Source organism: Streptomyces glomeratus, assembly GCF_021462825.1.
In the GTDB taxonomy this organism is placed as follows: domain Bacteria; phylum Actinomycetota; class Actinomycetes; order Streptomycetales; family Streptomycetaceae; genus Streptomyces; species Streptomyces glomeratus.
This window is the reverse complement of the sequence record NZ_JAKEEB010000005.1, coordinates 290,858-347,229: the sequence shown is the minus strand read 5'-3', so window position 1 is coordinate 347,229 and position 56,372 is coordinate 290,858. Positions and strand designations below refer to the sequence as shown.

Sequence of the window (56,372 nt, the reverse complement as noted above, 5' to 3'; positions counted from 1 at the left end):
TCCGGACGCAGGCGATCAGTTCGGGCGCCTCGCGGGGTCCGGTCGACATCCGGCTGCACGACGCGCAGAACGTGGCCGTGATCTCCGTACCCCTGGTCGGCGGCTCTGACCTGGACAAGGCGGGCAGGAGCCTGGAGCTGCTGCGCGACACGGTGCGGCTGGACACCCTCGGCAAGGTCGACGGGGTGCAGGCGCCGATCACCGGGCAGGTCGCGGGCTCGCACGACTTCAACGACCAGCTCGTCGGCTCGGTGGTCCCGGTGTTCGCGTTCGTCGTGGTCTTCGCCTTCCTGCTGATGCTTCTGTCCTTCCGCTCGCTGACGATCGCGGTCACCTCGATCGCGCTCAACCTTCTGTCGGTCGGCGCGGCGTACGGCATCCTGGTCGCCGTCTTCCAGCACGGCTGGGGCGCGTCGCTGGTGGGCGCCCATGGCGTGGGCGCCATCGTCACCTGGCTGCCGCTGTTCCTCTTCGTCATCCTGTTCGGGCTGTCGATGGACTACCACGTGTTCGTGGTGTCCCGGATCCGGGAGGCACGTCTGCGGGGCCGTACGACGAAGGAGGCCATCGCGCACGGCGTGGTCACCACGGCGGGGGTCGTCACAAGCGCCGCGGTCATCATGGTCGCCGTCTTCGCGATCTTCGGCACGCTGTCGATGCAGTCCATGAAGCAGATGGGTGTGGGCCTCGCCGCGGCGGTGCTCATCGACGCGACCGTCATCCGGGGCGTGCTGCTCCCGGCGGTGATGGCCCTGCTCGGCGAGCGGAACTGGTACCTGCCGAAGTGGCTGCGCCGGCTGCCCGACCTCACGCACGACGAGTCGGCCCCGACGGCCACGCCGCCTCAGCCGCCGGCGGTGGAAGGGGAGAAGGTCGGGGTCTGATCACCTCCCCGTGAGGGCACACGTGGCCGGGGTGGCCCCACCCCGGCCACGCTGCCGTGCCCACCGGCGACCGTGGCCCGCGGAGAGACGTCGCCCTCCCGCCGGAGCCACCGGCCGCGTCCGGGCCGAGACGCCGGTGATGCGAGACTGACGGCCGGAGGGCGGGGCGGCCGGGCGGCCGGGCAGTGCGCCCCACGGGTGTGTGGTCAGCGGTCGTTCGCGAGGGCGTCAAGGACCGCGTCGAGGCACGGAGGCGAACGGATGGACGAGGCAACGGCGCGCGAGGTGCTGGCGGCGGCGGGCGTGCTGCCCCGCCCGGCCGGGGACGCGCGGCTCCTCGCCCTGGGCGAGAACGCGGTGTTCGCCGCCGGTGACCTGGTGGTCAAGGTGGGCCGCGACGCCGAACTCCTGGACCGGGCGCGGCGGGAGCTGGACATCGCCGTCTGGCTCGCCGAGAAGGGCGTCCCCGCGGTACGGGCCGCCGACCCCCGGCCGCTCCTCGTGGACGGCCACCCGGTGACGCTGTGGCACCGGCTCCCCGATCCCGTACGCCCCGCCGAGCCGCGGGACCTGGCCGGTCTGTTGCGGATCGTGCATGCGCTCCCCTCCCCCTCCTTCGATCTGCCGCCCCGCGAGCTGCTGGGCGGTGTGGAGCGCTGGCTGCGCCTGGCGGGCGACGCGATCGACCCGGAGGACGCGGCGTATCTACGCGAGCGCCGGGACGGGTTCGCCGCCGCGGCGGCGGCTCTGACGCCGCATCTGCCACCCGGCCCGATCCACGGCGACGCGCTCCCCCGCAATGTGCACGTCGGCCCGGACGGACCGGTTCTGGTGGACCTGGAGACCTTCGCCGTGGACCTGCGGGAGCACGATCTGGTGGTCATGGCCCTGACCCGTGACCGCTACGGACTGCCCGCCGAGGCGTACGACTCCTTCACCCGGACGTACGGCTGGGACGTGCGGGGGTGGGAGGGTTGCTCCGTGCTGCGCGGGGTGCGCGAGACCGCCAGCTGTGCCTGGGTCGCGCAACACGCTCCGAGCAACCCCAAAGCCCTCGCCGAGTTCGAGCGGCGGGTGGCGTCCCTGCGGGACGGGGACGAGACCGTGCGCTGGTATTCCTTCTGAGCCCGCGCGTCCCCCTCAGACCTTGTGGGCCGCCGCCTCCCGCAGCGGCCGGGCCCCGTCCACCACTGCCTCCGTGTCTCCCTTGCGGCGCAGAAACGCCTGGAAGTCCGCCTCCCAGTCCGCGTGCCACTCGATCTGGCGGCGGTGCAGCTCCGCCGGGCCCAGCGCCGCGATCTTCGGGTGGCGGCGGGGCCGCTGATCGGTTGAGCCTGCTGCGGCCCGGTATCCCGCTTGCAGAAGGTGATCTCGACGGTGATCCTCTTTGGCGGCAGGGCGAGGTGGTAATGCGCCGGCCCATCCCGCCCCACGCTCCTCGGTCACGAGGAGCGTGCATCGTCAACACCGCAGGGAGCAATGTGCCGCATTTCGTCTATCAGATCACCAAGTACGACCCCGCCGATCGCGACGAGCACGGTCACTACATCGGCGTGGAGGAGCCGACCAGCGACCACGGAGCGGTGGAGTCGGCCTACTTGCAGTCTGTCGCCGCCTTCGCAGCGGCGACCGGCATCGACCACCTGACCATTCGCGAGCCGCAGATCGCCGGCGTTGCCCACTTCGGCCTGGAACCGGCCATAGAAGGCCACGGCCTGGGCGGGCTCTTCCCACCCGATCTCAGTGGATTCCACGACGGCGCGGAGATCTCACTCTCCGTCGGCCTGGAGCTGGTGCGGGCAATGCTCCGCGACAACGGCGCCTGGTGCCGTTTGGAGGTCGAGGACGAATTCGCCGTCCACGTCGGTTGGGACCAGTACGTCTACGTCAGCAGCGACAAGCCCTGCGAGAGCGCCCATGAACGCACCCGGGCACTCGGGCTCTTCCCTGAGCGATTGCAGGCATCGCCCTACGAGGCGGAACTGGACGAGCCTGGCGTACAGCGCCCCGCCGACGAGCACTTCTGGTCCCGTTTGCGCTGGTCCATCGCGATGCGGCAAGCAGCCATATTGGAGGAGGGGTACGTCGACAACGCCTCCCGCTGGCACCGCCTCACGGAGAACACCGTCGACGCGGTACGCGCCAAGCTCACCCCACGCTCCAAGTTGACTGTCTGGCCGGACCTGTCCACCGACGTCGATGCCGTTCTCGCCGCGCTCCCCGACGAAGGCCCGGTGGAAGTCGTTTGGGAGGACGGGAACGGGGCCATCACCAGCACGATCGCCGACGAAACCGAGTATCAGGCTCTGGCAGCCCAGGTGGTGGGCTCTCGGTCTGCTGCCGCCCTGCCCCTCGACGTCGACTCACGTCACCCACTGTTCACCGCTGTTATGCCAGACAGTGACGGCGTGCTGCGGGCCCGGTGGAGGACCGAGCAGACACCCAGCGACCGGAACTGGGCCTTTCTGAAGACTCTCCGCCGCGGGCAGATCGTCACCGGCACGGTCACGGAGATCGCCGGCTTCGGCGTCACTTTCGTCGACATCGGCGGCTTCACCGCAATGATCAACATTCCAGAGCTGTCCTGGAGGCGCATCAATCACCCGTCCGACGTCGTCGCCGTCGGGCAGAAGATCTCGGCCGTGGTCCTCGATGTCGACATGGTGAGAGAGCGTGTGCCGCTGTCCTTGAAGGCACTGCAGGCGGACCCGATGCCGCAGTTCATGCAGCAGGTCGGCCAGGTTGTGACCGGTGTCGTGACCAAACTTGTGCCGTTCGGCGCCTTCGTCCGTATCGAAGACCGAGAGGATGGCCTCGAAGGACTCGTACACAACACCGAGCTGTCCGCGGAACCCGTTGCCGACCCCCAGGACGTGATACGGGTCGGCGAACCTCTCGTCGTGAAGATTCTCGCCGTCGACCCCACCCGACGGCGAATCGCTCTCTCCCACCTGCAGGCTCTCGCGCACGAAGGGCCTTGACCAGCCCGGCCTATCGGCTCCGCGGGATGACCGGCCAAGCCGACTCAACGACTGCCGTGGGGTTCGTGGTCCGCCGCAGGTATGCCTGCAGAGAAGCTGACTGCGCGGCCGCCGCACGCACCTGGAGGTCATGCAGGTCTGTCGAGGACATCGTCCCGACGGGCTGGTACTTCTCGCCCATACGTCGCACCACACGGGCGGCAGCCACCGCGTCCGCCCTCGCATTGTGCGCGTCTTCGAGCGACACGCCGTAATGCGCGCACAACGCATGCAGGGCACGCTTACCCTTCCGGTACTTGTCGACATGCTTGTCGATGACCAGGGGATCGATGACCGGCGAGGGCACGCTGCCCAGTCGCTCGCTGATCGACTCCAGCTCGTACCGCCGACACTCACGATCCAGCAACGACAAGTCGTAGCGCGCGTTCATCACGACCAGAGGTGTCCCTGAGTGCAGAACCTCGGCGACGGCCTGTGTGATCGCCTCGACTGCGGACGAAGCCGAGACCCCGTGCTCGCGGGCATGGTCCGTCGAGATGCCGTGGATCGCCGAAGCCTCTTCGGGTATGACCACCCCGGGATTGAGCAGCCAAGTCCGTTCCGCCGAGACGGCCCCATCCGGCTCCAGTCGCACGACCGCCGCGGTGACGATGCGGTCGGTCTCGACGTCCGTACCCGTGGTCTCCAGGTCGAAGGCCACCAAGGGCTCAGTTACCCAGCTCGTCACGCGACTTCCGTTCCGGCGTGGGCCGGAACCCGGCACTCTGCTACCGGATGCGACGCCTGAGACGCGACCCGGTCGGCGGGGCTGCCCTCGGCGGCCGCCCGCTCGTTGCTCATCCCGTGCACCGCCACCGCGTCCGCCGGGATCTCCACGCCCGGGTCGGCCAGCCAGTCCCGGCGGCCGAGCGGCTGCCCGCCCCTGACCTCGATCACCGCCCCCGTGACGATGCGCGCCTCATACGGATCCGTCCCGGTCGTCTCCAGGTCGAAGCCGATCAGCAGCTCTCGGTGCCAGGCCATGGCGGCCCCCCTTCTCGGTGGTGCTTTCCCCCAGTGGGCTCCACCTTCGCATGCACCACTGACAATCCGAGGACCGCGCTCCGCTCGCCTACTGCCGGCGCTCCATATGGGATGGTTCAGGACACAGGACGTGAATCCACCCAAGCCAGTTCGAACTCCTCGCGGTAGGTCGGGAAGAGACCGCTCTCGTCGACCTCCTCCGACTTGACGACCCGGTTGCCGTTGCGCAGCACCAGCACCGGCGCCTCCATGCCCCGGCTGCGGCGCAGATAGGACTGCACCACCGCGATCCCGTCGGTGCCGTCCCCGTCCACCAGGTACGCGGTGAAGCGGGGCGTCTCGTCGAAGACCTGGATCTGGAAGGCGCCGGGGTCGCGGAGCCTGGCGCGCACCCGGCGCATATGCAGGATGTTCATCTCGACGGCCCGGCTCAGTTCGCCCTTCCGGATGCCGAGTTCGCGCTCTCGCCGTTTGACCGCGCTGGAGGCGGGGTTGAGGAACAGCAGGCGCACCCGGCAGCCCGACTCCGCGAGGCGCACCAGACGGCGCCCGGAGAAGTTCTGCACGAGCAGGTTCAGGCCGATGCCGATGGCGTCGAGACGGCGGGCACCGCCGAAGATGTCCTCGGCGGGGAACTGCCGCAGCAGCCGCACCCGGTCCGGATGGACGGCGACCACGTCCGCGTACCGATCGCCCACCAGGTCCTCGACCGCGTCCACGGGCAGCCGGCGCGCGGAGGGCACGTCGCCGCCCGCACCGAGGATCTCCAGGAGCCGGGCGGAGGCGCGTTCGGCCTGGGCGAGCACCGCCTCCGACAGGGCCCGGTTGCGCGAGACCACGTTCCGGGTCACTTCGAGTTCGTCGAGGGCGAGTTCGACGTCACGGCGCTCGTCTATGTACGGCTCGAAGCACGGCCAGTGCTGCACCATCAGCTCGCGTAGCTGCGGCAGCGTCAGAAAGCTGAGGACGTTGTCATCCGCTGGGTCGAGCAAGTAGCCCTTGCGGCGGCTGACTTCGCGTACCGCCACCGCCCGCTGCACCCACTCCTGACCGGCCGGCCCGGCCGCGGCGACGACCCAGTCGTCGCCGTGGACGGGTTCGTAGATGGGCCGGAGAACAGCGGCCACGACCGCGCGCAGCCGCTGTTCGACCAGATTCAGCCAGATATAGGCGCGCCCCGCCCGCTGGGCGCGGGTCCGCACCTCGCGCCATGCCTCGGCGTTCCAGTCCAGTTCCGGTCCGATGGATCCCATTTCCATCGGCCGTGCCAGGGACACCGCCGCGGGCGGGACCTCCGCGGAGTTCCCCTCATGACCCTCGTCACCAGGGGGCAGCTCCAGCCCTCCCGAGCCCACCCGCGCACCGCCTTCCGCTCCCCCGAGCCTCCTCAGGGGCCAGGCCCCAGCCAACGATCAAGGAAGACTACTCCGGGAGAGCGGCGGGATGCAGCCGGATGGACAGGGTCGTTTCTCAACTACCGGATCGCGCACGCCCGTTCTGGCCCGCCAGAGCCGGCGGAGTGAGGGGATTCATAGCCGTGACGTCGCGCGGAGCGATCGAGAAGCCCTGCCAGTGGACCGGCATGGGCTGCTGGTCCTCGTCGCGCGCGATGTGATGGAAGCCGACGTTCACCCACACCACCGGGTGAGTGAGCGTCTGTCCGTTGACCCATGTGTCGACCGACTTGCCCGCCCCGCGGCCGCAGCCGCCCAGGTTGTCGCTGGCGAACTGCTCACACCTGTTGTACTCGGTGAAGTACACGTCGTGGCGGGTGAAGTCGTGCCCGAGGTACTTGCTGCTGGCGCCGGGGACGAGTTCGTACGAGCGCGCGTGGCCGTCCTTGTTCTTGCCGGTGTCGCTGACGACCCGCCACCAGCGCATGTTCTGGGCATCGCCGGCGAGTTCCTTGGTGATCTCCGTGCGGGTGGTCTTGTTGCTCGGCGCCTGGGCGCCGCGGGCCGGCGGGCTGACCCGGGAGTCGTACTGCTCGACGCGGTTCCCGGAGGAGCCGTCCAGGCCGAAGTCGAGCCGCCAGAAGACGTTGTGGCTGTGGCTGGTGGCGTAACCCCTGGCCCCCTTGCCGATCGGCCAGCCACGGCCGTCGCCGGCGTCGTAGTCGAACGGCGAGAGGCTGCCGGTCGCGCCGATGCTCATGTTGACCGTGCCGTCGTCCTGGAAGCGCCACTCGGTGATGTACTCGTACCAGCCGACCTTGTTGACGGTGTAGATCAACAGGTCCTTGCCCTGGGCCTGGTAGACCTTGTTTCCGGTGTCGCTCTGCATACGGTAGGCGTGGCCGCGCGAACGGGTCGTCGTGCACAGGCCGTTGACGTTGGGGTGCCGCGGGTCCGGAGCGTTCGGCACCTTGACCGCCTTGATGGTGCCGCCGGGGCACTCGGCGGGCGTCATCGCGGACAGTCCCTGCGCGAAGCCCGCGCCGGTCAGGTCGCTGTACTCGACCGATCCGTCGTCGTAGGGCACGTCGATCTGGGCGAGCCGCGCGCTGTTGAGGACCTTGATCGGGCGGGTCTCACCGGGCGGCTGATAGGAGACACGCTCCAGGACGAGACCGGCGTGGGTGTCGTAGCGCCAGCACATCCGCCAGGTGGTGCCGGTGGAGAGCCTCTGCTCGATCCGGTACGCCGCACTGCACTCGGCGGCCGGCTGGGCCGCGGCCCGGGGCAGGGCGACGGCCGGTGCGGCCGCCGTGCCGCCGAAGGCCAGCCCGGCCGCCAGGAGGCCGGTCAGGGCGCGCCCGCGGGCACGGCCGATTCTGTTCACGCGCATGACGAAGAGACTCCTCCTGCACAAAGCGAGAAAGACGAAGCGAGAAAGAGGAAGCGAGAAGGTGAGCGGTGAGGAAGCTCGGACGGCACGCACGGCCCGGGGTGAGGTTCCGTCCGGCCGGCGGCGCGCGTGGCTCAGGAGAGCCTGCCGACCTTCCGGGCGCTCAGGTCGATCACGAAGGAGCGGCTGTCGATCCAGGAGCCGTTCGGGACCTTCGGGAAGAGCCGCACGCAGCGGTGCTGCCCGCACCGGTCGAGCACGGCCGGCTGGGCTCCGGGGGACGCCCGGTAGACGATGCTCGTGAGCATCAGCTGGCCGGGGGAGGTCAGGTCCTTGCCGGTGGCGTCCTTGTAGTCGGCCTTCAGGCCCGCGCCGAGCGGGTCCGCGATCAGCAGCCTGGCCGCCTCGGCGTTCTCGTCGGGGACGAGGGGCGGCTGCACTCCGTGCTGGGTGGCGGTCCGCTCGACCTTCCCGGTCTCCAGATCGACGGTCCTGGTGACGAGGGCGTCGTCCTTGTAGTCGTAGAACGTCACGTCCGCGCGGCGCGGCGCGTGCGGGTCGTCCAGGTGGTCCGGGTCCGGCTCGGCGAGGTCGACGGTCAGCCGCTGCGGGCGCTTCCTGCCCTCGACGTCCTCGCCGGCGGCGAACTGCGGCCGGGTCAGCGCGATGCGCTCGGCTCGCTTGATCTCGTCGTCGGTCAGCGGATCGCCGCCCTTGCCCTTCGCCCCCTCGGCGGGGGCCCGTTCGACGACACCCGGCGCCACCGCCTCCTACCCCCGGCCCTCGGCCTGCCGGGCGGCGAGTCCGCCGCCCCGGGCTCCGGATTCCTCGGCCGACACCGAGTCCGGAAGCGTGATCCCGACCATCACGGCGGTCCCCGTCACCGCGATGGCCGCACCCGCCACTACCTTGCCCAGGTGGCGGCGCACTGTTCTGCGCACATTTCCCCCTACTCCCCCTGTGTCACTGGGAGTGGCTTGAGCCCCACTGGTTCGGCATACGCGGTCGCCCGGTTGGCTGCGCAATACCCCGTATGCGCTGGTCGGCTGTTAAGAGGGATGCAAGTCATAGGAGGTTCCCCCGCTTTCGGGGAAGACTCGGCTTCAGGGCGCCCCACGGGGCCAGGACAACCGGGAGAGTCGTGTCCATGCAGGTCTGGCCTGGAGAGGCATATCCGCTCGGCGCCACCTACGACGGCGCAGGGACCAACTTCGCGGTCTTCTCGGAGACCGCCGACCGGATCGAGCTGTGTCTGCTGCACGACGACGGCTCGGAGACCGCGGTGGAGCTGCGGGAGACCGACGCGTTCGTCCGTCACGCGTATCTGCCCGGGGTGATGCCCGGCCAGCGGTACGGATTCAGGGTGCACGGCCCGTACGCCCCCGACCGCGGGCTGCGCTGCAACTCGGCGAAGCTGCTGCTCGACCCGTATGCGCGCGCCGTCAGCGGCACCGTGCGGTGGGGCGAGGAGGTGTACGGCTATCCCTTCGGCTCCCCCGACAAGCGCAACGACCTCGACTCGGCGCCCCACACCATGGCGTCCGTGGTGATCAACCCCTACTTCGACTGGGGCGACGACCGCCGGCCGCACACCGAGTACCACCGCACGGTGATCTACGAGGCCCATGTGAAGGGCCTGACGATGCGCCACCCGGCGCTCCCCGACGAGCTGCGCGGTACCTACGCGGCGCTCGCCCACCCGGCCATCATCGAACACTTGACCGAGCTTGGCGTCACGGCGCTGGAGCTGATGCCCGTACACCAGTTCGTCAACGACCACCGTCTGGTGGACATGGGCCTGGCCAACTACTGGGGCTACAACACCATCGGCTTCTTCGCCCCGCACAACGCCTACGCCTCCTGGGGCGACCGCGGCCAGCAGGTCCTGGAGTTCAAGTCGGCCGTCCGCGCGCTGCACGAGGCCGGCATCGAGGTCATCCTGGACGTCGTCTACAACCACACCGCCGAGGGCAACCACCTGGGCCCGACGCTCTCCTTCCGGGGCATCGACAACCCCTCGTACTACCGGCTGACGGACGACCCGCGCTACTACATGGACACGACCGGCACCGGCAACTCCCTGCTGATGCGCTCCCCGCACGTACTCCAACTGATCATGGACTCGCTGCGCTACTGGGTCACCGACATGCACGTGGACGGCTTCCGCTTCGACCTCGCGGCGACGCTGGCCCGGCAGTTCCACGAGGTCGACCGGCTGTCGTCGTTCTTCGACCTGGTCCAGCAGGACCCCGTGGTCTCCCAGGTGAAGCTGATCGCCGAGCCATGGGACGTGGGCGAGGGCGGCTACCAGGTGGGCAACTTCCCGCCTCTGTGGACCGAGTGGAACGGCAAGTACCGCGACACCGTACGGGACCTGTGGCGCGGCGAGCCCCGCACGCTCGCGGAGTTCGCCTCCCGGCTGACCGGCTCCTCGGACCTCTACCAGGACGACGGCCGCCGGCCGCTGGCCTCGATCAACTTCGTGACCTGCCACGACGGATTCACGCTGCACGACCTCGTCGCGTACAACGACAAGCACAACGAGTCCAACGGCGAGGACAACCGCGACGGGGAGAACTACAACCGGTCCTGGAACTGCGGGGCCGAAGGCGACACCGACGACCCGGCGGTGCTCGAGCTGCGCGGCCGGCAGATGCGGAACTTCGTCGCCACGCTGATGCTCTCCCAGGGCGTGCCGATGCTCAGCCACGGCGACGAGTTCGCGCGGACCCAGCAGGGCAACAACAACGCGTACTGCCAGGACAACGAGCTGTCCTGGGTGGAGTGGCCCGAGGACGGCAGCGAACTGCTGGAGTTCACGCGCGCGATGGTGTGGCTGCGCCGGGACCACCCGGTCTTCCGCCGGCGCCGCTTCTTCCACGGCCGCCCGGTACAGGGCACGCACGACGAGCTGTCCGACATCGCCTGGTTCACCCCGCAGGGCCAGGAGATGACCCAGCGGGACTGGACATCGGCGCAGGCGAGCGCGCTGACCGTGTTCCTCAACGGCAACGCGATCTCCGAGCCCGGCCCGCGCGGGGAGCGCATCACCGACGACTCCTTCCTGCTGATGTTCAACGCCTCGCCGAAGGCGCTGGACTTCGTGGTGCCGGTCGACCACGGGCGTCAGTGGCAGGTCGTCGTCGACACCTCCGTCCCGGAGGGGCTGGCACCGGGCACCGGCGACAAGATCGCGGCGGGGGGCCGGCTGACACTGGTGGACCGGAGCCTGGTGGTGTTGCAGCGGCCCGCCTAGGCGAGGCCGGACGCGCCCGGCGGCGCGTCCCCGGCACGAAAGCCGGCGCGGCGGGTACGTAGCTTTCCATGACACCTGAGCCTCCCGCCCCGCCGGTGCCCACGGCCACCTACCGGCTTCAGCTTCAGCCGGAGTTCCCGTTCGGTGCGGCCGAGGCGGCCGTGCCGTACCTGGCCCGACTCGGCGTCTCGCATCTGCATCTGTCCCCCGTCCTGGAGGCCGTCCCCGGGTCGGCGCACGGCTACGACGTCGTCGACCACGCGCGCGTACGGGAGGAACTCGGCGGTGAGGCGGGTCTGCGCGCCCTGTCCCGCACCGCCCGGGAGCACGGTCTGGGCCTGGTCGTGGACATCGTGCCCAACCACATGGCCGCCTCCCCGCGCCACAACCGCCCCCTGTGGGAGGTGTTGCGCGAGGGGCCCGAGTCGCCGTACGCACGCTGGTTCGACATCGACTGGGAGGCGGGGGGCGGCCAGGTGCTGCTGCCCGTGCTCGGGCGCCGGCTCGGCGAGGAGAGCGGGCAGCTGAAGGTCGACGGGGACGTGCTGCGCTACCACGACCATGTGTTCCCGCTGCGCGAGGACACCTCGACGCTGCCGCTGCCGCAGCTGCTCGACGCCCAGTGGTACCGCCCGGTGTGGTGGCGGCTGGCCCGTACGGAACTGAACTACCGGCGGTTCTTCACCATCTCCGAGCTCATCGGGGTGCGCGTGGAGGACCCGGAGGTCTTCACGGCGACCCACGCGACACTCCTGCGGCTGCTCGGCGAGGGAGTGATCGACGGTCTGCGCGTGGACCACCCGGACGGGCTGGCCGACCCGGAAGGGTATCTGCGCCGCCTGCACGAGGCCACCGGGGGGCGGTGGACCGTGGTGGAGAAGATCCTCGCGGCGGACGAGCATCTGCCTTCCGCCTGGCCGGTCGCGGGCACCACCGGATACGACGCCTTGCGCCGGGTGGACGGGCTGTTCACGGACCCCGTGGGCGCCGGGGACCTGCTCGGCCACTACCGGCGTTTCGCGGGCCCCTTGGGCGAGGGCGGCGGGCACTGGGCCTCCACCGTGCGGCGCGCCGCGCACCGGGTGGTCACCCACGAGCTGGCGGCCGAGGTGGACCGCCTCACGCGCGTGGCGAGCCGCCTGTGCGGGACGTCCCCGGACGCCGCGCTGCGCGACCACGCACCCTGGGCGCTGCGCACCGCGCTGCGCGAACTCCTCGTCCGCCTGGAGGTGTACCGGCCGTACTCCTCGCAGGACGCCGCCGCGGTCGTCACCGAGGAGGCCGCCACCGAGGCCCGCGCGGCCTTCACCGTGCCCGAGGAGGCCCACGCGGTGACCGCGGTACGGGACCTGGTGCTGGGGCGGGCCGGGGACGGGCCCGGGCACGCCGAGTTCCGGGCCCGGTTCGCGCAGACGGCGTCGGCTCTGCGTGCCAAGTCCGTGGAGGACATGGCGTTCTACCGCTATGTGCCGCTGCTGTCCGCGAACGAGGTGGGCGGCGATCCCGGCGCCCCGGCCGTCGCCCCGGAGGACTTCCACGCGTACTGCGGGCGCGTACAGCGCGACTGGCCCGTCGGCGGGACCGTGCTGTCCACGCACGACACCAAGCGCAGCGCGGATGTGCGGGCCGCGGTCGCGGTGCTCTCCCAGTGCCCGGAGCGCTGGGCCGACGTGCTGGCCGAGGTGACCCGCGCGGGCGGCACCGGGCCCGACCCGCATCTGGCGTGGGCCGCCTGGCAGACGCTTTTCGGGCTCGGCCGGGCCGACCGCGAGCGACTGTGCGGGGCACTGCTCAAGCATGTGCGGGAGGCGGGGCTGCACACCACGTGGACCGAGCAGGAACCGGCCTACGAGCAGGCGGTGACGGCGTTCGTCGCCCAGGGGCCGTGCGGTGCCCCCGGGGAGTCCGTCATGGAGTTCCGGGACGCGCTCGCGCCGCATATCCGGGCGAACGTCCTCGGGGCCGCGCTGGTCCAGCTGACGATGCCGGGAGTGCCGGACGTCTACCAGGGCACGGAAGACGAGTACCGGGCACTGGTCGACCCGGACAACCGGCAGCCGTTCGAGCCCCGGGAGCCGTCCTCGGACAAGGCGGAACTCACCCGGGCCGCGCTGCGGCTGCGCCGGCGGCGCCCGGAGCTCTTCGGCTCGCGGGCGACGTACACACCGCTCCGGGCCGAGGGTCCGGCCGCCGCGCACTGCGTGGCCTTCGTACGGTCACAGGAGGTGCTCACGGCGGTCACCCGGCTGTCGCTGCGGCTCGCGGAGGCGGGAGGCTGGCGCGACACGTCCCTGACCCTGCCGCCCGGCCCGTGGAGGGATGTGCTCTCCCCCGAGCGCCGGTTCGAGGGGCACACGCGCGTGGCGGACCTTTTCGGGAGGCTGCCGGTTGCGCTGCTGGAGCGAGTCGCCGGGCAGTGAGGCACGGCGTACCGCGGACCGGGTCCGGGCACCCCCGCGCGCGTGCCGTGACCGGCACCGGACACGCGCGCGGGGCGTGGCTCACTGCCGTACGCCCGGAACCATCGGATGCCGTACGCCGGGTACGACCGGGTGCCGTACGCCCGGAACCGCTCGGTCCGTGAGGGCGAACACCGCCCCGGTTCTCGCCTGGAGCTCGCAGCTGTTGGCGAAGGTGTGGCTGTACTCGACCGGACGGCCGTCCCACTCGCCGCGCGCGGACACGGTCACGGGGGCGTAGAGCATCGGACAGAGCGAGTGACCGGCCGGGATGCGGCCGATGTCCCCCTGCGCCGCCTCGAGTTCCGCACAGGCCCGGGCGGCCTGGGAGTGGCCCCGCGGCGGGTCGCACAGCAGCAGCGTGCCGTTGATGTCCCGGGAGCGGTCGTCTCCGTTGGTGACGGTCAGATAGAGCCAGTTGCCGGTGACGGCCGGCCGGGGTGCGGCCTGGGCCGGCACCACGGGAAGCAGGGCTGCCGCGGCGATCAGGGCGCCGCGCAGGGCGCGGGTGGTCTTCGTCGTCATTCCGTATGCATCGGCACCGCGGCCTCCGGACCCCAGCCGCCCTCACCCGAACGGGAGCGCACCGGCGTGTACCGCCGAGCGAGTTCGACCGCGGCGAGCACCACACGCGCCTGGTACTCGGCCTGGCGCGCGACCGGGATCCAGCGCGCCCGGTAACCGTCGACGTAGTCGGCGCACCAGTCGTCGATGAGCCCGTCGAGTTCCGACAGCACCCCGGCCGCCGCGGGCCCGGCGGCCCGGGCGAGCTGGTGGAGCAGTCCGGCGGTGCGCAGTGCGACGCGGCGCCCGGAGATCCCGAGTGCGGTCAGCCGGGCGGTGTCCAGCGACGGCAGGGGCCGCTGTCCGGCGCCGTAGACGTCGGGGTCCCAGGAGTCGGCGAGTCCGGGGCCGACCAGTAAGTAGTCGTCCACCGGGGCGAGCAGCCGGTCGGCGTCCGGGACGGTGGCCAGATGGGGGCGGATACGGTCCAGCAATCCCGCCAGCCGCCGGGTGTCGCGGCGCAGCGTCCCGCTGACGGCCCGGAGCACCGCCTCCGGGTCCGGAAGGGGGGAGGCGTCCTCCACGGCGGTCACACCCCACATGGGCGCCTCCACCACCGCCGTGACGGTGCCGTAGCGGTGCGGGTGGAACCAGGTCGACTCGACCGCGGCCTCCGTGATCGCCGCGGCCAGGTCTCCCCGACGGGGCGGCGGGATGCGGTACACGGCCGGCCCGAGGGTCGGCCAGTAGAGGGTGTCGTAGGGGCCGAGTTCCCGCGGGATGCCGAGCCGGGCGGCGGCCTGGGCGAGTCGCTGGGCGATGCCCGGCAGGTCACGGGTCAGCTCCACGAATCCGCCGCCGACGTCGACTCCGTGCAGGGAGCACTGGAAGAAGGGCCGCAGCTCGTCCTGGAGGTCGAGCAGGGCGCGGGTCTCCGGCAGGGCGGCGCGCTCCGCGCCGTCGGGCAGCCACTCGGGCTGCTCCAGGAAGCCGGGCCGGAAGAAGTGCCGGAAGTACCGGCCGAGGGTGTACGGGCCCGACAGCCAGCCCTCGTTGCGGCGCGCGCCGTCGGGGTCGAGGCAGAGCAGCAGGTTCCAGGTGGTGTCGGTGCCGTCGCCCAGGCGGGGGTCGGAGAGCACCCGTTCGGCCAGGCGCAGGACGGTGGCTCCGCCGACGGGCTCGTTGGCGTGGGGACCGGCGACGACGAGGGCGTGGCGGCCGCCGTGGCCGACGGAGAGCAGCCACAGGGGCGTGTCGCCCCGGGACGTGCCCACGCGGCGCAGTCTGGCGTCACCGGGCCGGCGGGCGACGAGCGCGGCCGCGTGCGCGCCGAGCTCGTCCACGGTCGGGTAGCGGAGGAGTGGCGACAGGGCACACCTCCACTATGTGGTGCCGTCGGTTCACCTGGTGTACACGGTGTACGCACAGTCAGTCACGGCCCGGGAGGCTACGTCAACACCGCGGGGGCACGCGGGACGGGGTGGAGTGGGGACGGCACCCGGACGGCGGAGCGGGGCGCGGTGGCGGAACGGGGCGCGGTGCGGCAGGGCGGGCCCGGTGGCCCGCTGCGGCCCGGCACGGTGGCCGGGCTACTCCGTCGCGAGCCGGAAGGTCATCGTCCCGAAGGCGACCTGGTCGCCGTCGCGGACGACCGCGGCGCCGATCACCCGGCGGCCGTTGACGGTGGTGCCGTTGGTCGAGCCGAGATCGCGCAGCACCCACAGGCCGCCCTGGTGCCGGAGTTCGGCGTGCACGCGGGAGACCGTCTCATGGCTGAGCCTGAGGCCGCTCGCGGGGTCGCGGCCGATCCGCAGCGGATAGGGGTTGCCCGGGCTCGGCAGCAGCAGCTTGGGCAGCCGCTCGGCCTGCCAGGCGCGGCGCAGCCGCACGGTGAAACCGGAGACGGCCTCGACGGTTCCGAAGACAAGGCGCGCCCAGCGCTTTTCGGTGGTGAGGTCGGCGGTGAGCGCGGCCAGCTCGTGCGGCTGCCGGGCGACCAGTGCCAGCTCCATGCGCCGCAGGAACGTGTCGTGCGACAGACGCCCCAGGGCGACACCGTCGCTGAGCACCTTCAGCGCCCTGTCGCGTTCGGCGTCCGAGAGCCGCGCGGGGTACGTATGGAACTCGAAAGACGACGTCACGGAGGTGATTGTCGGTCAGTCGGCTTTCGCTGTCCAGGAAACGACAAAACGACCGGCGGCGCCGTCGGGAGCCTTCGCGCGTGTCAAAAGGGTGGATCCGGCGGCCTTTTGATCTGCGATGAAGCACCATGGACGCGCTACATCACGATGAGCAGACGAGGGGGAACCGTCCGTGCAGTTCGAGGTGTGGGCACCGCAGGCGACCCGGGTGACGCTCCACTGCGACGGCGTCACGCGCGCGCTGGTGCGCGATCCGGAGCGGCCGGAGTGGTGGACCGGTGAGGCGGAGGCCGGGGACGGAACCCGGTACGGGTTCGCCGTGGACGACGGCCCGGTGCTGCCCGATCCCCGGTCGCGCCGCCAGCCGGACGGTCCGGACGGCCTGAGCGCGGTCGTCGACCAGGGGCGGTACTCGTGGCGTGCCGAGTGGGCGGGGCGCGGGCTGCCCGGCGCGGTGCTGTACGAGTTGCATGTGGGGACGTACACCCGCGAGGGCACGCTGGACGCGGCGGCGCAGCGGCTCGAGCACCTTGCGGAACTGGGGGTCAGCCATGTGGAGTTGATGCCGCTGTGCCCGTTCCCCGGTCGGCACGGCTGGGGCTACGAGGGCGTCAGCCTGTGGGCGGTGCACGAGCCGTACGGCGGACCCGAGGCGCTGAAACGGTTCGTCGACCGCGCCCACGAACTCGGTCTCGGGGTCGTGCTGGACGTGGTCCACAACCATCTCGGCCCCTCCGGCAACCATCTGCCTGCCTTCGGCCCGTACTTCACCGAGACACATCACACCCCCTGGGGCGCCGCGGTGAACCTGGACGCGCCGGGCTCGGACGAGGTGCGCGCATATCTGATCGGCAGCGCGCTGGCCTGGCTGCGCGACTACCGGCTCGACGGGTTGCGCCTGGACGCGGTGCACGCGCTCCACGACACGCGCTCGCTGCACTTCCTGGAGGAGCTGTCGTCGGCGGTGGACGCGCTGGCCGCCGAGGTCGGCCGGCCGCTCTTCCTGATCGCCGAGTCGGACCTGGGCGATCCCCGGGTCGTCACTGCGCGCGCGGAGCACGGACTCGGTGTGCACGCCCAGTGGAACGACGACTTCCATCACGCGCTGCACACGGCGCTGACCGGCGAATCGCAGGGCTACTACGAGGACTTCGCCCGGGCGCCCCTCGCGGCCCTCGCCAAGACACTGACGGGCGGCTTCTTCCACGACGGCACATACTCGACGTTCCGTGGCCGGCGGCACGGGCGCCCGCTGGACCGCACACGCTTCTCCGCACACCGCCTGCTCGGCTATGCCCAGACCCACGACCAGGTCGGCAACCGGGCCCTCGGCGACCGGCTGTCGGCGTCCCTCTCCCCCGGGCTGCTGGCGTGCGCGGCGGCGCTGGTGCTCGCCGCACCGTTCACGCCGATGCTGTTCATGGGCGAGGAGTGGGCCGCGGGGACGCCCTGGCAGTTCTTCACCGACCACACCGATCCCCGACTGGCCGAGGCCGTACGGCGGGGAAGACGCCGGGAGTTCGCCGCCCACGGCTGGGCGGAGGAGGACGTGCCGGACCCACAGGACCCGGCCACCCGCGACCGCTCCTGCCTCGACTGGTCCGAGCCGGAGAGCGAGCCCCACGCGCGCGTGCTCGCCTGGTACCGCGAGCTGATCGCCCTGCGCCGCGACCAGCCCGACCTCACCGACCCCGACCTCGAGGACGTGAAGGTCGCCTACGACGAGGACGCCCGCTGGCTCGCCTTCCGCCGCGGCGACGTCCGGGTCGCCGTGAACCTCGGCAAGGAAGCCGCGCGGATCCCCCTCGGCCTCCCGCACGCGCGTGTGCTGGCGGCATGGGAGCCCGTACAGCCGCCGGACGAGGCGGGGGTGCTGCACCTGCCGGGTGAGTCGTGCGTGGTGCTGACACAGGGATGACGAGGCCGGGACCCGGGTGACGGGGCCGCGGGTGCCGGACGGACGGCTCACGCGGTGCGGGCGCCTACGGCGTCTCGTCGTGCTCCGGGGTCTCGTCGTGCCTCCGGGGTCTCGTCGTGCCTACGGCGTCTCGTCGTCCGGAAGTTCCGTGACCCGCTCCAGCATGATCGCCTCCCATGCGCGCCGCAGCCGTGCGCGCAGGACGGGCGGCGGGGTGGGGTCGCGGCCGTCGAGCCCGTCGGCGAGGCGGGTGAGCGTGTCGCAGCGGGCGAGCCACAGGCCGCGCAGACAGGGGCGGGCACCGTAGCCCGCGAGCGTCGCGGCGCGCACCGCCGTGGGGGCGCCGACGGCGACCGCGAGGGAGGCGATGTCCTCGGCCGGGTCGCCGATGACCGCGTCTGTCCAGCCGAGGACGCCGCGCACCCGCCCGTCGCCGCTCACCAGGAGGTGGTCGCCGCCGAGGTTGTGGTGGACCAGGATGGCGGCGCCGGGCTGCGGGACCAGCTGGCGGGCGGCGGGCGCGGTGAGCTGGGCAAGGCGCGCGGGGTCGAACTCGTCGGCCTCGGCGAGGCGGGCGGCGGCGCTCGCGGCGGCGGCCCGGAGCGCCTCCAGGGGGCGGGGCGGGAGACGGGGCACGCCGAGCGCCTCGATCTGACGCACGGGTACCTCGCGCAGCCCGGTGAGCAGCGCCGCGAGGTCCGCCTCGCCGACCGCGGAGATGTCCGGTTCCTCGACGGTGGTGCCGGGCAGCCGGGTGTCCAGGGTGTAGGCGAGGCCGGCGGCCCACTCCCCCTGCGCGACGCTCGTCGGCACCGCGACACCGGTGTGCGGCCGTACCAGGGCGCGCAGCCGCAGTTCGCGCCGCTGGCGGGCGGAGGCGTCGCGGTCGGTGGCCAGCCGCAGCACATGGCGTGTGCCGACCCACCAGGTGGAGTGCCCCGGGCCCTCGGCGGCGGGCGCCACATCCGGTCCGGCCTCTTCGGGGAGCAGGGAGCGGGCCAGTCGGCGTACGGTCTCCGCCGTCGGTGTCGGTGCCTGGGTCATGATCGCGCCGTTGTCGTCTCGGGGGTGTGCTGGGGCTGCTGGTGCCGGGGCGGCCGGCCGTCTCCGCTTCGCGGTCGCGGCGCGGCCGGCCCGTGCCCTCTCAGTCCACCACCGCCAGCTCGCGGGGGGTGTTGTTGAGGCGGCGCCCGCCGTCCCCGGTCACCGTCACGATGTCCTCGATCCGGACACCGAAGCGGCCGGGCAGATAGACCCCGGGCTCCACGGAGAAGCACATACCGGGAACGAGGGGCTGCTCCTCCCCCTCGATCATGTACGGCGGTTCGTGTGTGGTGACGCCGATGCCGTGTCCGGTGCGGTGGATGAAGTACTCGCCGTACCCGGCATCGGCGATGACCGCGCGGGCCGCACGGTCCACGTCCTGGCAGGCGGCACCGGGCCGGACGGCGCGAAAGCCCGCCTCCTGGGCCGCACGTACCAGGTCGTGCACCGTGCGCTCCTCGTCGGTCGGTTCGCCGACGTGGACGGTGCGGGAGGTGTCCGAGCCGTAGCCGTGTTTGAGGCCGCCGAAGTCGAGGACGACCATGTCGCCGCGCTCGATGACGCGTTCACCGGCCTCATGGTGCGGATTGGCGCCGTTGGGGCCGGAGGCCACGATGGTGAAGTCGACCTGCGTGTGCCCGAACTGCCGCAGCAGACCGGCGAGATCCGCGGCGACCTCCCGCTCCCGGCGGCCTGCGAAGCGGACCTTTCTGATCTCCTCGTAGGTCGCGTCCGCGGCCGCTCCGGCGGCCGTCAGCCGGTCGAGTTCCGCGGCGTCCTTGACGGCCCGCAGCATCGGCAGGGCGCGGGTGAGGGCGACGTGCCCGGCGTCCGGGAGCCGCTCGCGCAGGCCGAGCAGGTGCAGGGCCCAGGCGTTGTCGCTGATGCCGTAGCGGCCGTCGGGCCGCAGCACGGAGGCGGCGGCCTCGTACGGGTCCTTGCCGTCGGTCCAGTCGCGCAGCGTCAGGGCGGGCGCTCCGGCCGCCTTCGCCGCGTCGGGCGCCTCCAGGGTGGGCACGACGAGGACGGGGTCGTGTCCGGCGCGCAGCACCAGCAGGGTGAGGCGTTCGGTCTCCACCGGCCGGTACCCCGTCAGCCACACCAGGTCCGGCCCGGGGGCGATCAGCAGCCCGGCGAGCCCGGCCGCGTCGGCGGCTTCCGCGGCACGCCGCATACGGACCGCGTAGTCCTCGGCGGTGAAGGGTGCGGGGCCGCCTCTGCCGGGCGGGACGGGCGTGCCGGTCATCCATAACCTCCGCGGGTGCGGGTCCTCCCAGGGTCTACGGGCAGCATCCTGCCCTTCCGCCGGGACGGACGCGAGCCCATCGCGACCATGACGGCGCGCGGCGCCCCCGGGGAGTTGCGCACGAGCGGCGGCGAGGCTCAGGTGAGGACACCGGGAGTCGCGGTCAGGCGCAGGCGGGCGCCGTTCGCGTGGCGCACGGCGAGGGTGACGGTGGTGCCGGGGCGGACGGCGGCGAACGCCCGCGCGAGGTCGGCGGCCGAGCCGAGGCGTGTCGCGTCGACGGCGAGCACGACATCGCCTCGCACGAGACCGGCCGTGTGGCCCGGTCCCGGGACGCGTACGCCGACCAGGAGCGCGCCGCCGCAGGCGCAGTCCACGGCCTCGACACCGAGCGTGGCCCGCGGGGGCGACAGGGCCGCGCCGCGCGCGCTGTCGTAGGGCGCCGTGGTGGGGGTGGTGCGCATCGGCGTGCCCGCGGCGGCCCGCGACCGGCCGGCGGCCCCGGACACGGACGGCCCGTGTGCCGCCGCGCGGCGCTTCAGGTCTCCGAGCCTGTTCATGCCGACCACCGTGGCGCCCACCGTGCCGAGTCCCGCCCCCGACACCACCACGAACACCCCCACGACCAGGGCGCACAGCAGGATCGTCAGGCGCCTGCCCCGTTCCATGACTCACCTCCCCTTCGCTCCGGCAGAGCCCTACCCCTCGCGTCGCCCCCTCACGATCCTCGAACGAGTGAGACGGTGGCGCGGGCGACGGGCTTTTTCCGCCAGGGTCGCCGCAGCCTCCCGTGGCGTCCCGGTGTGCAGCACAGTTCCGTGCGGTGGACGACGCGCGGTGCCGTGAGCGGGACCGAGACCGTGCCGGTACCCCGGTGGCCGCTGAGCGGGGCACCAGGGCCAGGCCGTGGCCGGTGGCCGCCCGCGCGAGGAGGGTCCGCAGAACGGCGCCCCCGTGCCGCAGGGCCGGCCGGAAGCCCGCGCTGCCGGCGGCGGCACTGAGCCGGGCGAGTGGCAGACCCGCGTCCCGTGCGTCCAGCCGGCGCGCGTCGGCCGGGGGTCACCGAGCCGCAGCCCGGCGAGCCCGGCGAGCGGATGGGTCCGCGGCGGGACGACGCACACGGGCTCCTCCCCGGCGCCTCGGTGGTCGACGGCGCCACTCCGGCAGCCGCAGCGGATCGCCGGGGGCGGCGGGCAGCGCGGCCAGGACATGCGGCGTGAACACGGTCGGCGTGGCCGCGAGGGTGACTCCGGACGGGGGCGCGGCCACCGTCCGGACGATGTCGGCACGGGCGGCGTCCAGCCGCACCAGCAGCGGCCCGGCGTCTTCCAGGAGCCGTTCGCCCGCTGTGGTGGGGGCCACCGGACGCCGGTCGCGCTCGCCGGAAACGACCCGGACGCCGACGACCTCCTCATCTGGCCCCTCGCCTGTTCGCCGGTGGGCCACGAGGCGTGGTCCTCATCCGGCCGGGCCGCCGGCCCGGTCGGTGATCGGCGCCGAGCGGACCGTGAAGCGGTACCTCTGCGCATACGGGCCCTCGCGGCACCTCGACACGCTGCGCGCCCACGAACTGCGGTTCGGCGGACACTACGGGGACGGCCGGGTACGGATCGCCGAAGTCCCGGGCCGTCCCCTCTCCTTCGCCACGCTCTTCCGGCCGGAACCGGCGGGTGACGGGTCGCGCCGAGGTGCGCGGGACGCCGCGGAAACCCTCGTGGTGTTCGCCGCGGCGGTCCGGGTGCGGTCAGTGGGACACCGGCGCCGGCCGGCGTCCGACGGCCGGCGCCAGGTCCGGGACGAAGCCGTGGGCACGCCGGGCCAGGTCGGCCGCGCCGTAGCGATGGCAGCCGCGGTGCCAGTTCAGAATGCCGGACATGTAGTTCTGGAGTTCCACGACATACCCGTCCATGACGGCCCGGGCCTCGCGGGAGAGGGCGAAGTCCTCGTACAGCACGGGCAGTTCACGGGCGGCGACATGCTGGAACTGCCGCATGCGCTGGTTCATCAGGTCGCCCACGATCCGTACGGCCGTCGGGTAGTCACAGCCGAAGAAGTTCTGCACGACGAGGACGGCGTTGTGGATCTCCCCCTCGTACTGGATCTCCTTCTGGTACGAGAAGACGTCGTTGGTCAGCATCGCGTAGTCGATGGCCGCGTTCTCCAGGGCACGAACCGTGCCGCTGTGGTACACCTCGGGCGGCACCTGGGGGCCGTGTCCCATGCGGCACAGGTTCTTGGTGAGGTCGGCGCCGAAGGTGGCGCGGCGCATCTCCAGGTAGTCGACGGGGTCCGGGATGCGGTTCTGCAGCTGGTTGGACAGCTCCCACAGCCAGCTCTCGGTCATCGTGTCCACGGCGGCGCGCAGCGCGCGCCGCTGGTCGGGCGTCATGCCGGCGGTGGTGCGCACCCACAGGCCGATCAGCGCGCGCTCCAATCCGTTGGCCGGGACCGGGAGTTCCTCGCCGTCGAGCGGCATGCACGAGGACAGCCGCCCGGTGCACAGTCTCGCCGCCGCGAGGTCGCGCCGGTGCCCGAAGACGAGCGGATAGTAGTCGTCGCCGTATGTGCCCCAGGCGAGCCACTGGGAGCTGAGATCCAGCCCATCGGGGGTCGCGTCCGGGTCTAGACCTGCCGCGCAGAGCGGGAAGTCGTAGGCGAGCAGCTTGTCCTCGTCCCAGACGCCCTCCGCGAGGATGCCCGTCCGCTGTGCCCAGGGGGTGAGCCTGCGACGGGCCCCGTCCAGGTGCGGGCTGAGTTCCAGCTCGTAGGGCATCCGCAGGTCGGGGATCAGCGAGGGCCCCACCTGCTGGAAGGGGAGGTGGGTGTAGGCGCGCAGTCGCTCGGCCCCGGCGTCGGCGAGCAGTGCGCGCACATCGGCGGCGGAGATGCCGGGCCCGGAGGGTCCGAAGCGGTGGCCGGTGCGGGCGCCCTGGTTCATGTAGCGGCTGGACCGCATGTGCCATTCGTGGCCACCGGACTGCCAGTTCTGGAGGCCCTGCGCGTACGCGCCGATCGCGGCGGCCTCGTCCGGGGTGAGGCCCTTTTCCAAGGCCAGCGCGGGGACCTCGGTGAGCGCGGTGTGCTCGAACTGGTGCAGCCGCGAGGTGAGGATGTCGTTGACGGTCTCCGCCGCCTCCTGGGTGGTGCAGCCGAAGAAGGTCTCCAGCACCAGGACGCCGTTGCTGAGTTCGCCCTCCTCCTCGACCTCGCGCTGGTAGGAGAACAGGTCGTTGCGCAGGTGGACGCCGTCGGAGAACGTCTCCATGAGCACCCGCAGCGGCCGCGACCCGGCCACGGCGGGAGGCACTTCGGCGGTCGCGTACTCGACCAGACCGGCGGACCAGGGTGCGCCGCCGACCTTGCGGCGCATCTCGATGTACTCGACGGGGTTGGCGATCCGTCCTTCGTTGATGTTGGACAGCTCCCACAGCGACTCGTTGAGCAGGTGCTCGGTCGCGACGGCGAACCGGCGCCGCCAGTGCGGGGACATCGACGGCACGGTGCGTGCCCACAGGTCGGCGAGTCCCGCCTCGACGGGGTTCTCCGGGTCGGGTACGGGCGTCGCCGGGTCCAGGGGCATGAACAGCGGCAGCCGGTCCAGGTGGGCCTTGCCGCCGTCGCGGTCCTGGGTGCGTTTGAAGGCCTCCAGGAAGTGGTCGTCGAAGAAGAACACCCACACGTACCAGTCCGTGATGAGGGAGAGCGCCGGGCCGTCGCAGTCGGGATGGGTGTACGCACAGAGCAGCCCGTAGTCGTGCGCTTCGAGGTCGGACTGTTCCCAGATGCCGGAGCCCTCCAGCATGCCCATGGCGCGTGCCCACTGGGTGGAGTGGGCACGCGCCTCGTCGAGATGCGGGTTCAGCCGCGCGGGGTACGGCATGTAGAAGTGCGGGAGTTCGAACGGCTGCGTCATGGCCGGGCCCTACCCGTGGGCCCACCGGGCCATCCGTGTGACGGGATGTGATCACACCATCGCGTGAATCGGGGTCACCGGCGCCGTCACGCGGCCCGGGGCCGGGCGGCGTTCGGGCGCACGGGAGGCGTCACGCCCCCTTGCCGCTCCTCCCTCTGAGGGCCACGGTGGTCGCATGACCTCCTTCGTGCTGCCTCATGAAGTGCACGGCCATGGTGCCCACACGGTGTTCGCGGTGCACGGCTGGTTCGCCGACCGGGCCGCGTACGCGACGGTGCTGCCGGATCTCGACCGCGAAGCCTTCACCTACGCCCTGGTGGATCTACGGGGGTACGGAGCGGCGATGGACGCCTCCGGTGCGTTCGGTACCGCCGAGGCCGCCGCCGACCTCCTGGCGCTGGCCGACCGGCTGGGCTGGGACCGGTTCTCGGTGGTCGGGCACTCGATGGGCGGCGCGGTCGCGCAGCGGCTGCTGGCACTCGCCCCCGAACGCCTGCGCAGAATCGTCGGCGTCTCGCCCGTCCCGGCCTCGGGACTGCCGCTGCCCGCCGACCAGTGGGAACTGTTCGCGGGCGCCGCGCACAAGCCGGAGAACCGGCGCGTCATCCTCGATGTCACCACCGGCGGCAGGGCCCCGGCCGCCTGGCTGAACCGGATGGTCGCGCGGTCGCTGGCCCACAGCGACGCCACGGCGTTCCGGACGTGGCTGGACTCCTGGGCCCGGGAGGACTTCCACACGGAGGTCAAGGGCTCCACGGTGCCCGCGCTGGCCGTCACCGGCGCCCTCGATCCCGCACTCACGGCCGGGCTGATGCGGGAGACCTGGCTGCGCTGGTATCCCGGCGGCTCGCTGGTCGAACTGCCGTCGGCCGGCCACTATGCCATGGACGAGACACCCCTCGACCTGATCCGTACGGTGGAGGGCTTCCTGCGGGCCGAGGACACCCCTGCGTGAACCCACGGCAGGCGCCGCCCGTCCCCGACGTCTTCGACCCGCGCCGGTACGCCGACGGGGTGCCCCACGCCGCGTACCGCATCCTGCGCGACCATCACCCGGTCGCCTGGCAGGAGGAGCCGGAGGTGCTCGGCTGGCCGGCGGGGCCCGGCTTCTGGGCGGTGACCCGGCACGCCGACGTCGTGCGCGTGCTCAAGGACTCGGCGACGTACTCCTCGTACCTCGGTGCCACCCAGATCCGTGACCCCGATCCCGGGGACCTGCCCTTCATCCGGCGCATGATGCTCAATCAGGATCCGCCCGGCCAAAGACGGTTGAGGCGACTGGTGAGCCGCGCCTTCACCCCGCGGCGCATCGACCGGTTCGCGGAGGTGGCCCGGGCGCGTGCCCGGGCCCTGTTCGCCGGGGCCGTGGACCGGGCGCGGGCCGGTGACGGCACAGATGACGTCGTCGCCGCCGTCACCGACGACTACGCCGTCCTCAACCTCGCCGACCTGCTCGGTGTGCCCGGGTCCGACCGTGGTCTGCTGCTGCACTGGACGCAGCGCGTGATCGGCTACCAGGACCCGGACGAGGCCGGCGGACCGTGGCCGGACGCCGGGGGACGGCCGGTGGACCCGCGCTCGCCCGCCGCCCTGCGGGACATGTTCGGGTACGCGCAGGAACTGGCCGCCCACAAGCGGGACCACCCCGCGGACGACATCATGACCACGCTCGCCACGGACCCCGAACTCACCGGCCCCGAGCTGGAGATGTTCTTCTTCCTGCTGACGATCGCCGGGAACGACACGGTACGCTCCGCCGCACCCGGTGGACTGCTGGCCCTGGCGGGTCATCCGGGGGCGTACGACGCACTGCGCGAGCGGCCCGGCCGACTGCCGCTCGCCGTGGAGGAGTTGCTGCGCTGGCATCCGCCCGTGCTCAGCTTCCGGCGGACCGCCGCCCGCGACACCGAGCTGGCCGGGCAGCGCATCCGCGCGGGCGACAAAGTGGTCGTCTTCCACGCCTCCGCCAACCGGGACGAGCGTGTGTTCACCGCGCCGGACACACTCGACTTGTTCCGGACGCCGAATCCGCACGTCTCCTTCGGGGACGGCCCGCATGTCTGCCTCGGCGCGCACTTCGCCCGGCTGCAACTGGGTGTGCTGTACGAGGAGACGCTGCGGACCCTGCCCGCACTCCGTCTGGCCGCGCCGCCCACCAGGCTCGTCTCGAACTTCGTCAACGGCATCAAGTCGCTGCCGCTGCGGCTGACATGACGGTCAGGGCCGTACCTGGATCAGCGCGTGCGTGCCGTTCGTGCGCCACCGCTGTCCCTCGGCGGCGACCAGGGCGGCTTCGGTGGCCGCCTCCAGACCGACGATCACGTCGGACTTCAGGGTGCGCAGCGCGGCCACCGGGCCCGGGAAGCAGCCGGTGGTGTCCGCGAACGGGGTCGTCGGCGGGTAGAGCCGATCGCCCACCAGACGCCGGTAGTTGAGGTCGCCCTTGAAGATCGTCAGGTCCGCCGCGGCGAACTGGGTACGCAGGTCCTCCGGCATGTCCGCGTACGGCAGCGGGGCGCAGGAGAACGGGTGCGCCCTGACCTCGAGACGGCCGTCGGCCATGACCTCCCACAGGCGCTCCCCGGCGTCGGCGGCCGCGCCCTTGGCGGCGGTCAGCCGGCGTACGGCGTCCACGACGTCGGCCGTGGTGGCGTCGGAGATGTAGTAGGGGTACGGCTTCACATGCAGCAGCGCCCGCCGGGCCCGCCCGTGGTGGAGCAGATGGTCGAGGAGGAGCAGGTCCGGGATCAGCTCCCGGCCGGCGTTGTCCGCGACCAGGCAGACGGTGCCGACGGGCAGCAGCGACCAGAGCACGTCGCTGTCGTCGGCGACGAGCTGGGAGACGGCCGTGGTGGCGCCCGGTGCGGAGAGCCGGAAGCCGAGGTCCGCGCGATTGCCCCAGAGCGAGCCGTGGAGCAGTGCCTGTGCCTGCTCCTGCTCGGGCCGCCCCGTCAGCCGGTCGAGGGCCGCCAGTTCCTCGTCCGTCTCCGGAGCGTCGAGTTCGGCGAGCTTGAAGGGGCGGAAGGGGTCGATGCCCCGCCAGGCGCCGGGGCCGAAGTAGCCGGCGGCCTGGAGCAGATGGCGGTAGAAGTAGCTTTCGGACCACAGGAAGGGGACCTGGAACCAGGAGCGGCCCAGGTACTCGCGCGCGCCCCATGCCACCCAGCGCTCGTCGTCCTCCGTGCCGAGCGGTTCGATGACACCCTCGATGGCACTGGTCAGCAGCGCGTCGAGTGCCTGCCGCTGCCCGGGACCGTAGGGGAAGGCGTCCCGCACCGCACGGATGAGGGCCGGGTGCCGCGCGGCGAGCACACCGTGCGCGAAGGAACCCGGCTCGTCGGCGAGGATCACGGGGGCGTCAGGCATGGTCACGGCTTCCTCCAGGGCCGGCCGGGATGCCGGGCGGCAGCTCCACGTCCGTGAACCGCTCCTCGAGCTGCTTGCCGTAGCCGGCCTCGGTCCAGACCAGCTTCTTGAACTGCTCCGGCGTCAGCCGACCCTGCCACGGAGTCCCGCCGGGACAGAACACCGACGCGCATCCCGCACAGTAGTACGCCGATCGCCACAGCGCGTCGGCACGCGGCGCGCCCGCCGCCACCAGGGCCCGTTCACGGCCCTCGCCACGGACCACGACGATCGTGCCGGCGAACACCAGCACGGCGAGCAGCGAGCCGCCGACGGCGAAGAGCGGCCGGCCGCCGTCGACCCCGCCGTAGGCGAGGGCAACACCGACGCCCGCCATCAGCATGCCCTCCACGAAGTGCAGGCAGCTGTCGAACCGGGACGGCACGCCCGGTGACCGCGCCAGCCGGTCGGCCAGGCCCTCGCGCCCGGCGGCGTGGTCGGCGCAGACCTCCGGCACCGCCTGAGCCCCGTCCGACGCACAGCCCGGACATATCACCTCGACCGCCCCTCGGGCGCCCTCCGTTGTCATGGCCCTACGCTAACCGCCACCACCGCCCGGCTCCGAGCGACGGCAAGTCAGGAGCGCTCCACGACAGGCGTCCGCCGCGCTGCGACCACCGCTCTTCGCGCACCCTGGGCGCCGTGGGTGAACGCGCGTCGCCGTTCCCCCGTACTCCTCGGTACGCACCCGCCGGACCCGATGCGCCTGGAGACACCGGATGACCGCACACCGCACCATCGCCGCGGCCGCCGTCGCCGTGGCGGTCACGCTGCTGCCCGCGACCCCGGCCCTCGCCCACGGCGCGCCCACGGACCCGGTCAGCCGGGTCGTCGCCTGTTCGCCCGAGGGCGGCGGCCGGGAGCGCACCGCCGCGTGCCGGGCGGCGGTCACGGCGGACGGCGCCCCGTTCACGGCCTGGGACAACCTGCGGGTGGCGGACGTGAACGGCAGGGACCGGCAGCTCATCCCGGACGGCCGGCTGTGCAGCGGCGGGCTGCCCGCCTACCGGGGCCTCGACCTGGCGCGCGCGGACTGGCCCTCCACCCGGCTCGCGCCCGGGGCCGCGCTGACGATGACGTACAGCTCGACCATCCCGCACACGGGCACGTTCGAGCTGTTCCTGACGAAACCGGGATACGACCACACGAAGCCGTTGACCTGGTCCGACCTTCCGGCGAAGCCTTTCGCCAAGGTCACGGACCCGCCGTTGACGAAGGGCGCGTACCGGATCCGGGCGACGCTCCCGGCGGACCGTTCGGGCCACCACGTGCTCTACACGATCTGGCGGAACACGAGCACGACGGACACGTACTACTCGTGCTCCGACGTGGTCTTCCCCGCGTCGGGCGCCTCCGGTGCATCAGGCGCCTCCGGTGCGTCGGGCGCCCCCGGTGCCTCCGGCGCCGACGAGAAGAAGGGCACCCCCGCACCGTCCCCGGACGATTCGGCGCCGAGCGGTTCCACGGCGCCGAGCGCGGCGGCCGCCACCGTGGCCGGCTCTCCGGCGGCGGCCACCGTGCACGCTGGGGACGATGGTCCGTCGGTCCCGCTGCTGGCGGGCGGTGCCGCGGTGCTCGCGGTACTCGCCGGCGGTGCCGCGCTGACGCTGCGCCGCCGGCGCGGGTGAGCCGGCCGGGACGGCCGCCCCGTCCCGCTCGGTCCGGGGCGGCCTGCGCGCCGGGCCTCAGTTGACGCTGACGGCGGGGTTCCCCGGTCGGCTGGTGTCGGTGACCGGGGCGTACTTCGCGGTGAAGTAGCCGTTGGCGAAGCACAGGGAGGATCCCGAGGACTTCGTGAACTGCTGGTTGGTGAAGGTGAGGCTGCTGTCGGCGTTGTCGGCCTTGCCGGTCAGACTGGTGGCCTGGTAGACGCAGGTGATCGTGCCGAGCAGGGTGCGCAGTCTGGCCGTCGTCTGGATGGTGGAGCCGGCGGCCGGGGTGACCGTCAGCGTGCCGTCGGAGGCGACCGTCGTGGTGTAGGGCAGGTTGTCGACGGTGATGCTCGTGACGCCGAGGACACCGGTGACATTGCTGGTGCAGCTGCTGCTCGTGAAGGTGTGTCCGGTGAGCGACTCCGTGGCCGTGCCGGGCGCGGCCGGGTTGTCGGTGACGGTGGCGGTGAACGCGGAAGAGGTGCAGGAGACACCGCTGGTGCCGGTGGCACTGGAGTAGAGCGTGGCGGTGGTGCCACTGGCCACCGAGGCGTTGAGCACATCGCCGACGGCGACAGCGGTGCCCCCGGCGGCGAGCACCGCGCTGTCCGCGGAGGCGGGGGAGGCCGCGGACAAGGCGAGGGCCGCGGCGGCGCCGGTGAGAGCGAGCAGGGATCGGGGCGTACGCATGGGCATGGGGGTGCCTCTTCTCCGAAGTGGGGGCTGTGCGGGTGAGGGATACCGCTGCAGGTCCGTGACGCCTTCTCCGTCCGTGACGGGCCGGCAGCGGCCGTCGGCCGCCGGGGGCGGGCCCGCGGTAAGAGGGAGACGGCCGTGCGGGTGTCGCGGAGGGGAACCGGATCGCGGGGAAGGCGATGGGGGCCGTGCATCGCACCGCGCGGGCTCAGGTGTCGCGATGCCCCTGCCGGGTGGGGCCGGAGAGCGACGTGCGCGGTGCGACGGATCCGGCGCCACGGATCCATGGGGAACTGTCGCAGTTGTAGAGCTGATGGACCATCAACGTCAATACAAGCGGTGAAGTTGAGGTTCACACCCTCGCCACCATTCCCTCACAGCTCCCTTGACCCTGAGTGTAACCACCGGTAACTTCCTCGCACGGTCACTGCCGTGCCATGTGAAAGCCCTGGCACTCACCGGGAGGTGTGAGGAGACGTCGCACGGAGGCCGCTGTCCGCGCCAGGACACCCGCCAGTGCAGCCCTACCCGCATTCCCCATGCCCAGGAGCAGACATGGCCTCGTCCTCGGACGCCACGGCGTCCCCCGGTTCCACCCCCGCGCACCCGGAAAGCGGTTCCTCCCTCGGGACACCCCCCGCAAGATGCGGGCGGGTCCGCCTCCGCCGCGCCGCGGTGATGGCGGTGCCTGCGACCGCGATCGCCGCGGGTCTCGCGATCATGACCGCCCAGGGTGCGCTGGGCGTGCAGTTCGCGATCTCCGGCATGCCCTTCACGGTCACCGCCGCCGACCTGGACGGCACCGGCTTCGAGCAGTTCGGCGACCTCGACACGATGGCGGAGGACAGCCCGAACGCCGGCGACACCGGCGGCCAGGTGCTGGTCGTCACCTCCGTGGTGAAGAACGCGACGCTCACCAAGCTGTGCCAGAGCGTCGACCTGGGCGGGACCAACCTGTACATCACCGCGGGCGGCGGCAAGGACAAGGTGACCGCGAGCGATCTGACCACCGACTCGACCGTGATGTCCGGCGACGCCGCGTTCCACGGCATCGAGATCGGCAACGACGCGAGCACCCTGGACAAGGGCGGGGTGAAGGGCGCCGAGGGCGTCTTCAGCCAGCAGGCCGACACGGTGCACATCGGCAATCTGCGTCAGACTGACTACGCCACCACGGCCGGGGTGTTCACGCTTCCCGGCCTCAAGCTCGGCTTCAAAGACACGGGGTGCTGATGTCCGGCCGGGCGAGGTCCGCCCTCCGGCGCCGGCGGGTGAGCCGCCCCTTCTCGGGCGGGCTGCTGCTCGCGCTGGGCGGGACGGAGATCCTCCTCACGGAGAGGGCGTCGTTGAAGGTGATCGTGCACATCGGCATGCAGGGTCTGGCGGGCTATCTGCTGCCGGTGGTGATGCTGCTGTGCGGTCTGCTGATCCTCTTCAGCCCGGCGCAGCGGCTCTTCTACTCGATCGTCGGCGTCCTGGTGTCCCTGGGCACCTGGCTCACGTCCAACCTCGGCGGTTTCCTGATCGGCCTGCTGCTGGGCGTGACGGGCAGCTGTCTGGCCTTCGGCTGGCTGCCGGACCAGGAGCCACGCCGACGCCTGCTGCGCCGCCGGCGCGCGGAGTCCCCCACCGTCGACCCGGCCGCGCCCTGACCCCCGGAAAGTCACACCCCGGGGCCCCGCACAGTCGCTCCGGGCTCAGGGCTCCCGCTTGGAGGTCACCGTGAAGCGGGCGCCGTCCGGGTCGGCCAGCACCGCCTCCTCGGCCCCCTCCTCCCACTGGAGCACTTCGCCGTCATGGGTACGGGCGGCCCGTACGCAGGCGTCGACGTCCGCGACCGCGAAGTTCACCTGCCAGTGCGGGCGGACCGTGGGGTCGGGCGCCGACTCCACGGCCCCCGAGTGGATCCGCGCGACCACCACGTCCCCGCTGCGCAGGACGACCTCGTCGCCGTCGTACTGCACCTCGCAGCAGCCCTTGCGCGAGGAGGCCCAGTCGAGGACCTCGCCGTAGAAGATGGCGGCGTCGAAGGCGTTGCGGGTGTGCAGCCGTATGAAGGTGGGGGCGGCCTCGCGCCACATCTCCCAGTCCGTTATGAGCCGGCCCTCCCAGATGCCGAAGACGGCCCCGTCGCGGTCCGCGAGCAGGGCAGCCCGGCCGGGTGGCAGGGAGAGCGGTCCGACGGCCGTCGTGCCGCCGCGCTCGCGGCAGCGGGACGCGACGTCGTCGGCGCTCGGGACCGCGAAGTACACGGTCCAGGCCACGGCCATCTGCCACATCGAGGCCACGGCCGCGATCCCGGCGACGGGCACCCCGTCCACCTGCGCGACCCTGAACCGGTCGCCGAGGCTGTTCGGCCGCCACTCCCAGCCGAACACGGCCCGGTAGAACTCCTCGGTGGTCTCGACGTCGCGCGTGGTCAGACTGACCCAGCAGGGCGCGCCGAACACCGCGTCACTGGAGACTCCCCCCGTGCCGCTCGTCTCGTTCTTGGCCATGCCCACACACCGCCCGGTTTCGAGGGGGAGGCGCCGGCACCTCTCCCTTCGCTCGCTCAGGGCATCCGGTTACCCCGATCGCACCTCTGCAAGGATGCGTCACCGCGGGCCGGACGTCATCCGGAGCGTGGCCGGCCGGGGTGCCCGAGGCCCGGAATCCCCGGCGCCGAGCCCCGGCGACGGGGCACTGCCGGCCAGCCGGCGGACCAGGACGTACGGCGGGACGACAGCTGTGTACGGAGAGTAACCGGTCGGCCGGGCGGTGGAGCGGCGGCGGCCGACCGGGGGCAGGGCCCGCTCAGGAAGGGGCGGCCAGGAGCGGGACCGTCTCCGGGCGCGGCCCGGGCGCTCCTGCGGGCCGCGCCGACCGAGGCGGGAACGGCCGGGAGACCGAAGACGCCCGGCCTGAGGGCGGACGGCCCCGCGAGACGGGGGGGAGGGAGCACGGGCGGGCGGAGGCACCGCGGTTTCGCCTTTCGCCCGCCTGGTCACCGAAGCCGGCGCCCCTTCCGTCCCGCGTATGCTCCCGCGCCCCGCCAGGGGCGGGACGCGGGCGACCGTGTCCCCGGGTGGCCGGGACACTGGCTCGGGCCGGGCGTGCGGGTCAGCCCAGGCCGACCGACTTCAGCCAGGCCTTGGCGACGTCGAGCGGGTCCTTGTCGTCGAGCTGCACCTGGCCGTCCATGTCGAGCAGGGCGGCGCCGTCGAGCTTGGCCGAGACCGCGTTGAGCGCGTCGACGCCCTTCTGCGGCAGCCCCGACCTGGATACGAGCGGCTGCACGTTCTCGAACCCGAAGAGGTTCTCCGTGTCCTGCAGGACGACGAATTTCTCCTTGGCGATGGTCGGGTCCGTGGTGAAGATGTCCGCGGCCTGCACGGTGTTCTTCTGCAGCGCGGCCTGGGTCAGCGGACCGCCCGCGTCGAGCGCCTTGAAGGACTTGAACTCCAGTTTGTACACGGACTTCAGGCCCACGAGGCCCTGCTGCCGGGTCTGGAACTCCGGCGAGGCGCCGATGACCAGGTCCTTGGCGGCGTCCTTGAGGTCCGCGATGCTGGACTTGTCGGTGAGGTGGTACTTCTTCGCGGTCGCCGCGTTGAGGGTGATCGAGTCCTTGTTCTGCGCTGGCGCGGGGTCGAGCAGCGTCAGCTTGGAGTCGAGCTTGGCGTTGATCGCGGCCGTCGTGGCGGCGACCGTCTTCGGGGCCGCCTTCTTGTCGAGATAGGCCAGCAGGGCGCCGTTGTACTCCGGAAGGACCGTGACGGAGCCGTTCTTGAGCAGGCCGTAGGTGGTCTCGCGGGTGCCGATGTTGGGCTTGTAGGCGACCTTGATGCCCTTGGCCTTGAGGGCCTCGCCGTAGATGTCGGCGAGCAGGATGCTCTCGGCGAAGTTGTTGGAGCCGACGACGACGGTGTCACCGCTCGCCTTGTCGCCCGAGAGCGGGTTGTCGGACTTGTTGTCGGAGGACGAGGAACACCCCGCGAGCAGTGCCGCCGTGGCGGCGAGGGCGACGGCGGCCGCGCCGGGGAGTCTCCTGCTGGACGTGCTGGTGTTCGCGGTAGAAGTCACGATTCCCGTTCCGGGCTGAGGGCGTTGGGGCTGGACCTGGCACTTGTGTGCGGGGGTGCGAGCACCGCACTCACTGATCCAATCCAGCCGGTTCCGGGTCAGTCAAGTCCCATCTGGTCACCGATTGGCCTCGGTGCGTGGCCCGTTGACGAACGGTGGCGGTCCCGGGATCGGGACCGCGCCGTCCGTCAGGCGCTCCTGCGCACCCCCGGGGACACGGCGACACGGGTCACCGCCCAGAACACCGTGAGCGTCACCAGCGCCAGAACCGCCACCAGCGTGGCGCCGCCCACGACCTTCTCGTAGTCACGCTGGTAGAGGCCGTCCACGATGTACCGACCGAGACCGCCGAGACTGACGTACGCGGCGATGGTGGCCGTGGACACGATCTGGATGGCCGCCGACCGCAGCCCGCTCAGAATCAGCGGGAGCGCGACGGGGACCTCCACCCGCAGCAGGATCCTCGGCTCGGTCATGCCCATGCCTCGTGCAGCGTCCACCGGGGACGGGTCGACGGAGCGCACGGCCTCGTACGTGGTGACCAGGATCGGCGGTACGGCGAGGACGACCAGCGGGATCATCACGGGCAGCAGTCCGAGCCCGAGCAGCACGAACATCAGCACCAGCAGCCCGAAACTGGGCAGTGCCCGGGCGGCGGTCGCGACGAGGGCCAGCGCATTGCCACCGCGCCCGGTGTGGCCGGTGACCAGGCCCACCGGCAGTCCGATGGCGGCGGCGATGCCGAGTGCGGTGAGCGAGTACTGGACGTGTTCGAGCAGGCGGTGCGGGATACCGTCGTAGCCGTGCCAGTGGGCGCTGTCGCCGAAGAAGGCGTTGACGAAGTTCAGTACGTTCACCGGGCCGCCTCCTCCCCCGCGACGGCGGCCGGTTCGGGCCGCGCTGCTGCCTTCCGCTTCGGGCGCGCGCCGGGCGGCATCCAGGGCGTCAGTACCAACCGGACGAGCACCAGCAGGGCGTCCACGAGAATCGCCAGGACGGCCGTCGTCACCACGGAGTTCACCGCCAGCACGGGCCGGTGGTAGAACATCGCGTCGGCCAGCAGGTTGCCGAGCGCGCCCTGGTTGCCGATCAGCGCGCCCACGCTGACCAGGCTGATGCTGGAGACGGTCGCCACCCGCAGCCCGGCGAGGATGGCGGGCACGGCGATCGGCAACTGCACCTGGAGGTAACGGCGCAGCGGCCCGAAGCCCATGGCGGTGGCCGCGGCGAGGGTCTCCTGCGACACCGAGCGGACGCCGTCGACGATCGCCGGGACCAGCACGACCAGGCTGTAGACGGCCAGCGGAATCATCACCGTGAGTTCGGTCTGGCCGGTGTAGTCGATGAGGACGACGAAGAACGCCAGCGACGGGACGGCATACAGCACGGTCGTCACGCCGAGCACCGGCGGGTACAGCCAGCGGAACCGCGCGCACAGCTGGGCGATCGGCAGGGCGGCGACCAGTCCGGCCAGCACCGGCAGCAGGGCCTCCCGCAGGTGCAGTCCGATCAGGCCGAGCCAGCTGTGCTGGAGGTCGCTGGGGATGTCGAAGAACCCGGTCATCCGGCGACCTTGGCGTCGTCGCGGCCCTCGGCGTGGGCGCTGCGGATGGCCTCGCCGATGGTCTGCTGCGAGACGGCGCCGATCACCTGTCCGTCACCGTCCACGGCGACGGCCCAGCCGGTGGGCGAGAGCACGGCAGCGTCGAGTGCGGCACGCAACGAGTCCTTGCCGTGGACGAACGGCCTTCCGTACGGCAGCAGTCGCTCCGTCTCGATCTCCCCGGCGACCAGGTCCTCCGGCTCGCTCCAGCCGAGCGGCCTTCCGTCGAGGCCGGTGACGAGGAGGTACGGCGTGTCCGGGTCGGTGCGGGAGGCGATCTGTTCGGCGGTGGAGTCGACGGCGACGATCGGTGTCTTCTTCAGCTCCAGCGTCTCGGAGGTGAAGAAGGACAGGCGCCGGATGCCCCGATCGGTGCCGAGGAAGTCCTCCACGAAGGAGTCGGCCGGGGAGGAGAGCAGTTCGGCGGGCGGGGCGTACTGCGCCAGCCGGCCACCGGTGCGCAGTACGGCGACCATCGTGCCGAGCCGGATCGCCTCGTCGATGTCATGGGTGACGAAGACGATGGTCTTGCCCAACTCGTCCTGGATCCTGAGGAGTTCCTCCTGGAGACCCTTGCGTACGATCGGGTCGACGGCGGAGAACGGCTCGTCCATCAGCAGCACCGGCGGGTCCGCGGCGAGCGCCCGCGCCACGCCGACACGCTGCTGCTGACCGCCGGAGAGCTGGTACGGGTACCGCTTGGCCAGCGAGGCGTCGAGTCCGACCCGTTCCATCAACTCCCGGGCGCGTGCCCGGGCCCGGTCCTTGCTCCAGCCGAGCAGCCGGGGCACGGTCGCGATGTTGTCGACGATGGTGCGGTGCTGGAAGAGGCCGGCGTTCTGGATGACGTAACCCATCGAGCGGCGCAGCGAGTTCACCGGCTGCCGGCTGATGTCGGCACCGTCGATGGTGATCGTTCCCTCGCTCGGCTCGACCATCCGGTTGATCATGCGAAGGGTCGTGGTCTTGCCGCAGCCGGAAGGGCCCACGAGGACGGTGATCGAGCGGTCGGGTATCTCCAAGGACAGCCGGTCGACCGCCACCGTGCCGTCCGGGTACCGCTTGGTGACTGAATCTATCCGTATCAAAGTGCCGAATACCCTTCGGGTGTGGCAGGAGCGGCCCGGTCCCCGGCCGATGTCGCACGGGCAGTTGCGGGGAGAGTCTAGACGGCGGGTGTTGCCGCACTGAGCCGGTGACATCACGTGTCGGGAGCCCGCCCCCGCCGGGGCGCGTCGCCGTCAGGCCCCCGGACCGAACGTGCCGTCCACCCGTATCGCGCGGACGCCGCTGACGTACCGTGCCCCGCAGCGGTCCTGGGGCAGCACCAGTTGGGGCCCGGACCGGTCGAGCGGGGTGTCGTCGGCACCGCCCGCGAGCAGCACGGGCGCCCGACCGAAGTCCGGGTCGATCTCGGCCCAGGTCAACAGGGCGTGATGGCCGTCCGCGCCGGTCACGGCGATCAGGAAGCGCAGCCGGTCCTTGCGGCGGGCGGGGTCGAAGCCGGGCCCCGCGGCCGACAGCACGTCGTACAGCAGCGGGCCGGTGAACCGGTGGTGCCGTACGCCGCCGGTGGCGCACTCGAAACTGACCCGCACCCGGTGCTGAGGCCAGGCGCCGAGGTCCGGCACGGTCAGCCGGACCGGACGCGCGAGGTCCCCGGTCAGTGCGAGCTCCGCCGCCGGTCCGGTGCCGGCGGCCGGCCGCGTCCGGGACCGGCTCACGGGCCACCACCTCCGTGGCAACGGTACCCGCGCGGCAACCCCGCACAAACGCATCCGCCCACCCGAGCCCCGCATATCCCTGGCTCCTGCGGCACCGGACGGGATCCATCCCTCGCAGATGCGGGAAGCTCCCGCCCGGCCCCACGGGGTCGCCCGGTGTCAGCCCTCGTCCGGGAGCAGCCTCAGCGAGATGGAATTGATGCAGTACCGCTGGTCCGTCGGGGTCGGATAGCCCTCGCCCTCGAAGACATGACCGAGGTGCGATCCGCAGTGGGCGCAGCGCACTTCGGTGCGGACCATCCCGTGCGAGCGGTCCTCCACCAGTTCCACGGCGTCGCTGTCCTTCGGGTCGTAGAAGGACGGCCAGCCGCAGTGGGACTCGAACTTGGTGCCGGAGGTGAAGAGTTCTGCGCCGCAGGCGCGGCAGGAGTAGACGCCCTTGGTCTTGGTGTCGGTGTACTCGCCCGTGAAGGCGGGCTCCGTCGCGGCCTGGCGCAGGACCGCGTACTCGGCCGGAGTCAGCTCCGCGCGCCACTGCTCGTCCGGCTTCTCCACGTCGTACGCCATGCTGTGTCAGCCCCTTACTTCGACAGACGGTTCAGGATGCGCGGGCCGAGGTCCGTGACGTCGCCCGCGCCCATGGTGAGAACCAGATCCCCCGGCTTCACCATTCCCGCCACGGTCTCGGGGACCTCGGCCTTGTCGTGGACGGCCCGCACCTCCGCGCCCGCCGCCCGGGCCGCCGCGATGATCAGCTCGCTCGTCACTCCCGGGATCGGGTCCTCACGGGCCGGGTAGATGTCCAGGACCACGGAGGCGTCCGCGAGGGCCAGCGCCTGGCCCATCTCCTTGCCCAGCTCCTGGGTGCGGGAGAACAGGTGGGGCTGGAAGACGACCAGGATGCGGGAGCCGTCGGCGGCGGCCCGCATCGCCTCCAGGTCCGCGGTCATCTCCGTCGGATGGTGCGCGTACGAGTCGATGACCTGGACGCCGGCCTCCTCGCCCTTCAGCTGGAGGCGCCGCTTGACCCCTGTGTACGCGGCCAGGGCGGGGGCCAGCTCGGCCGCCGGGACGCCCAGCGCCACGCCCGCCGCCAGGGCCGCGACCGCGTTGTGCGCGTAGTGGCGGCCCGGGACGGAGACCGTGAAGGTCAGCTCGGTGCCCTCGAGGTCCACCGTCACCCGGCTCTTCAGGCCCTGCGGGACGACCGAGAGGATACGGACGTCGGCGTCCTCCGACTCGCCGTACGTCACCGTCTTCACCGAGCCGTCCAGCCGCCGCGTCAGCTCACGCGCGCCTTCCTGGTCGGCCGTGACCACCAGCGTGCCGCCGGGGACGATCCGGCCCGCGAAGGTCCGGAAGGACTCGTAGATCTCCTCGAGGGACGCGTAGTTCGCGTGGTGGTCCAGTTCGACGTTGAGGACGATGGCGACCTCGGGCGCGTACTTGTGGAAGCTGCGGTCGCTTTCGTCGGCCTCGGCGACGAAAATCTCGCCCTCGCCGTGCAGGGCGTTGGAGCCGGGGGCGTCCAGGTCGCCGCCGATCGCGTACGAGGGGGCGAGGCCCAGCTCGGTCAGGGACACCGCCAGCATCGACGTGGTGGTCGTCTTGCCGTGGGTGCCGGCGACGGCGATCGGGCGCAGGCCGTCCATCAGGCGGGCGAGCGCGTCCGAGCGGTGCACCACGGGGATGCCCAGCTCCGCCGCGCGCGCCAGCTCGGGGTTGTCCGCCCGGATCGCGGAGGAGACGACGACGCAGCTGGCGTCGTCGGCGAGGTGCTCGGCGGCGTGCCCGATGTGCACGGTCACGCCCAGCGCCCGCAGGGCCTCGGCGGTCGCCGATTCCTTGGCGTCGCTGCCCGCCACCTTGGCGCCGCGCTGCGCGAGGATCTTGGCGATGCCCGACATTCCGGCGCCGCCGATGCCGATGAAGTGCGGTCGGTCCATGGCGGTAGGAAGGCCGGGGGCCATGTGCGTCTCCCTGGAGTGGTGCGGCGAACGTCGAGCGGCACACCACCCTAGCCGTATCGTGCGCGCGACAGGCCTTCCGCGCTGCTCACGCCTTGCTGTGCGAGAACAGCTTCAGCACCGGCACGCCCACCTTGTGCCGGGCCCTGGACGCCCAGTCGCGGTGGAAGAACTCCTCCACGTAGTGGGGGTCGGTCAGCACGATCACCTCGTCCGCGTCGACCTCGTCGACCAGTGTCTTGAGCGCATCGAGCGGATGCTCCTCGATGAGGCGGCCCTCCGCCTCGCTGCCGGCCGCCCGCAGGGCGGTCAGGGACACCTCCAGGGCCTGCTTTCCGAGGGCCGCGGCGTCCTTGCCCTCCGGGGTGTCCCGTTCGTGCGCGGCCTCGTCCAGCTCGCCGAGGGCGATGTCGTCGATGGCCCGCAGCAGGCGGTCGGCCTGGTCGCCGCGCGGCTGGAGCAGGACGTGGAAGGAGACGGGCTCCTCACCGTGCAAGGTCGTCACGAACTCCACATCGGCCGATGTGAGGGCCTTCTCGATCATCAGTACGCTCGTGAACACGGCAGGCGCCCCTTCCTCCTCCGAGGGCCCCGCCGGGGGCCTCTGTCGTCCGCGGGCCGTCAAGGCCCTGCGGAAACCATCCTGCCCCGGGACCGCACGGGGTTGGCAAGATCTCACCAGTGTGCCTGCCGGAGAACGAACGGAAGGGGCCCGGCCTTGCGCCGAAGGGACCGGCGCCACCCCGTCAGGGCCGGCGGTAGCGGCTGAAGAGGAACCCCTCCTCCTCCAGCAGCGACACCAGCTCGAAGCGCCTGGGCACCGCGACCGAGGGGCCCCCGGCGATCCGCTGCGCGTCGCCCGCCGTGAGCATCGGGGAGACCGTCAGGCACAGCTCGTCCAGAACCCCCGCGGTGATCAGCTGTCCCAGCAGGCGCGGGCCGCCCTCGGTCAGCAGCCGGGTCATGCCGAGATCCGCCAGGGCGCGTACGGCGCGGTCGGGGTCCACGCCCATGCCGTCCCCCGCGATCACCACGCGGGCGCCTGCCTTCTCGGCCGCGGCCACCCGGTCCGGCGCCGCCGCCGCGCCGGTCAGCACCAGCGTGGGCACCAGGGGCGAGGTGAACAGCGGCCACGAGAAGTCCAGGTCGAGGCTCGCGCTGACCACGGCGATCGCGGGCGCGGGGGCCTGTCCGGCCGCCTCCCGCAGGCCCGCGAAGGCGGCACGCGCCCGTGCCGGGCGGTAGCCCTCGCGCCGCACCGTCTCGGCACCCACGAGCACGGCGTCCGCGAGGCCCCGGAGCGTGCCGAAGATCCGCATGTCGGCGGTGCCGGAGATGGGCTGGGAGCGCCCCTCGTGCTGTGCGGCGCCGTCGAGGGAGGAGACCATGTTGGCGCGCAGCCAGGGCTCCCGGGCGCCGGGACCTGGCTCGGGGTAGGCGTACACGGCGGCCAGCTCCTGCAGGCTCCACTCGCGGTCGGCGCTGTCTCCCGCGGGGCGTCCGCCCTCCGGGGAGGCGCCCGTGGCCTCGGCGTCCCCGAAGGGCGTGCCGGCCGGCCGGGCCGCTGTTTCGTCGGTCACAGGGAACAGGCGTCGCATGACGTGCAGTGTGGCACGGCCTTTAGCATGGGGAACCGTGTCCTCATCCTCCGCCGCCACCGGGATCGAACCGATAGCCGAAGCGGCCCCGCTGTCGCTGTGCGCCCGCGAGCCGCACGTCCCCGCCGACCGGCTCGTCGCCGAGATGGTGCCGCCACCGCGCTTCGACTCGGTCCGCTTCTCGACGTACATCCCGGACCCGAACCAGCCCAGCCAGATCGAGGCCGTACGCGTCCTCGAAGGCTTCGCCACGGGGCTCGGCGGTGCCCGGTCCGCGCCCGCCAGGCGCTCGCTGCTCGGCTTCGGCTTCGGCAAGGCGAAGGCCCCGAAGGTCCCGGCCGGTCCCCGCGGCGTCTACCTCGACGGCGGTTACGGCGTCGGCAAGACCCATCTGCTCGCCTCCCTGTGGCACGCGACCCCGGCGGAGCCCGCCCTCAAGGCCTTCGGCACCTTCGTTGAGCTGACCAACCTGGTCGGCGCGCTCGGCTTCCAGGAGACCGTCCGCACGCTCTCCGGGCACCGTCTGCTGTGCATCGACGAATTCGAACTCGACGACCCCGGCGACACCGTCCTGGTCTCCACCCTGCTCGGCAAGCTCGTGGAGGCGGGCGTCGCGCTCGCGGCGACCTCCAACACCCTGCCGGGCAAGCTCGGCGAGGGCCGGTTCGCCGCCGCCGACTTCCTGCGTGAGATCCAGGGCCTGTCCGCGCACTTCCGCACGCTGCGCATCGACGGCGAGGACTACCGGCACCGCGGCCTGCCCGAGGCCCCGGCGCCCTTCACCGACGAGCAGGTCGGCAAGACGGCGTACGCCACCGAGGGTGCCTCGCTCGACGCATTCCCGGACCTGCTGGAGCACCTCGCCCGCGTCCACCCGAGCCGCTACGGCGCGCTGACGGACGGGGTGAAGGCGGTATGCCTGACCGACGTCCAGCCGGTGCCGGACCAGTCGACGGCGCTGCGGCTGGTCGTGCTCGCGGACCGGCTCTACGACCGGGAGGTGCCGGTACTCGCCTCCGGACTGCCGTTCGACCAGCTGTTCAGCGAGGACATGCTGAGGGGCGGCTACCGCAAGAAGTACTTCCGGGCGATCTCCCGCCTCACCGCCCTCGCCCGTGACGCAAAGGGTCTTGTGAAGGCGTAACAGTCCCAAACGGTTGTGCGCCACCGGCGCGTTCCGGCCATCCTCACCTCGGTTTTTGGGCTCTCCTTTACCTGATACGCGAAGTTGACCCTGCAAACGAACCGGCCCCGGTTAATGTGTTGGTCAAGACATCCGTGACGGACGCACGTGGCGGGGAGGGGGGCGCATGGTTCGCGGCACGACGGTCCGATGGGTGCTGACGGCCCTGTCCGCCGTCCTGCTGGCCCTGCAGCTCTGTGCGCCCACCACCACCTCCTTCACCTCCGCGTCCCGGACCCATGCGACCGCCGCCGGCTCCCCGGAGCCGGTCACGAGCAAGCGCGCGGACGACGCGGACGAGGCCGTCACCTGCGGCGGGATCGGCCATCCGGCGGGTCGCACCGGCCCGCTGCGCACCCGCGACCGCCATCGCACGGCCGCGGGCCCCCTCCCGGGGGCGCCGACGCCGTCGGCGTACGACGACTCCCCGGCCGGACCGGCGGCGGCCGTCCGGCCCGCCTCGCCGCACATATCCAGACCCTCGACCGCTCACACCGAAGCGGCACTCCAGGTGTTCCGCTGCTGAGCCACCCGTCCGGTACGGACTGACACCGCCCTCCCCTCACCACGCCACGTTGGCCGAGCGCGTCGACGTGGGGCCATGTCGCCGTACCCGCATATGCCACGTTCTCGTACACCGACGCGTCGAACGAAGCGCGCCAGGAGGAACTGACAATGCAGCCCCTCATCGATCACGCCCGTGCGCACGGACAGCGCCCGGAGAAGTTCGCCCGGCTGGCCGAGGGCCAGTCCCCGCAGGTCCTGTTCATCACCTGCTCCGACTCCCGGGTCGTGCCCGCCCTGATCACCGGAGCCCGGCCCGGTGAACTGTTCGAACTGCGCACCGCGGGCAACATCGTGCCCCCGTACACCTCCGAGCTCCCCACCAGCGAGGCGGCCACCGTCGAGTACGCCGTGGAGGTGCTCGGCGTCAGGGACGTCGTCGTCTGCGGCCACTCGCACTGCGGTGCCGTCGGCGCTCTGGTGCGCGGCGACGACCTGACCGCCGTCCCGGCCGTGCGCGACTGGCTCGCGCACGCCGCGCCCGAGCCCCGGGCGGCCGACGCGGACGACCCGGCGGTCGCGGACGCCGTACAGAACCATGTGCTCGCGCAGTTGCTGCGCCTGCGGTCCTACCCGTGCGTCGAACAGCGCCTGGCGACGGGCCGACTGCGCCTGCACGGCTGGTACTACGAGGTGCACACCGGAGCCGTACGCGAACACCGCACCGCCACCGACACCTTCGAAGCCCTGTGAGCGGCCCGATGACCAAGTTCCCTTTTCTCAGGCAGGACTTCGCCGCCTCCCTCGTCGTCTTCCTGGTCGCGCTCCCGCTGTGCGTGGGCGTGGCCGTCGCCTCCGGTGTGCCGGCCGAACTCGGCCTGGTCACCGGCATCGTGGGAGGCATCGTCACCGGGATGCTGCGCGGCAGCAGCCTCCAGGTCTCCGGGCCGGCGGCCGGGCTGACCGTGCTGGTCTTGGAAGCGGTGCGGGAGTTCGGACTGCCGATGCTCGGCGTGATCGTGCTGGCCACCGGTGTGCTCCAGCTCGCCATGGGCGCGCTGAAGCTGGGGCGCTGGTTCCGCGCCATCTCGGTCTCCGTCGTGGAGGGCATGCTGGCCGGCATCGGCCTGGTGCTGATCGCCGGACAGCTCTACTCCCTGATCGGGGCGAAGGCCCCGGCCTCGGGCCTGGGCAAGATAGCCGCACTGCCCGGGGCGCTCCTCGACGCGATCTCGAGCACCCGTGCGCCGGCCTCCCTGGCAGTCGGCACGGGCACCATCGCCGTCCTCGTGCTGTGGAAGCACATGCCGCGCGCGGTGCGCACGCTGCCCGGTCCGCTCGCGGCGGTCGGCGTCGCCACCCTCGTCGCCGTGCTCCTCGGCCTGCCGGTGGCCACGGTCGAGGTGAAGGGGCTGCTGGGCTCGATCCAGCCGCCCTCCCCGAGCGCCTACGGCGAACTGGCGGACCTGGGCCTGCTCGGCACGATCGTCGCGTTCGCGCTGATCGCCTCCGCCGAGTCCCTCTTCAGCGCCGCCGCCGTGGACCGCCTCCACGACGGTCCGCGCACCGAGTACAACAAGGAGCTGATGGCGCAGGGCGCCGGCAACACCGTGTGCGGGCTGCTGGGCGCGCTGCCGATGACCGCGGTGATCGTGCGCAGCGCGGCCAATGTCCAGGCCGGCGCCCGCACCAAGGCGTCGCGGGTGCTGCACGGCGTGTGGCTGCTGCTGTTCGCCGCGCTGCTGCCGTCCGCACTGGCATACATACCGGTACCCGCGCTCGCCGGCGTCCTCGTGTACTCCGGGGCCAAGCTCGTCCCCCTGCGGGCGCTCGTGGCGCTGTGGCGCGAGCACCGGGGCGAGGCGCTGATACTGCTGGTCACCGCGGTGTCCATCGTGACGATCAGCATGTTCGAGGGCGTGCTCATCGGGCTCGCCCTGGCCGTGGTGAAGACGGCGTGGGAGGCCTCGCACGCCCGACTCGAGGTCATCGACAAGGGAGCCGGACCGGTGCAGGCGTATCTGTCGGGCAACGCGACGTTCCTGCGGCTGCCGAAGATCCTCGAGAGCCTTGAGGCACTGCCGCAGGACCGGCCGGTGGAGCTCGACCTGACCGGTCTGCACCACCTGGACCACGCCTGCCGTACGGCCCTGGAGAACTGGGCGGAACGGCACAGCGCGGCCGGGACGGAACCGGTGCGGATGACGTCCGGCGGCTGACGCTCCGGGGCCGCTCGGCCCCGGCACAAGGGCCCGCCGGCGCCGTACCGGCGGGCCCTCGCTCATGCGGCCTCGGCGGAATTATCGTGGCAAGTGCAGATGTACCGGATGTACCGGATACACCTGACCTCTCGGTGAGGAGGTCGTCATGCTCTCTGAGGTGGTGGGTGCCCTGGTGGGCCTCGGCGCCGTGGGGCTTGTGTACGTGTCCGCGGCGGCCCGGGTGGTGAAGCAGTACGAGCGTGGGGTCGTGTTCCGCTTCGGACGGCTCCTCGGCTCGCCGAGGCCACCGGGTTTCACCGTGATCGTTCCCTTCGTCGACCGGCTGCAGAAGGTCAACATGCAGATCGTGACCCTGCCGATCCCGGCGCAGGAGGGCATCACACGCGACAACGTGACGGTGCGCGTGGACGCCGTCGTCTACTTCAAGGTGATCGACGCGGCCAACGCGCTCATCCAGGTCGAGGACTACCGGTTCGCGGTCTCGCAGATGGCGCAGACCTCGCTGCGCTCGATCATCGGCAAGAGCGATCTCGACGACCTGCTGTCCAACCGGGAGAAGCTGAACCAGGGCCTGGAGCTGATGATCGACAGTCCCGCCGTGGGCTGGGGCGTGCAGATCGACCGGGTCGAGATCAAGGACGTGTCGCTGCCCGACACGATGAAGCGGTCGATGGCCCGCCAGGCGGAGGCGGACCGCGAGCGCCGGGCCCGCGTCATCAACGCGGACGCGGAGCTCCAGGCGTCGAAGAAGCTGGCGGAGGCCGCCGGGGTGATGTCCCAGCAGCCCGCCGCGCTCCAGCTGCGCCTGCTGCAGACCGTCGTGGCCGTCGCGGCGGAGAAGAACTCCACGCTGGTCCTGCCGTTCCCGGTCGAATTGCTGCGGTTCCTGGAGCGGTCGGGGCAGCCCGAGGGTGCGGCGGGACAGGGCGGGACACGGTCCGCACCGGACACGCCGGTCCCGGCGACCTCCGACGCGCCGGAGCAGTCGGCCGCGGGCACATCGGCAGCGACGGCGTGGGAGGAGGCGGCACCGGAGCTTGCCGGAGAGGCCACCGAGGCGCCTTTGCACGGGCTCGCCCAGGTCCCGGTCGGCGAGGGCGCCCATACTCCTTCGGGCGAGGCGCCTCCCGAGCTGTGGGCGGAGCCCGCGCCTGAGGACGTGCCGCCGCCGACCCGGCAGAGTGCCCCCGCCTCGGTCACCCACGACGACTGACAGTGAGGATGTGACGTGGCACCGCTTGTCGCATCGGCGGGCCGTCGGGGAACCCGGTGCGCACAGGAGGTGCCCCATGGCCCGCAGGCGAGACAGCAACCCGGTGCGCGAGCTGCTCCGGCTCCCCGTCGGCAAGCCCGTGGACCTGTCCGCGTACGACGCCGCGGCGACCCCCGGCAGCCCTCCCGGGGGCAAGGCCGCCGGCATCGCGGCGACCGCCCGGATGGGCGAGGACCTCGCCGACCTTCAGGAACGCCTCTGGGCGGCGGCGACCGCCGGGGATCGCCGTCGGCTCCTGCTGGTCCTGCAGGGCCCGGACGCCAGCGGCAAGGGCGGAACGGTCAAACACGTCATCGGCCGGTTCAATCCGGCGGGCTGCCGCATCCACGCCTTCAAGGCGCCCACACGGCAGGAGCGCCATCACGACTTTCTCTGGCGCGTCGAGAAGGCGCTGCCGCGGCCCGGCGAGATCGGGGTCTTCGACCGCTCGCACTATGAGGACGTCCTGATCGCCAAGGTGCACTCGCATGCCTCGGACGACGAGATCGATCGTCGTTACGGCCGGATCAACGCCTTCGAGGACCGCCTGAGCGACAGCGGCGTCACGCTCGTCAAGTGCTTCCTCCACCTGTCCCGCGAAGAACAATGCCGACGGCTGCTGAAGCGCCTCGACAAGCCGGACAAGCACTGGAAGTTCGACCCGGGCGACCTGGACGAACGAGCCAGGTGGCCGGCCTACCGGCAGGCGTACGAGACCGCCTTTAGCCGCTGCGCCACGTCCGCTGCTCCCTGGTACCTGATCCCCGCCGACCACAAGTGGTACCGCGACTGGGCCGTGAGCAGTCTGCTGCTCGAACACCTCCGGGAACTGGATCCCCGCTACCCGAAGGCGGGCTTCGACGTCCGGGAGTGCAGGCAGCGCCTGCTGCGCGAGGGCTGAAGGACGGCCGAACGACCGGAGGCAGGGACCGGGGCAGGGCCGGGGGCGGCCGACGTGGCGGCGGCCGGGCGGGTGACTTCACCGGTGTGCCGGCCCGGCGCACCGCCGCGATGGCCGTGGCATCGCAGGTCCGCCCATACGTTGGTGCGGTGATCTTTCTGGTACGACGCATCGCCGCCGTGTGCGTGGCCTGCGCCGTCTTCGCCGCCTGCGGAGCCCCGAACGCTCCGCGGGGCCCCGAGCAGCGCTCGGCGCGGTCCTCGGCGTCGGCCTCGGGGGAGGCGGCACTCACTCCCGGTTCCGGCGGCCTGATGCCCGTCTTCAAGAGCGCACGGACACAGAAGAAGACCATCGCCCTCACCTTCGACGCGGACATGACCGCCGACGAGGGGCCGCGGGCGGCGGACGGTGAGCGCTTCGACAATCCCGAGCTGATCGACGCGCTGCGCGAGTTGAAGGTGCCGGCCACCGTGTTCATGACGGGCCGGTGGGCCGACCAGTACCCCGAGGAAGCCCGGGGCATCGGCCAGGACCCGCTCTTCGAGGTCGCCAACCACTCCTACAGCCACTACTCCTTCACCGACGGCTGCTACGGGCTGCCGGTGCTGCCCGAGTCGCGGATGCGCTCGGACGTGGAGCGCGGCTTCACCGCGATCCGCAATGCGGGGGTCGCCCACCCGATGCCGTACTTCCGTTTCCCCGGCGGCTGCTACGACAACCGGGCCCTGCGCGCGCTCGGTCCGCTCGGTGTCACCGTGGTCCAGTGGGACGTGGTCAGCGGGGACGCGTTCGCGACGGACCCGGACGCGGTGGCGCGGCAGGTGCTGCGAGGGGTGCGGCCCGGTTCCGTGGTCGTCATGCACTGCACCCGGAGCGCGGCGCCGGTGACCGAGCCGGCGGTGCGGGCGCTGGTGCCCGAGCTGCGCAGGCAGGGCTACCGGTTGGTGAAGGTCTCCGAGCTGATGGGGGCGTCGGGCGGAGGCGGCTAGGCCCTGGTCGGCTGCGCTTACGCTGAAGGCATGAGCGACTACTCCGATACGGAGGCGGCGCCGGCAGTGACCCCGGCGCCCACGGCGGACGGCCCGCCGTTCGCCGAGTGCGTGCTGTGCCGGAAGCCGACCGAGTATCCGGAGTCGTACAAGGGGATCACGCTCTGTCCGGTCTGCACATGGCAGGAGGCACAACGCACGGCCTGCTCCGGCTGACGCCCCCGGCGACCGCGCCGATGACCCGATCTTCGGCCTGGCACACTGGGCGTCGTGAGCAGTGACCAGACCCCCGCAGCCTCGGCGGACTCCCCGCACGACGGTCAGGACAGCCCCTTCCGCTCGGAGCGCACCACACGCGACGAGGCGCCGCAGTTCGTCCTGCCGCTGGTGGTGCGCATCGAGCGGGCGGCTCCTCCGGCGCGTACGGACGCGCTGGAGACCGCGGCGCGTGCCGTGCTCATGATCCTCAGCGACGAGCGCTCGCTGGGCGAGGGAGAGTGGGCCCGGGCGATGCGCGACTGGCAGGACGCGCGGATCCGCAAGGTGGTGCGCCGGGCGCGTGGGGCGGAGTGGCGCCGGGCGGAGGCGCTGCCCGGCATCACTGTCACCGGCAAGTCTGCGGAGGTACGGGTCTTCCCGCCCGTCCCGCTGGACGGCTGGCCCAAGGACCTGGCCCGGCTCCAGGTCTCGGGCACGGACCTGGAGGACCCGGAACCGCCGCTCGACCCCGACCCGTCGACGCCGGTGCTGTGGTTGAACCCCGAGCTGGAGATGTCCGCGGGCAAGGCGATGGCCCAGGCCGGTCATGGCGCGCACCTCGCCTGGTGGGCCCTGCCGGACGACGAACGCGCGGCCTGGCGCGAGACCGGCTTCACGCTCCGGGTCCACACGGCACCCCCGCCCCTCTGGTCCGAACTGACCACGTCCGGCCTGCCACTGGTGCGGGACGCGGGCTTCACGGAGATCGCCCCGGGCAGCTGCACGGTGGTGGCGGACCACCCGGCCTTGCGCCGAGGCTGAGATCCGCTCGGCCGGGGTGGCTCCGAGACGGCACATCGGGCTCCTTGGTGACAGGATCGGCGTTATGGGCACCGAGACGGACTGGGTGTACCGGGTATTCGAGCCGCACGGCTCGGAGGGATGGCGCCCCTACGGCAACGACCCCGAACGGTGGGCGGGGGCGATCAGCGCCACCGATTCGAGCCAGGGCGCCCAGTACGCCGTCGCCCTCGTCGTCGCCGACCTGATGACCGAGTGGAAGATGCGTGGGCTTCCCCGGGCGAAGCACGTGCGGGTCTTCCTCTGGCGCGGCGAGGAGGGCGACGAGGCGGATGCGGACATCATCGTGGAGGTCCGGCCGGACATCCACGCAGCATGACGCCGGGCTCCGCGATTTCCGAAATCCCGCCCGGCCTCAGCTGCGCGGCTCTGTGTCGCCGGGGGCTTGGCTGCTGATGGCGGCTGCCGCGGACCGCAGCTCGGTGAGGACCGTCCGGACAGCCGTGCGCGCCGCGCGTTCGGGGCGATGGAGTGCGTCGATGTGACGTCGTGCGTTGACGCCGACCAGGGGCCTGAGAGCCACTCCGACGTGCGGGCGGGCGGTCCAGCGCGGCATCAGGGCGATTCCGGCGCCTGCGGCCACGACCTGGGCCACCACGGCGAACTCGTTGATGCGGTGGGCGAGGTGGAGCCGACGGTCGGCCGCGGCCGCGATGGCCTCGATGGTGGCCATCAGCGGGAAGCCGTCGTGAACGGTGATCCAGGGCTCGTCGGCCACATCCCGGGGACTCAGCCGCGGCTTGGCGGTCAGCGGGTGGCCGGCGGGCAGTGCGACGTCGAGCGGTTCGTGCAGCAGGGCGGTGACGGACACGGTCCGGGGCCAGGGCGCGGCATGGTCGAGGCGGTGGGCGAGGACGATGTCGTACTCGCGGGTCAGGGGCGGGAAGTCGTCCTGGGCGACGTCCTCGTCGGCGAACGCGAGCCGCGGGGAGCCGGGGGCGGACAGGGCGCGCACCAGATGAGGCCAGAAGGCCGCGGCGGCGCTGTGGAAGGCCGCCACCGACACCCGACCGTCCGCTCGGCCGAGGAACTCCTCAACGCTGTGGCGGGCTCGGGCCAGGGCGGTCTCGACTTCGATCGCGGCGTCGGCCAGAGCGCGTCCGGCCGGGGTGAGCACCAGCCGCCGCCCCTCGCGCTCGGTGAGCGGAACGGGGACCGAGCGCTGCAACAGCCGCAGTTGCTGGGAAATCGCCGAAGGGGTGACCCTCAGCGCCTCCGCTGCGGCCGTGACGCTGCCCAGCTCTCCCAGCTCGCGCAGGACCCGTAGCTGTCTTTCGTCCACGAGGGACATTGTAGTACTGCTACATATTCACTTCAGAAGTTGATACTTGGCTTCATTGTGCTGGTCGGGCACCGTGAGGGGCATGCCTGACACACGTCGAACCGATCTGGTGCTCCTGCTGGTTGCGATGGTCTGGGGCTCCAGCTATCTGGCGGCGAAGACGGCCACCGGCGCCGCCCCGGTCCTGGTGGTGCTGTTCCTGCGCTACCTGCTCTCCGCGGTGCTGAGCCTTCCCCTGGTCCTGGCCACCGCGCGCCGTCGGCGGGCCCCCTGGACACGGAGGGAGATCCGCATCGGGTCCGTTCTGGGCCTGACCCAGACGGCGGTCCTGGTACTGGAGATGTACGGGGTGGCGCACACCAGCGCCGCGAACGCGGGGCTGCTCATCAGCCTGACCCTGGTCATCACACCCCTGCTGGACCGCTCCGGGGGCCGCGGCAGGGTGCCGCCGCGTTTCTTCCTCGCCGCGGGCGTGTGCGTCATGGCGGTCGGCCTGCTCACCTCGGTACACGGGCTGCATGCTCCTGGGGTGGGTGACGTCCTGATGCTGGCCGCGGCCGTGGTCCGAGCCGTCCATGTGGCCCTGGTCGGGCGGCTGACCGTGGGCCGTTCGCTGCGGCCGCTGCAGCTGACCTCCCTCCAGACCGTCGTCGGGGCGGTGCTGTGCCTCGTACCGGCCACCGCGGGGGGTCTGCCGGCGGCGGCTCGTATCACCGCCGGCACGTGGTTGCAGTTGGTCTATCTCTCCCTGCTCTGCAGCGTCTTCGCCTTCCTCGCCCAGACGTGGGCCATCCAGCGCACATCCGCGAGCAGGGCCAGTCTCCTGCTGGGTACCGAACCCGTGTGGGCCGCCGCCATCGGCGTCGGCATCGGCGGCGAGCACCTGACCGTTCTCGCCGCCCTCGGCGCGGTGCTGATGGTGGCCGGGACCTACTGGGGCCAGGCCATCGAACAAGCCCACCGCGCCATGCAGGGGGCGAAGGAGAACGGCACCCGTCCGGCCACGACGCTGAGCAGGGCCTGAACCGCTCTCCTCGACCGCACCGCGACGCGGTACCGGCTCAGCGGCTGGTCCCGCCGTAGGTGTAGCAGGTAACCCAGGTCGTATCGATCTGGACCGAGGAACCTCTGGCCGCGTAGTTGCCGCCGAGGCTCGACTCGTTCTGGAGCACCCAGGCCGCGACGTCGGGGTTGTCGCCCGCGACATGGCCGATCCGGCGGCCGTCGAGGTAGAAGGTGACGCCGGACGGGGTGATCTCGTAGGTGCTGGTGTGCCAGTCGGTCCACTGGGCGGGGGCGTCCGCGTTGTACTCGGCGAAGCCGTGGACGAAGGCGCTGATCGGGTCGTAGGCGAAGTTCTCGCCTGCCTCGGGGAAGTCGATCTCACTTTCCGCGTAGCGCAGATGGGCCATCTTGTAGCCGTCCAGCGTGCCGTGGACGCGCCAGCGCTCACTGAACTTGCCGTAGCGGATGTTCATGCATCCCAGCGGCACCAGTGCGGCCACATGGTTGTCGCCGACCGGCGGCCGGTACATGCGCACGTGCAGCTGGCCGTCGCCGGTGAAGGACGGGCCGATCCAGGTGGTGTCGTCGGCGCGGTACTCGCCGCCGAAGGTGCGGGTGTTGCCGTTGGAGTGGTTCTTCGGGTTCGCCGTGTCGTACCAGCCGCGCGGGTAGGCGCCGAGCGACAGGTACACCGACCCCGGCCCGGTGCCGTACCTCCGCAGACCGGCGCACTTGTAGTCGCCGTCCCCGGCGCAGGAGGAGAAGGCCCCCAGGGGGATGTGCTGTCCGTTGAAGTTGTCGGCGAAGACCTGGTGGAAGGGACCGCAGTCACCGTGCGGCATGACGTTGTCGAGGGTGTGGCAGGCGTCCTGGGACGGCGTTGCGCCCCGCGCCTGCCACGGCATGAGGAGGGTCGCCACGAGCGCGGCGGGGACGAGGGCGAGGACACCGCGCAGGCGGTGCGCGGAGGGGCGACGGCGCATGGTGATCACGGATCTTCCTGGTGAGGCCGGGGCTGCGAGCGGCGTGGCGGCAGGCGCGGACCGAGGGCCGCCGCGCGGTGCGCATGGTCAGCAACAGCTCTTCCTGGAGATCGCGGGCGTCAGGGCCCCCATTGAGGTGAAACTGCGCTCCGGCCCGCTCCGGCTGCGGTGAGCGGCGGGCGGAACCTCAAATGTTCCTCTGAAGGCGCCCGGGGAGGGTTCGGCCCCGTCCGGCCGGGGCCATGACTCCGTCACACCGGCAGCGGCGGTTCGTCGAGGGGGACGGGCGGGCGAGGACGGGACGGGGACGGGGGGCGGCCGGTGCGGCGGAACGACCGTGGTCCGCAGGGGGCGCGACGGCGGATCTGTGGATCCGTGGCGGAGGAGGGGACGATGGAGCGACTGGGTACGGGCATCGGGTGGCGGCCGGAGATCGCCGACGCGGTGGAGCGGATGCCGGGCATCGACTGGGTCGAGGCCGTCGCCGAGAACGTCTGTCCCGGTCACCTGGACGAGTCGCTGGTACGCCTGCGCGAGCGCGGTGTCCCCGTTGTGCCGCACGGTGTCTCCCTCGGCCTCGGCGGCGCGGACCGTCCCGACGAGACACGGCTGTCCGCGCTCGCCGAGCGCGCCCAGGCCCTCGGGTCGCCGCTGGTCACCGAGCACATCGCATTCGTACGGGCGGGTGGGCCGCTGACCGCTTCGCCGGCGCTGGAGGCGGGTCATCTGCTCCCGGTCCCGCGCACCCGCGATGCGCTGGACGTCCTGTGCGAGAACATCCGCATCGCCCAGGACGCGCTGCCCGTGCCGCTCGCCGTGGAGAACATCGCGGCGCTGATCTCCTGGCCCGGCGAGGAGATGACCGAGGGGCAGTTCCTCTACGACCTGGTCGACCGCACCGGCGTACGCCTTCTGATCGACGTCGCCAACCTGCACACCAACCACGTCAACCGGGGCGAGGACCCGGCCCGGGCTCTGGACGAGCTGCCCGTCGAGGCCATCGCGTACGTCCATGTCGCGGGCGGCTTCGAACGCGACGGCGTCTGGCACGACAGCCACGCGCACCCGGTGCCGCAAGCGGTCCTCGACATCCTGGCCGACCTGGCGTCGCGCGCCACCCCGCCCGGGGTCCTGCTGGAACGCGACGAGAACTTCCCCGCACCCGGCGAACTCGAAAGGGAGTTGTCCGCCATCCGGCAGACGGTCCGCAGGACAACACCCAGGACGCACCCCGCCGCCGGCGCCGTGTCCCCGGGGCCGGTCCGGGAAGCAGGGCCGGACGAGCCGGCGGACGGAGCGGGCCCCGGCCCCGACGGTGGCGGGCCCGCGCCGCTCGTGCGGCAGCGGGTCGCGCTTGCGCAGGCCGCGCTGCTGTCCTCCCTCGTCGCCGGTACGCCCGTGCCCGAGGGATTCGACCGGGTACGGCTCGGGGTGCAGGCGCGCGCCCTCGCCGCCAAGCGGGCCGGTGTCGTCGCCAAGGTCGCGCCCGAGTTGCCGGTGATCCTCGCAGAGGCGTACCGGCCGGCCTTTCTCGACTACGCCCAGGGCCGTCCGATGACCGGCGGCTACCGGCGCGACGCCCTCGACTTCGCCGAGCACCTGCTGCTCGCGGAGCTCCCCGCGGACCCCGGGACGCGACGACGGCTGCGTGACTGGTGGCTGGAGCGCTCGGGCCCCACCCCACCGTCCCGGCACCCCGCGGCCCGGCTGGCCCGCGCCACACGCCGGGCCTTGCAGCGGCACTGAGCCCGCGGGCCCTTATCACCCGCGGGCGGCACCGGAGGCCGACTCCGCGGAATGTGCCGCGGTTAACACAGCGACCCCACGACAGGCCACAGCGGTCGTTTTGCTCTCTTTCGCTGCGGAATACCCCGCTTCAGGCGCAGGGCATTGGACGCGTCATGCCCGCTTTCCAACTGTTTCTTCTCATAGGGCAGTTGACTCGGGCTGCGCAGTAATATGCCGAACCGCACCCGAAACGCAGCAGCGTGCGGTGCCGCAAGCAGGAGGGCACCATGCGATCCAGACCCGTGAAAGGCCGAGGAATCCTCAGTGGCACCGGGATCCTCATCACCTTGCTCGCGGGGACCCTCGCCGCCCTGGTCTTCCCTGTCTGGTCCTACGCGGACCGCTCCGGCACCGGCCTGGACACCCTGAACGCCCAGACCTTCTCGACGAGCTACGGCCCGCTGTCCGCGCTGGACCGGGACTTCATCACCCGGGTCCGGCTGGCCGGGCTGTGGGAGCTGCCGGCGGGGCAGCAGGCCGAGCAGAAGGGCACCACCCAGGCCGTCCGGACCGCGGGAGAGCACCTCGTCGAGGGCCACACGTTCCTGGACGCGCGCGTCCGCGATGTCGCCGGGCGGCTCGGTCTCGCCCTGCCCAACCAGCCCAACGCGCAGCAGCGCCAGTGGCTGGAGACCCTGAACACGGCCCAGGGCGAGGAGTACGACCGCGACTTCGCCAACCTTCTGCGCCAGGCCCACGGCAAGGTCTTCACCGTCGTCGCCCAGGTCCGCGCAACCACCCGCAACTCGCTGGTGCGGGCCCTCGCCGACGACGCGAACGCCACCGTGCTCGACCACATCAAGGTCCTGGAGGCCACCGGCTACGTCGACTTCGACGCGCTGGCCCGGGACGCGGCCACCGCCGCCCCGCCGCCGCTCACCGCTTCCCCCGCTCCGCCGGGCCCCACGGAGCAGCCGGGCACACCCGTTCCGGCGACGCCGTCGGAGGCGTATCCGCTGCCGCCGGCCGCTTCCAGCCCTCCCCCCGTGACAGGCTGACGCGCCGGGCGTCCGTGGGGACGTCCGGCGCATGCGTCGCGGTCAGCGGTCAGCGGTCAGGCGAGAGAGGCGACCAGCTCGGCCACCGACTTCCGGCGGCCGGTGAAGAAGGGGACCTCCTCGCGGACGTGCATCCGGGCCTCCGAGCCACGCAGGTGGCGCATGAGGTCGACGATGCGGTGCAGCTCGTCGGCCTCGAAGGCGAGGACCCACTCGTAGTCGCCGAGCGAGAAGGAGGCGACCGTGTTGGCGCGCACGTCCGGGTAGCCGCGGGCCATCTTGCCGTGGTCCGCGAGCATGCGGCGGCGGTCCTCGTCCGGCAGCAGATACCAGTCGTACGAGCGAACGAACGGGTAGACGCTGACGTAGTTGCGCGGCGTCTCGTCGGCGAGGAACGCCGGGATGTGCGAGCGGTTGAACTCGGCCGGGCGGTGCAGCGCCATGTTCGACCAGACCGGAGTGAGGGCGCGGCCCAGCTTCGTGCGGCGGAAGAGGTTGTACGCCTCCTGCAGCTGGTCGCTGGTCTCCGCGTGCCACCAGATCATGAGGTCGGCGTCGGCGCGCAGGCCGGACAGGTCGTACGTGCCGCGGATCGTCACGTCCTTCGCGGCGAGCTGGTCGAACAGCTCCTGCACCTCGTCGGCGTAACCGGCGCGGTCCTCGGGCAGCACGTCCTTCAGCTTGAAGACGGACCACAGCGTGTAGCGGATGACCTCGTTGAGGTCCTTGGCCAGCTTGCCCTTGTTCGGGATCCTGCCGGACTCGGTGGTGGGGGCGTCGTCACTCATGTGCCTATTCTCCCGCTCCGCCGTGGAGGCTCTGCACCGGGTTGGCGGTGAGCTGCTGCACAGCGCGCAGGTCGCCGCCCAGTTGGTCCACGGCCGCGTGCGCGCTCGCGATGCAGGCCGGGATGCCGACGCCGTCGTAGGCCGCACCGCACACGGCGAGACCCGGGAGGCGTGCGATGTGGTCGCGGATACGGACCACGCGTGCGTGGTGACCGACGGGGTACTGGGGCAGGCCGTCGGTCCAGCGGGTGACGCGGGTCTCCACCGGAGCGGCGTCCAGACCGGTCGCCTCCCGCAGGTCGTGGCGCGAGGCGGCCACGAGGTCGGCGTCCTCGTGCTCGAGGATCTCGGTCTCCCCGTACCGGCCGACGGACGTCCTCAGGACGAGCACGTCCGGGTTCTCGTCGGCGATCCAGCCCCACTTCCGGGAGGCGAAGGTCGATGCCTTGATCGTGCGCCCGTCGACCGGCGGCACCAGGAAGCCGCTGCCCTCCGGGAGGGCGGCGCCCGCGCGGCGGTAGGCGAGAGTGACCAGGGCCATGGAGGCGTACT

General features: G+C 72.0%; 52 protein-coding genes and 3 pseudogenes (2 of these 55 running past the window's edge). 24 read left to right on the top strand and 31 right to left on the bottom strand.

What is annotated here, in order from left to right; all coding sequences use genetic code 11:
- Together LZ604_RS09005 and LZ604_RS09000 are read left to right on the top strand one after the other, a co-directional pair.
- Positions 1–884: the final stretch of an MMPL family transporter gene (locus tag LZ604_RS09005; RefSeq protein ID WP_234513968.1), read on the top strand. 1,384 nt of this gene lie to the left of the window's left edge; only the last 884 of its 2,268 coding nucleotides appear in the window; its start codon lies beyond the left edge, outside the window; the stop codon is at positions 882–884.
- A gap of 261 nt (positions 885–1,145) precedes the next feature.
- Positions 1,146–2,009: a phosphotransferase enzyme family protein gene (locus tag LZ604_RS09000; protein ID WP_234513967.1), complete on the top strand. Its 864-nt coding sequence runs from the start codon at positions 1,146–1,148 to the stop codon at positions 2,007–2,009.
- A gap of 15 nt (positions 2,010–2,024) precedes the next feature.
- Here LZ604_RS09000 and LZ604_RS35665 read toward each other — a convergent pair.
- Positions 2,025–2,198, bottom strand: a pseudogene (locus tag LZ604_RS35665) (3'-5' exonuclease); the annotation flags it as partial.
- A 167-nt stretch (positions 2,199–2,365) separates the two neighbouring features.
- Between LZ604_RS35665 and LZ604_RS08990 the strand changes: the two are divergent.
- Entirely contained in the window at positions 2,366–3,865 is a 1,500-nt protein-coding gene (locus LZ604_RS08990) for a S1 RNA-binding domain-containing protein (RefSeq protein ID WP_234514002.1), read from the top strand.
- 10 nt (positions 3,866–3,875) lie between these two features.
- Here the strand turns inward: LZ604_RS08990 and LZ604_RS08985 are convergent, their stop codons facing one another.
- From LZ604_RS08985 to LZ604_RS08965, 5 genes and pseudogenes are all read right to left on the bottom strand, one after another.
- The gene (locus LZ604_RS08985; RefSeq protein WP_234513966.1) at positions 3,876–4,592 is read right to left on the bottom strand and encodes an exonuclease domain-containing protein; all 717 of its coding nucleotides are present in this window, start codon (positions 4,590–4,592) and stop codon (positions 3,876–3,878) included.
- Positions 4,593–4,654: 62 nt separating this feature from the next.
- A pseudogene (locus LZ604_RS08980) lies at positions 4,655–4,888 on the bottom strand (exonuclease domain-containing protein); the annotation flags it as partial.
- Positions 4,889–5,004: 116 nt separating this feature from the next.
- Positions 5,005–6,243 carry a DUF5919 domain-containing protein gene (locus tag LZ604_RS08975; protein WP_234513965.1) on the bottom strand — a complete coding sequence of 413 codons (1,239 nt, stop codon included), beginning with the start codon at positions 6,241–6,243 and terminating at the stop codon, positions 5,005–5,007.
- A 115-nt stretch (positions 6,244–6,358) separates the two neighbouring features.
- Positions 6,359–7,675 (bottom strand): copper amine oxidase, encoded by a 1,317-nt coding sequence (locus LZ604_RS08970; RefSeq protein ID WP_234513964.1) that lies wholly within the window; start codon positions 7,673–7,675, stop codon positions 6,359–6,361.
- A gap of 134 nt (positions 7,676–7,809) precedes the next feature.
- A pseudogene (locus LZ604_RS08965) lies at positions 7,810–8,616 on the bottom strand (Tat pathway signal sequence domain protein).
- A gap of 206 nt (positions 8,617–8,822) precedes the next feature.
- Between LZ604_RS08965 and glgX the strand changes: the two are divergent.
- Together glgX and treY are read left to right on the top strand one after the other, a co-directional pair.
- The gene (glgX, locus tag LZ604_RS08960) at positions 8,823–10,931 is read left to right on the top strand and encodes a glycogen debranching protein GlgX (protein WP_234513962.1); all 2,109 of its coding nucleotides are present in this window, start codon (positions 8,823–8,825) and stop codon (positions 10,929–10,931) included.
- Positions 10,932–10,999: 68 nt separating this feature from the next.
- The gene (gene treY / locus LZ604_RS08955) at positions 11,000–13,351 is read left to right on the top strand and encodes a malto-oligosyltrehalose synthase (protein WP_234513960.1); all 2,352 of its coding nucleotides are present in this window, start codon (positions 11,000–11,002) and stop codon (positions 13,349–13,351) included.
- 81 nt (positions 13,352–13,432) lie between these two features.
- Here the strand turns inward: treY and LZ604_RS08950 are convergent, their stop codons facing one another.
- From LZ604_RS08950 to LZ604_RS08940, 3 genes are all read right to left on the bottom strand, one after another.
- A complete protein-coding gene (locus LZ604_RS08950) occupies positions 13,433–13,915 on the bottom strand; it encodes an SSI family serine proteinase inhibitor (RefSeq protein ID WP_234513958.1) in 483 nt (160 codons plus the stop codon).
- Entirely contained in the window at positions 13,912–15,237 is a 1,326-nt protein-coding gene (locus LZ604_RS08945; RefSeq protein WP_234513957.1) for a M14 family zinc carboxypeptidase, read from the bottom strand. Before LZ604_RS08945 ends, LZ604_RS08950 begins: the two co-directional genes overlap by 4 nt.
- Before the next feature lie 246 nt (positions 15,238–15,483).
- A complete protein-coding gene (locus LZ604_RS08940) occupies positions 15,484–16,035 on the bottom strand; it encodes an FHA domain-containing protein (RefSeq protein WP_234513956.1) in 552 nt (183 codons plus the stop codon).
- Between the two features lie 172 nt (positions 16,036–16,207).
- Here LZ604_RS08940 and treZ point away from each other — a divergent pair, with 172 nt between their 5' ends.
- On the top strand, positions 16,208–17,953 hold the full coding sequence (treZ, locus tag LZ604_RS08935; protein ID WP_234513955.1) for a malto-oligosyltrehalose trehalohydrolase: 1,746 nt from the start codon (positions 16,208–16,210) through the stop codon (positions 17,951–17,953).
- A gap of 120 nt (positions 17,954–18,073) precedes the next feature.
- Here the strand turns inward: treZ and LZ604_RS08930 are convergent, their stop codons facing one another.
- The 5 genes from LZ604_RS08930 to cyc2 form a co-directional block, all read right to left on the bottom strand.
- On the bottom strand, positions 18,074–18,997 hold the full coding sequence (locus tag LZ604_RS08930; RefSeq protein WP_234513954.1) for an aminoglycoside phosphotransferase family protein: 924 nt from the start codon (positions 18,995–18,997) through the stop codon (positions 18,074–18,076).
- A 100-nt stretch (positions 18,998–19,097) separates the two neighbouring features.
- Positions 19,098–20,243: an aminopeptidase P family protein gene (locus tag LZ604_RS08925; protein ID WP_234513953.1), complete on the bottom strand. Its 1,146-nt coding sequence runs from the start codon at positions 20,241–20,243 to the stop codon at positions 19,098–19,100.
- 137 nt (positions 20,244–20,380) lie between these two features.
- Complete coding sequence (locus LZ604_RS08920; protein WP_234513952.1) at positions 20,381–20,911, bottom strand: PDZ domain-containing protein; 531 nt, start codon at positions 20,909–20,911, stop codon at positions 20,381–20,383.
- Positions 20,912–21,302: 391 nt separating this feature from the next.
- On the bottom strand, positions 21,303–21,689 hold the full coding sequence (locus LZ604_RS35995; protein ID WP_308283571.1) for a LysR family transcriptional regulator: 387 nt from the start codon (positions 21,687–21,689) through the stop codon (positions 21,303–21,305).
- A 298-nt stretch (positions 21,690–21,987) separates the two neighbouring features.
- On the bottom strand, positions 21,988–24,156 hold the full coding sequence (cyc2, locus tag LZ604_RS08905) for a germacradienol/geosmin synthase Cyc2 (RefSeq protein WP_234513951.1): 2,169 nt from the start codon (positions 24,154–24,156) through the stop codon (positions 21,988–21,990).
- A gap of 175 nt (positions 24,157–24,331) precedes the next feature.
- Here cyc2 and LZ604_RS08900 point away from each other — a divergent pair, with 175 nt between their 5' ends.
- Positions 24,332–25,111: an alpha/beta fold hydrolase gene (locus tag LZ604_RS08900; RefSeq protein ID WP_234513949.1), complete on the top strand. Its 780-nt coding sequence runs from the start codon at positions 24,332–24,334 to the stop codon at positions 25,109–25,111.
- A complete protein-coding gene (locus tag LZ604_RS08895; protein WP_234513947.1) occupies positions 25,108–26,370 on the top strand; it encodes a cytochrome P450 in 1,263 nt (420 codons plus the stop codon). Before LZ604_RS08900 ends, LZ604_RS08895 begins: the two co-directional genes overlap by 4 nt.
- A 3-nt stretch (positions 26,371–26,373) precedes the next feature.
- Here LZ604_RS08895 and LZ604_RS08890 read toward each other — a convergent pair whose 3' ends face one another.
- Positions 26,374–27,522: a damage-control phosphatase ARMT1 family protein gene (locus LZ604_RS08890; protein WP_234513945.1), complete on the bottom strand. Its 1,149-nt coding sequence runs from the start codon at positions 27,520–27,522 to the stop codon at positions 26,374–26,376.
- Complete coding sequence (locus LZ604_RS08885) at positions 27,515–28,090, bottom strand: hypothetical protein (RefSeq protein WP_234513943.1); 576 nt, start codon at positions 28,088–28,090, stop codon at positions 27,515–27,517. The genes LZ604_RS08890 and LZ604_RS08885 overlap by 8 nt, the downstream gene beginning before the upstream one ends.
- Positions 28,091–28,280: 190 nt before the next feature.
- Here LZ604_RS08885 and LZ604_RS08880 point away from each other — a divergent pair, with 190 nt between their 5' ends.
- Positions 28,281–29,189, top strand: coding sequence for a lytic polysaccharide monooxygenase auxiliary activity family 9 protein (locus LZ604_RS08880; RefSeq protein WP_234513942.1), 909 nt, complete (start codon positions 28,281–28,283; stop codon positions 29,187–29,189).
- 57 nt (positions 29,190–29,246) lie between these two features.
- Here LZ604_RS08880 and LZ604_RS08875 read toward each other — a convergent pair whose 3' ends face one another.
- Complete coding sequence (locus LZ604_RS08875; protein WP_234513941.1) at positions 29,247–29,903, bottom strand: Tat pathway signal sequence domain protein; 657 nt, start codon at positions 29,901–29,903, stop codon at positions 29,247–29,249.
- Between the two features lie 561 nt (positions 29,904–30,464).
- Between LZ604_RS08875 and LZ604_RS08870 the strand changes: the two genes are divergently transcribed.
- Entirely contained in the window at positions 30,465–31,142 is a 678-nt protein-coding gene (locus LZ604_RS08870) for a DUF6230 family protein (protein WP_234513940.1), read from the top strand.
- Positions 31,142–31,561 carry a DUF6114 domain-containing protein gene (locus LZ604_RS08865; protein WP_234513939.1) on the top strand — a complete coding sequence of 140 codons (420 nt, stop codon included), beginning with the start codon at positions 31,142–31,144 and terminating at the stop codon, positions 31,559–31,561. Before LZ604_RS08870 ends, LZ604_RS08865 begins: the two co-directional genes overlap by 1 nt.
- A gap of 45 nt (positions 31,562–31,606) precedes the next feature.
- Here LZ604_RS08865 and LZ604_RS08860 read toward each other — a convergent pair whose 3' ends face one another.
- The 10 genes from LZ604_RS08860 to LZ604_RS08815 form a co-directional block, all read right to left on the bottom strand.
- Positions 31,607–32,407 carry a VOC family protein gene (locus LZ604_RS08860; RefSeq protein ID WP_234513938.1) on the bottom strand — a complete coding sequence of 267 codons (801 nt, stop codon included), beginning with the start codon at positions 32,405–32,407 and terminating at the stop codon, positions 31,607–31,609.
- Positions 32,408–33,011: 604 nt separating this feature from the next.
- Positions 33,012–33,974, bottom strand: a complete 963-nt coding sequence (locus LZ604_RS08855) for an ABC transporter substrate-binding protein (protein WP_234513937.1) — start codon at positions 33,972–33,974, stop codon at positions 33,012–33,014.
- Between the two features lie 188 nt (positions 33,975–34,162).
- Positions 34,163–34,831 carry an ABC transporter permease gene (locus LZ604_RS08850; RefSeq protein ID WP_234513936.1) on the bottom strand — a complete coding sequence of 223 codons (669 nt, stop codon included), beginning with the start codon at positions 34,829–34,831 and terminating at the stop codon, positions 34,163–34,165.
- Positions 34,828–35,538: an ABC transporter permease gene (locus tag LZ604_RS08845; RefSeq protein ID WP_234513935.1), complete on the bottom strand. Its 711-nt coding sequence runs from the start codon at positions 35,536–35,538 to the stop codon at positions 34,828–34,830. Before LZ604_RS08845 ends, LZ604_RS08850 begins: the two co-directional genes overlap by 4 nt.
- Positions 35,535–36,665, bottom strand: coding sequence for an ABC transporter ATP-binding protein (locus LZ604_RS08840; protein ID WP_234513934.1), 1,131 nt, complete (start codon positions 36,663–36,665; stop codon positions 35,535–35,537). Before LZ604_RS08840 ends, LZ604_RS08845 begins: the two co-directional genes overlap by 4 nt.
- A gap of 153 nt (positions 36,666–36,818) precedes the next feature.
- On the bottom strand, positions 36,819–37,301 hold the full coding sequence (locus LZ604_RS08835; RefSeq protein ID WP_234513932.1) for a molybdopterin-dependent oxidoreductase: 483 nt from the start codon (positions 37,299–37,301) through the stop codon (positions 36,819–36,821).
- 159 nt (positions 37,302–37,460) lie between these two features.
- Positions 37,461–37,868: a peptide-methionine (R)-S-oxide reductase MsrB gene (gene msrB, locus LZ604_RS08830; protein WP_234513931.1), complete on the bottom strand. Its 408-nt coding sequence runs from the start codon at positions 37,866–37,868 to the stop codon at positions 37,461–37,463.
- A 14-nt stretch (positions 37,869–37,882) separates the two neighbouring features.
- A complete protein-coding gene (gene murC, locus LZ604_RS08825) occupies positions 37,883–39,271 on the bottom strand; it encodes a UDP-N-acetylmuramate--L-alanine ligase (RefSeq protein ID WP_234513930.1) in 1,389 nt (462 codons plus the stop codon).
- 85 nt (positions 39,272–39,356) lie between these two features.
- Complete coding sequence (locus LZ604_RS08820; RefSeq protein WP_234513929.1) at positions 39,357–39,830, bottom strand: indole-3-glycerol phosphate synthase; 474 nt, start codon at positions 39,828–39,830, stop codon at positions 39,357–39,359.
- Positions 39,831–40,014: 184 nt separating this feature from the next.
- Positions 40,015–40,866 (bottom strand): pyrimidine reductase family protein, encoded by an 852-nt coding sequence (locus LZ604_RS08815; protein ID WP_234513928.1) that lies wholly within the window; start codon positions 40,864–40,866, stop codon positions 40,015–40,017.
- A gap of 37 nt (positions 40,867–40,903) precedes the next feature.
- Between LZ604_RS08815 and zapE the strand changes: the two genes are divergently transcribed.
- From zapE to LZ604_RS08765, 10 genes are all read left to right on the top strand, one after another.
- Entirely contained in the window at positions 40,904–42,010 is a 1,107-nt protein-coding gene (zapE, locus tag LZ604_RS08810; protein ID WP_234513927.1) for a cell division protein ZapE, read from the top strand.
- Between the two features lie 166 nt (positions 42,011–42,176).
- Complete coding sequence (locus tag LZ604_RS08805; protein WP_234513926.1) at positions 42,177–42,575, top strand: hypothetical protein; 399 nt, start codon at positions 42,177–42,179, stop codon at positions 42,573–42,575.
- A gap of 149 nt (positions 42,576–42,724) precedes the next feature.
- Positions 42,725–43,306, top strand: coding sequence for a carbonic anhydrase (locus tag LZ604_RS08800; protein WP_234513925.1), 582 nt, complete (start codon positions 42,725–42,727; stop codon positions 43,304–43,306).
- Between the two features lie 8 nt (positions 43,307–43,314).
- A complete protein-coding gene (locus LZ604_RS08795) occupies positions 43,315–44,772 on the top strand; it encodes a SulP family inorganic anion transporter (RefSeq protein ID WP_234513924.1) in 1,458 nt (485 codons plus the stop codon).
- 148 nt (positions 44,773–44,920) lie between these two features.
- A complete protein-coding gene (locus LZ604_RS08790) occupies positions 44,921–45,988 on the top strand; it encodes a slipin family protein (RefSeq protein WP_234513921.1) in 1,068 nt (355 codons plus the stop codon).
- A 76-nt stretch (positions 45,989–46,064) separates the two neighbouring features.
- Positions 46,065–46,928, top strand: coding sequence for a PPK2 family polyphosphate kinase (locus LZ604_RS08785; RefSeq protein ID WP_234513919.1), 864 nt, complete (start codon positions 46,065–46,067; stop codon positions 46,926–46,928).
- Positions 46,929–47,077: 149 nt separating this feature from the next.
- The gene (locus tag LZ604_RS08780; RefSeq protein WP_234513917.1) at positions 47,078–47,917 is read left to right on the top strand and encodes a polysaccharide deacetylase family protein; all 840 of its coding nucleotides are present in this window, start codon (positions 47,078–47,080) and stop codon (positions 47,915–47,917) included.
- 30 nt (positions 47,918–47,947) lie between these two features.
- Positions 47,948–48,133 (top strand): hypothetical protein, encoded by a 186-nt coding sequence (locus tag LZ604_RS08775; protein ID WP_234513916.1) that lies wholly within the window; start codon positions 47,948–47,950, stop codon positions 48,131–48,133.
- Between the two features lie 54 nt (positions 48,134–48,187).
- Entirely contained in the window at positions 48,188–48,937 is a 750-nt protein-coding gene (locus LZ604_RS08770; protein WP_234513915.1) for an aminoacyl-tRNA hydrolase, read from the top strand.
- A 64-nt stretch (positions 48,938–49,001) separates the two neighbouring features.
- Complete coding sequence (locus tag LZ604_RS08765; RefSeq protein ID WP_234513914.1) at positions 49,002–49,295, top strand: hypothetical protein; 294 nt, start codon at positions 49,002–49,004, stop codon at positions 49,293–49,295.
- Between the two features lie 36 nt (positions 49,296–49,331).
- Here LZ604_RS08765 and LZ604_RS08760 read toward each other — a convergent pair whose 3' ends face one another.
- The gene (locus tag LZ604_RS08760) at positions 49,332–50,258 is read right to left on the bottom strand and encodes a LysR family transcriptional regulator (RefSeq protein WP_234513913.1); all 927 of its coding nucleotides are present in this window, start codon (positions 50,256–50,258) and stop codon (positions 49,332–49,334) included.
- Positions 50,259–50,340: 82 nt separating this feature from the next.
- On the opposite strand from LZ604_RS08760, the gene LZ604_RS08755 reads away from it, so the two are divergent.
- Positions 50,341–51,282: a DMT family transporter gene (locus tag LZ604_RS08755; RefSeq protein ID WP_234513912.1), complete on the top strand. Its 942-nt coding sequence runs from the start codon at positions 50,341–50,343 to the stop codon at positions 51,280–51,282.
- Positions 51,283–51,319: 37 nt separating this feature from the next.
- Here the strand turns inward: LZ604_RS08755 and LZ604_RS08750 are convergent, their stop codons facing one another.
- A complete protein-coding gene (locus LZ604_RS08750) occupies positions 51,320–52,255 on the bottom strand; it encodes a LamG domain-containing protein (RefSeq protein WP_234513911.1) in 936 nt (311 codons plus the stop codon).
- A gap of 384 nt (positions 52,256–52,639) precedes the next feature.
- Between LZ604_RS08750 and LZ604_RS08745 the strand changes: the two genes are divergently transcribed.
- Together LZ604_RS08745 and LZ604_RS08740 are read left to right on the top strand one after the other, a co-directional pair.
- On the top strand, positions 52,640–53,992 hold the full coding sequence (locus LZ604_RS08745) for an MbnB/TglH/ChrH family RiPP precursor modification enzyme (RefSeq protein WP_234513910.1): 1,353 nt from the start codon (positions 52,640–52,642) through the stop codon (positions 53,990–53,992).
- Between the two features lie 269 nt (positions 53,993–54,261).
- The gene (locus LZ604_RS08740) at positions 54,262–55,032 is read left to right on the top strand and encodes a DUF4142 domain-containing protein (protein ID WP_234513909.1); all 771 of its coding nucleotides are present in this window, start codon (positions 54,262–54,264) and stop codon (positions 55,030–55,032) included.
- A gap of 56 nt (positions 55,033–55,088) precedes the next feature.
- Here LZ604_RS08740 and hemQ read toward each other — a convergent pair whose 3' ends face one another.
- Both hemQ and hemG read right to left on the bottom strand, forming a co-directional pair.
- Positions 55,089–55,820: a hydrogen peroxide-dependent heme synthase gene (gene hemQ, locus LZ604_RS08735; protein WP_234513908.1), complete on the bottom strand. Its 732-nt coding sequence runs from the start codon at positions 55,818–55,820 to the stop codon at positions 55,089–55,091.
- A gap of 4 nt (positions 55,821–55,824) precedes the next feature.
- Positions 55,825–56,372: the final stretch of a protoporphyrinogen oxidase gene (gene hemG, locus LZ604_RS08730; protein ID WP_234513906.1), read on the bottom strand. Its footprint extends 910 nt past the window's final position; 548 of the gene's 1,458 nt are visible here — the last part of the coding sequence; its start codon lies beyond the right edge, outside the window; its stop codon occupies positions 55,825–55,827.

Coding starts and splice junctions, on each gene's coding strand:
- LZ604_RS09000 (WP_234513967.1), top strand. CDS start 1,146: ATGGACGAGGCAACGGCGCGCGAGGTGCTGGCGGCGGCGGGCGTGCTG.
- LZ604_RS08970 (WP_234513964.1), bottom strand. CDS start 7,675: ATGCGCGTGAACAGAATCGGCCGTGCCCGCGGGCGCGCCCTGACCGGC.
- glgX (WP_234513962.1), top strand. CDS start 8,823: ATGCAGGTCTGGCCTGGAGAGGCATATCCGCTCGGCGCCACCTACGAC.
- treY (WP_234513960.1), top strand. CDS start 11,000: ATGACACCTGAGCCTCCCGCCCCGCCGGTGCCCACGGCCACCTACCGG.
- LZ604_RS08950 (WP_234513958.1), bottom strand. CDS start 13,915: ATGACGACGAAGACCACCCGCGCCCTGCGCGGCGCCCTGATCGCCGCG.
- LZ604_RS08930 (WP_234513954.1), bottom strand. CDS start 18,997: ATGACCCAGGCACCGACACCGACGGCGGAGACCGTACGCCGACTGGCC.
- LZ604_RS08925 (WP_234513953.1), bottom strand. CDS start 20,243: ATGACCGGCACGCCCGTCCCGCCCGGCAGAGGCGGCCCCGCACCCTTC.
- LZ604_RS08920 (WP_234513952.1), bottom strand. CDS start 20,911: ATGGAACGGGGCAGGCGCCTGACGATCCTGCTGTGCGCCCTGGTCGTG.
- cyc2 (WP_234513951.1), bottom strand. CDS start 24,156: ATGACGCAGCCGTTCGAACTCCCGCACTTCTACATGCCGTACCCCGCG.
- LZ604_RS08900 (WP_234513949.1), top strand. CDS start 24,332: ATGACCTCCTTCGTGCTGCCTCATGAAGTGCACGGCCATGGTGCCCAC.
- LZ604_RS08890 (WP_234513945.1), bottom strand. CDS start 27,522: ATGCCTGACGCCCCCGTGATCCTCGCCGACGAGCCGGGTTCCTTCGCG.
- LZ604_RS08885 (WP_234513943.1), bottom strand. CDS start 28,090: ATGACAACGGAGGGCGCCCGAGGGGCGGTCGAGGTGATATGTCCGGGC.
- LZ604_RS08880 (WP_234513942.1), top strand. CDS start 28,281: ATGACCGCACACCGCACCATCGCCGCGGCCGCCGTCGCCGTGGCGGTC.
- LZ604_RS08875 (WP_234513941.1), bottom strand. CDS start 29,903: ATGCGTACGCCCCGATCCCTGCTCGCTCTCACCGGCGCCGCCGCGGCC.
- LZ604_RS08870 (WP_234513940.1), top strand. CDS start 30,465: ATGGCCTCGTCCTCGGACGCCACGGCGTCCCCCGGTTCCACCCCCGCG.
- LZ604_RS08865 (WP_234513939.1), top strand. CDS start 31,142: ATGTCCGGCCGGGCGAGGTCCGCCCTCCGGCGCCGGCGGGTGAGCCGC.
- LZ604_RS08860 (WP_234513938.1), bottom strand. CDS start 32,407: ATGGCCAAGAACGAGACGAGCGGCACGGGGGGAGTCTCCAGTGACGCG.
- LZ604_RS08845 (WP_234513935.1), bottom strand. CDS start 35,538: ATGACCGGGTTCTTCGACATCCCCAGCGACCTCCAGCACAGCTGGCTC.
- msrB (WP_234513931.1), bottom strand. CDS start 37,868: ATGGCGTACGACGTGGAGAAGCCGGACGAGCAGTGGCGCGCGGAGCTG.
- murC (WP_234513930.1), bottom strand. CDS start 39,271: ATGGCCCCCGGCCTTCCTACCGCCATGGACCGACCGCACTTCATCGGC.
- LZ604_RS08815 (WP_234513928.1), bottom strand. CDS start 40,866: ATGCGACGCCTGTTCCCTGTGACCGACGAAACAGCGGCCCGGCCGGCC.
- LZ604_RS08805 (WP_234513926.1), top strand. CDS start 42,177: ATGGTTCGCGGCACGACGGTCCGATGGGTGCTGACGGCCCTGTCCGCC.
- LZ604_RS08800 (WP_234513925.1), top strand. CDS start 42,725: ATGCAGCCCCTCATCGATCACGCCCGTGCGCACGGACAGCGCCCGGAG.
- LZ604_RS08795 (WP_234513924.1), top strand. CDS start 43,315: ATGACCAAGTTCCCTTTTCTCAGGCAGGACTTCGCCGCCTCCCTCGTC.
- LZ604_RS08790 (WP_234513921.1), top strand. CDS start 44,921: ATGCTCTCTGAGGTGGTGGGTGCCCTGGTGGGCCTCGGCGCCGTGGGG.
- LZ604_RS08785 (WP_234513919.1), top strand. CDS start 46,065: ATGGCCCGCAGGCGAGACAGCAACCCGGTGCGCGAGCTGCTCCGGCTC.
- LZ604_RS08775 (WP_234513916.1), top strand. CDS start 47,948: ATGAGCGACTACTCCGATACGGAGGCGGCGCCGGCAGTGACCCCGGCG.
- LZ604_RS08765 (WP_234513914.1), top strand. CDS start 49,002: ATGGGCACCGAGACGGACTGGGTGTACCGGGTATTCGAGCCGCACGGC.
- LZ604_RS08755 (WP_234513912.1), top strand. CDS start 50,341: ATGCCTGACACACGTCGAACCGATCTGGTGCTCCTGCTGGTTGCGATG.
- LZ604_RS08745 (WP_234513910.1), top strand. CDS start 52,640: ATGGAGCGACTGGGTACGGGCATCGGGTGGCGGCCGGAGATCGCCGAC.
- LZ604_RS08740 (WP_234513909.1), top strand. CDS start 54,262: ATGCGATCCAGACCCGTGAAAGGCCGAGGAATCCTCAGTGGCACCGGG.
- hemQ (WP_234513908.1), bottom strand. CDS start 55,820: ATGAGTGACGACGCCCCCACCACCGAGTCCGGCAGGATCCCGAACAAG.